At 69.7% G+C, this 57671-nt stretch carries 45 protein-coding genes and 1 tRNA gene (2 of these 46 cut by a window edge); 16 read left to right on the top strand and 30 right to left on the bottom strand.

Annotated features, from left to right (window positions below; all coding sequences use genetic code 11):
• On the bottom strand, positions 1–1345 hold the 5' portion of the coding sequence (ftsH, locus tag JFC09_RS13035) for an ATP-dependent zinc metalloprotease FtsH (RefSeq protein ID WP_198394462.1). It extends 758 nt beyond the left edge of the window; the window shows 1345 of its 2103 coding nt (coding positions 1–1345); its start codon is at positions 1343–1345; its stop codon lies off the left edge, out of view.
• Between the two features lie 73 nt (positions 1346–1418).
• Positions 1419–1970, bottom strand: a complete 552-nt coding sequence (hpt, locus tag JFC09_RS13030) for a hypoxanthine phosphoribosyltransferase (RefSeq protein ID WP_198394461.1) — start codon at positions 1968–1970, stop codon at positions 1419–1421.
• Positions 1971–2136: 166 nt separating this feature from the next.
• On the opposite strand from hpt, the gene JFC09_RS13025 reads away from it, so the two are divergent.
• Positions 2137–3108 carry a DUF368 domain-containing protein gene (locus tag JFC09_RS13025; RefSeq protein ID WP_198394460.1) on the top strand — a complete coding sequence of 324 codons (972 nt, stop codon included), beginning with the start codon at positions 2137–2139 and terminating at the stop codon, positions 3106–3108.
• A gap of 21 nt (positions 3109–3129) precedes the next feature.
• Here the strand turns inward: JFC09_RS13025 and tilS are convergent, their stop codons facing one another.
• From tilS to dacB, 3 genes are all read right to left on the bottom strand, one after another.
• The gene (gene tilS / locus JFC09_RS13020; RefSeq protein ID WP_198394459.1) at positions 3130–4209 is read right to left on the bottom strand and encodes a tRNA lysidine(34) synthetase TilS; all 1080 of its coding nucleotides are present in this window, start codon (positions 4207–4209) and stop codon (positions 3130–3132) included.
• Positions 4206–5333 carry a zinc-dependent metalloprotease gene (locus JFC09_RS13015; RefSeq protein WP_198394458.1) on the bottom strand — a complete coding sequence of 376 codons (1128 nt, stop codon included), beginning with the start codon at positions 5331–5333 and terminating at the stop codon, positions 4206–4208. The genes tilS and JFC09_RS13015 overlap by 4 nt, the downstream gene beginning before the upstream one ends.
• Before the next feature lie 84 nt (positions 5334–5417).
• On the bottom strand, positions 5418–6878 hold the full coding sequence (gene dacB / locus JFC09_RS13010) for a D-alanyl-D-alanine carboxypeptidase/D-alanyl-D-alanine endopeptidase (RefSeq protein WP_332839769.1): 1461 nt from the start codon (positions 6876–6878) through the stop codon (positions 5418–5420).
• 123 nt (positions 6879–7001) lie between these two features.
• Here dacB and JFC09_RS13005 point away from each other — a divergent pair, with 123 nt between their 5' ends.
• Positions 7002–7499, top strand: a complete 498-nt coding sequence (locus tag JFC09_RS13005; protein ID WP_198394457.1) for an inorganic diphosphatase — start codon at positions 7002–7004, stop codon at positions 7497–7499.
• A gap of 201 nt (positions 7500–7700) precedes the next feature.
• Positions 7701–8342, top strand: a complete 642-nt coding sequence (locus tag JFC09_RS13000) for a VOC family protein (protein WP_198394456.1) — start codon at positions 7701–7703, stop codon at positions 8340–8342.
• A gap of 96 nt (positions 8343–8438) precedes the next feature.
• Here JFC09_RS13000 and JFC09_RS12995 read toward each other — a convergent pair whose 3' ends face one another.
• The 7 genes from JFC09_RS12995 to JFC09_RS12965 all read right to left on the bottom strand — a co-directional run bounded on the left by JFC09_RS12995 (position 8439) and on the right by JFC09_RS12965 (position 17740).
• Positions 8439–9272: a CPBP family intramembrane glutamic endopeptidase gene (locus JFC09_RS12995; RefSeq protein WP_332839768.1), complete on the bottom strand. Its 834-nt coding sequence runs from the start codon at positions 9270–9272 to the stop codon at positions 8439–8441.
• Between the two features lie 68 nt (positions 9273–9340).
• Entirely contained in the window at positions 9341–13018 is a 3678-nt protein-coding gene (locus JFC09_RS12990; protein WP_198394455.1) for an efflux RND transporter permease subunit, read from the bottom strand.
• 144 nt (positions 13019–13162) lie between these two features.
• Positions 13163–13888 carry a hypothetical protein gene (locus JFC09_RS12985; RefSeq protein WP_198394454.1) on the bottom strand — a complete coding sequence of 242 codons (726 nt, stop codon included), beginning with the start codon at positions 13886–13888 and terminating at the stop codon, positions 13163–13165.
• 478 nt (positions 13889–14366) lie between these two features.
• Positions 14367–15767 (bottom strand): MFS transporter, encoded by a 1401-nt coding sequence (locus JFC09_RS12980; protein ID WP_198394453.1) that lies wholly within the window; start codon positions 15765–15767, stop codon positions 14367–14369.
• Complete coding sequence (locus JFC09_RS12975) at positions 15764–16306, bottom strand: nitroreductase family protein (RefSeq protein WP_198394557.1); 543 nt, start codon at positions 16304–16306, stop codon at positions 15764–15766. Before JFC09_RS12975 ends, JFC09_RS12980 begins: the two co-directional genes overlap by 4 nt.
• A gap of 95 nt (positions 16307–16401) precedes the next feature.
• Positions 16402–16923, bottom strand: a complete 522-nt coding sequence (gene msrA, locus JFC09_RS12970) for a peptide-methionine (S)-S-oxide reductase MsrA (protein ID WP_198394452.1) — start codon at positions 16921–16923, stop codon at positions 16402–16404.
• A 67-nt stretch (positions 16924–16990) separates the two neighbouring features.
• On the bottom strand, positions 16991–17740 hold the full coding sequence (locus tag JFC09_RS12965; RefSeq protein WP_198394451.1) for a peptide deformylase: 750 nt from the start codon (positions 17738–17740) through the stop codon (positions 16991–16993).
• Between the two features lie 139 nt (positions 17741–17879).
• On the opposite strand from JFC09_RS12965, the gene JFC09_RS12960 reads away from it, so the two are divergent.
• Positions 17880–18605: an NADPH-dependent FMN reductase gene (locus tag JFC09_RS12960; protein ID WP_198394450.1), complete on the top strand. Its 726-nt coding sequence runs from the start codon at positions 17880–17882 to the stop codon at positions 18603–18605.
• A 17-nt stretch (positions 18606–18622) separates the two neighbouring features.
• Here JFC09_RS12960 and JFC09_RS12955 read toward each other — a convergent pair whose 3' ends face one another.
• Complete coding sequence (locus JFC09_RS12955; protein ID WP_198394449.1) at positions 18623–19477, bottom strand: HpcH/HpaI aldolase/citrate lyase family protein; 855 nt, start codon at positions 19475–19477, stop codon at positions 18623–18625.
• Here JFC09_RS12955 and JFC09_RS12950 point away from each other — a divergent pair.
• Positions 19476–19622, top strand: coding sequence for a hypothetical protein (locus tag JFC09_RS12950; RefSeq protein WP_198394448.1), 147 nt, complete (start codon positions 19476–19478; stop codon positions 19620–19622). The two genes, JFC09_RS12955 and JFC09_RS12950, sit on opposite strands and share 2 nt — an antisense overlap.
• Before the next feature lie 75 nt (positions 19623–19697).
• Here JFC09_RS12950 and JFC09_RS12945 read toward each other — a convergent pair whose 3' ends face one another.
• From JFC09_RS12945 to JFC09_RS12935, 3 genes are all read right to left on the bottom strand, one after another.
• Positions 19698–20168, bottom strand: coding sequence for a MaoC family dehydratase (locus JFC09_RS12945; RefSeq protein ID WP_198394556.1), 471 nt, complete (start codon positions 20166–20168; stop codon positions 19698–19700).
• 297 nt (positions 20169–20465) lie between these two features.
• On the bottom strand, positions 20466–21347 hold the full coding sequence (locus tag JFC09_RS12940) for a shikimate dehydrogenase (RefSeq protein WP_198394447.1): 882 nt from the start codon (positions 21345–21347) through the stop codon (positions 20466–20468).
• Complete coding sequence (locus tag JFC09_RS12935) at positions 21344–22780, bottom strand: MFS transporter (protein WP_198394446.1); 1437 nt, start codon at positions 22778–22780, stop codon at positions 21344–21346. Before JFC09_RS12935 ends, JFC09_RS12940 begins: the two co-directional genes overlap by 4 nt.
• 412 nt (positions 22781–23192) lie before the next feature.
• Between JFC09_RS12935 and JFC09_RS12930 the strand changes: the two genes are divergently transcribed.
• The gene (locus tag JFC09_RS12930; protein WP_198394445.1) at positions 23193–24035 is read left to right on the top strand and encodes an IclR family transcriptional regulator; all 843 of its coding nucleotides are present in this window, start codon (positions 23193–23195) and stop codon (positions 24033–24035) included.
• Between the two features lie 98 nt (positions 24036–24133).
• Here the strand turns inward: JFC09_RS12930 and JFC09_RS12925 are convergent, their stop codons facing one another.
• The 4 genes from JFC09_RS12925 to JFC09_RS12910 form a co-directional block, all read right to left on the bottom strand.
• Complete coding sequence (locus JFC09_RS12925) at positions 24134–25720, bottom strand: phospholipase D-like domain-containing protein (RefSeq protein ID WP_198394444.1); 1587 nt, start codon at positions 25718–25720, stop codon at positions 24134–24136.
• A 176-nt stretch (positions 25721–25896) separates the two neighbouring features.
• Positions 25897–27072 (bottom strand): acyl-CoA dehydrogenase family protein, encoded by a 1176-nt coding sequence (locus tag JFC09_RS12920; RefSeq protein ID WP_198394443.1) that lies wholly within the window; start codon positions 27070–27072, stop codon positions 25897–25899.
• Positions 27073–27074: 2 nt separating this feature from the next.
• Positions 27075–29081 (bottom strand): acetyl/propionyl/methylcrotonyl-CoA carboxylase subunit alpha, encoded by a 2007-nt coding sequence (locus tag JFC09_RS12915; RefSeq protein ID WP_198394442.1) that lies wholly within the window; start codon positions 29079–29081, stop codon positions 27075–27077.
• A gap of 5 nt (positions 29082–29086) precedes the next feature.
• A complete protein-coding gene (locus JFC09_RS12910) occupies positions 29087–30697 on the bottom strand; it encodes a carboxyl transferase domain-containing protein (RefSeq protein WP_198394441.1) in 1611 nt (536 codons plus the stop codon).
• 127 nt (positions 30698–30824) lie between these two features.
• Between JFC09_RS12910 and JFC09_RS12905 the strand changes: the two genes are divergently transcribed.
• On the top strand, positions 30825–31421 hold the full coding sequence (locus JFC09_RS12905) for a TetR/AcrR family transcriptional regulator (protein WP_198394440.1): 597 nt from the start codon (positions 30825–30827) through the stop codon (positions 31419–31421).
• A 5-nt stretch (positions 31422–31426) separates the two neighbouring features.
• Here the strand turns inward: JFC09_RS12905 and JFC09_RS16510 are convergent, their stop codons facing one another.
• Complete coding sequence (locus JFC09_RS16510) at positions 31427–32584, bottom strand: heparan-alpha-glucosaminide N-acetyltransferase domain-containing protein (protein ID WP_332839776.1); 1158 nt, start codon at positions 32582–32584, stop codon at positions 31427–31429.
• A gap of 154 nt (positions 32585–32738) precedes the next feature.
• A complete protein-coding gene (locus tag JFC09_RS12900; protein ID WP_198394439.1) occupies positions 32739–37100 on the bottom strand; it encodes a Pls/PosA family non-ribosomal peptide synthetase in 4362 nt (1453 codons plus the stop codon).
• Positions 37101–37228: 128 nt separating this feature from the next.
• Here JFC09_RS12900 and JFC09_RS12895 point away from each other — a divergent pair, with 128 nt between their 5' ends.
• Positions 37229–37888: a MogA/MoaB family molybdenum cofactor biosynthesis protein gene (locus JFC09_RS12895; protein WP_198394438.1), complete on the top strand. Its 660-nt coding sequence runs from the start codon at positions 37229–37231 to the stop codon at positions 37886–37888.
• On the opposite strand, the gene mobA is transcribed toward JFC09_RS12895, so the two are convergent.
• A complete protein-coding gene (gene mobA, locus JFC09_RS12890; RefSeq protein WP_198394437.1) occupies positions 37824–38471 on the bottom strand; it encodes a molybdenum cofactor guanylyltransferase in 648 nt (215 codons plus the stop codon). The two genes, JFC09_RS12895 and mobA, sit on opposite strands and share 65 nt — an antisense overlap.
• Positions 38472–38734: 263 nt before the next feature.
• Here mobA and JFC09_RS12885 point away from each other — a divergent pair, with 263 nt between their 5' ends.
• The 5 genes from JFC09_RS12885 to narI are packed head-to-tail and all read left to right on the top strand — an operon-like array spanning position 38735 to position 46880.
• Positions 38735–39973: a nitrate/nitrite transporter gene (locus JFC09_RS12885; RefSeq protein ID WP_232483560.1), complete on the top strand. Its 1239-nt coding sequence runs from the start codon at positions 38735–38737 to the stop codon at positions 39971–39973.
• On the top strand, positions 39970–43707 hold the full coding sequence (locus tag JFC09_RS12880) for a nitrate reductase subunit alpha (RefSeq protein WP_198394436.1): 3738 nt from the start codon (positions 39970–39972) through the stop codon (positions 43705–43707). The genes JFC09_RS12885 and JFC09_RS12880 overlap by 4 nt, the downstream gene beginning before the upstream one ends.
• Positions 43708–43721: 14 nt before the next feature.
• Positions 43722–45326 (top strand): nitrate reductase subunit beta, encoded by a 1605-nt coding sequence (gene narH, locus JFC09_RS12875; protein WP_198394435.1) that lies wholly within the window; start codon positions 43722–43724, stop codon positions 45324–45326.
• Position 45327: 1 nt separating this feature from the next.
• A complete protein-coding gene (narJ, locus tag JFC09_RS12870; protein WP_198394434.1) occupies positions 45328–46152 on the top strand; it encodes a nitrate reductase molybdenum cofactor assembly chaperone in 825 nt (274 codons plus the stop codon).
• Positions 46149–46880, top strand: a complete 732-nt coding sequence (narI, locus tag JFC09_RS12865) for a respiratory nitrate reductase subunit gamma (protein ID WP_198394433.1) — start codon at positions 46149–46151, stop codon at positions 46878–46880. The genes narJ and narI overlap by 4 nt, the downstream gene beginning before the upstream one ends.
• A gap of 88 nt (positions 46881–46968) precedes the next feature.
• Here narI and JFC09_RS12860 read toward each other — a convergent pair whose 3' ends face one another.
• The 4 genes from JFC09_RS12860 to JFC09_RS12845 form a co-directional block, all read right to left on the bottom strand.
• Positions 46969–47628 carry an NUDIX hydrolase gene (locus tag JFC09_RS12860; RefSeq protein WP_198394432.1) on the bottom strand — a complete coding sequence of 220 codons (660 nt, stop codon included), beginning with the start codon at positions 47626–47628 and terminating at the stop codon, positions 46969–46971.
• Positions 47625–48530, bottom strand: a complete 906-nt coding sequence (locus JFC09_RS12855) for a universal stress protein (RefSeq protein ID WP_198394431.1) — start codon at positions 48528–48530, stop codon at positions 47625–47627. Before JFC09_RS12855 ends, JFC09_RS12860 begins: the two co-directional genes overlap by 4 nt.
• Before the next feature lie 199 nt (positions 48531–48729).
• A tRNA-Thr gene (locus JFC09_RS12850) sits at positions 48730–48802 on the bottom strand.
• 36 nt (positions 48803–48838) lie between these two features.
• Positions 48839–49750: an ArgP/LysG family DNA-binding transcriptional regulator gene (locus JFC09_RS12845; protein WP_198394430.1), complete on the bottom strand. Its 912-nt coding sequence runs from the start codon at positions 49748–49750 to the stop codon at positions 48839–48841.
• 71 nt (positions 49751–49821) lie between these two features.
• Between JFC09_RS12845 and JFC09_RS12840 the strand changes: the two genes are divergently transcribed.
• Both JFC09_RS12840 and JFC09_RS12835 read left to right on the top strand, forming a co-directional pair.
• Positions 49822–50541 (top strand): LysE/ArgO family amino acid transporter, encoded by a 720-nt coding sequence (locus JFC09_RS12840; RefSeq protein WP_198394429.1) that lies wholly within the window; start codon positions 49822–49824, stop codon positions 50539–50541.
• 178 nt (positions 50542–50719) lie between these two features.
• Entirely contained in the window at positions 50720–51916 is a 1197-nt protein-coding gene (locus tag JFC09_RS12835; RefSeq protein ID WP_332839765.1) for a M20 family metallopeptidase, read from the top strand.
• Positions 51917–51953: 37 nt separating this feature from the next.
• On the opposite strand, the gene JFC09_RS12830 is transcribed toward JFC09_RS12835, so the two are convergent.
• Positions 51954–53102 (bottom strand): DNA polymerase III subunit delta', encoded by a 1149-nt coding sequence (locus tag JFC09_RS12830; protein ID WP_198394428.1) that lies wholly within the window; start codon positions 53100–53102, stop codon positions 51954–51956.
• Positions 53099–55876: a dTMP kinase gene (gene tmk, locus JFC09_RS16925; RefSeq protein ID WP_332839764.1), complete on the bottom strand. Its 2778-nt coding sequence runs from the start codon at positions 55874–55876 to the stop codon at positions 53099–53101. Before tmk ends, JFC09_RS12830 begins: the two co-directional genes overlap by 4 nt.
• 234 nt (positions 55877–56110) lie before the next feature.
• Here tmk and JFC09_RS12820 point away from each other — a divergent pair, with 234 nt between their 5' ends.
• Complete coding sequence (locus JFC09_RS12820) at positions 56111–56797, top strand: lipoate--protein ligase family protein (RefSeq protein ID WP_232483577.1); 687 nt, start codon at positions 56111–56113, stop codon at positions 56795–56797.
• Positions 56798–56860: 63 nt separating this feature from the next.
• Here the strand turns inward: JFC09_RS12820 and topA are convergent, their stop codons facing one another.
• Positions 56861–57671, bottom strand: the 3' portion of a protein-coding gene (gene topA, locus JFC09_RS12815; protein ID WP_198394427.1) for a type I DNA topoisomerase. The gene runs 2063 nt beyond the window's last position; 811 of the gene's 2874 nt are visible here — the last part of the coding sequence; its start codon lies beyond the right edge, outside the window; it ends in the stop codon at positions 56861–56863.

The raw sequence follows: 57671 nt of genomic DNA, 5'->3' as shown, positions 1-57671 counted from the left end.
TCGCCGCGGCGACGAGCGCGTGACCGCCCTCGTGGTAGGCGGTGACGCGGCGCTCCTTGTCGTTCATGAGGCGGGTGCGCTTCTGCGGTCCCGCGATGACACGGTCGATCGCCTCGTCGACGATCTCGTTGTCGATGACGGTCTTCCCGCCGCGGGCCGTGAGCAGCGCGGCCTCATTGAGGACGTTCGCGAGGTCCGCACCGCTGAAGCCGGGGGTCCGCTTCGCGATCATCGCCAGGTCGACCTCGGGCGCCAGCGGCTTGCCCTTGGCGTGCACTTCGAGGATCTGCACGCGACCCTTCATGTCAGGAGCCTCGACCTGGATCTGCCGGTCGAAGCGTCCCGGCCGCAGCAGTGCGGGGTCGAGGACGTCGGGACGGTTGGTCGCCGCGATGAGGATGACATTCGTCGTCGCCTCGAACCCGTCCATCTCGACGAGCATCTGGTTGAGCGTCTGCTCGCGCTCGTCGTGGCCGCCGCCCATGCCCGCACCGCGCTGCCGACCGACCGCGTCGATCTCGTCGATGAAGATGATGCATGGGGAGTTCTCCTTGGCCTGGTTGAACAGGTCGCGCACGCGGGAGGCGCCCACACCCACGTACATCTCCACGAAGTCGGATCCGGAGATCGAGTAGAACGGGACTCCCGCCTCACCCGCGACCGCGCGCGCCAGCAGGGTCTTGCCCGTGCCCGGCGCTCCGTACAGGAGGACACCCTTGGGGATCTTCGCCCCCACGGCCTGGAACTTGTCCGGCTCCGCGAGGAACTCCTTGATCTCCTCGAGTTCCTCGAGGGCCTCTTCGACGCCAGCCACGTTCTCGAAAGTCACGTCCGGGTTCTCGACGTTGACGAGCTTCGCCTTCGACTTGCCGAAGTTCATGAACCTGCTGCCGCCGCCGCTCAGCTGCGACAGGAGGAACCAGAAGACGGCGAAGATGATGACGAACGGGAGGAGGTTCAGCAGCAGCGAGGTGACCCAGGACTGCTGCGGCACCTCGTCCGTGAAGCCACCGGTCGGCTCTGCCGAGGTGACGGCGTCGAGGATCTCCTCCCCGCGCGGCTCGATGTAGAAGAACTGGACCTTGTTGCCGTAGTCCTTGCCCTCGAACTCGTAGTCGTCCGCGAGCACCAGGTCGACCCGCTGGTCGTTGTCGACGATCTTCGCCTGATCGACCCGCCCCTCCTCGAGGAGTGCGAGCCCCTGCTCCGTGTCGACGCGCTGGAAGCCACCGCCGCCGGCCATGAGGAAGCCGACGGTGAGGACGGTGAGGACCAGCAGCACCCAGATGAAGGGCCCGCGGGAAGCCTTCTTGACGGGTGAACTGCGATCAGGGGTTTCTGCCATGGGTCCTCTCAGGGGCGGTACTGCGGCGGTACGGCCAGGTCAGAGTACCGCTTTCGGATGCAGGGGGCCTGCGTCAGCTGTAGACGTGCGGCGCGAGCGTCGCGACGAACGGCACGTTGCGGTACCTCTCTGCGAAGTCCAGCCCGTAGCCGATCACGAATTCGTTCGGGACGTCGAAGCCCACGTACTTCACGTCGATGTCGACCTTCGCCGCTTCCGGCTTGCGCAGCATCGTGCAGATCTCCACTGAGGCCGCACCACGGGACTTGAGGTTGGTGAGCAGCCAGGACAGCGTGAGTCCGGAGTCGATGATGTCTTCGACGATGAGGACGTGCTGGTCCTTGAGGTCCGTGTCGAGGTCCTTGAGGATCCTCACGACGCCGGACGACTTCGTGCCCGACCCGTAGGACGACACGGCCATCCAGTCCATCCGGACGGGTGAGTGCAGTGCGCGCGCCAGGTCCGCCATGACCATGACCGCACCCTTGAGCACACCCACGAGCAGGAGGTCGCGGTCCTTGTAGTCACGGTCGATGTCCGCGGCCATCTCCGTCAGACGATGGTTGATCTGCGCTTCCGTCGCGTGGATCGTCGTGATGTCATCGCCAAGGTCCTTCTCGTCCACCTGTCGCTCCTCGTTCGCTTCGCACTTCTTCGCTTCGCACTTCGCAGTCGAACCCCTACTCTAGCGCTCGGTCCGGACGCGGCGGTCCCGCGCATCTGAAGGTCCGGTTCGGGTGCATCCGCTATCGTGCGGGGCGGACCACCGCCCCCTGAACGAGGACACCAGTGTGAGCAGCCCCACCCCCCGCGAGGCGGACGCGACCGTCGCGCCCGCGCCGCGCTCCCTCCGCAAGCTTCCCGCAGATCTGGGACGCGGCTTCCTCATCGGCCTCACGGAGCTGGTCCCCGGAGTGTCCGGTTCGACGATCGCGCTCATCGTCGGCATCTACACGGATCTCATCCGCTCCGCCGGGCACGTGATCGGTGCAGGGAAGAACCTGGTCCGCGGTCGCGGCAGGGCGGGCGTCAGGGAGGAGCTGGGCGCGGTCGAGTGGCGCCTCATCATCCCGGTGGTCGTGGCGATGGCCGCCGCGGTGTTCCTGCTGGCGGGGCCGATCCACGACCTCGTCGAGGCGTTCCCGCTGAGCGCCCTGGGCCTCTTCTTCGGGATCGTCGTCGTCGGCATCGCGGCTCCGCTGCGGATGGTGCGCTGGTCGGTCCCGCCGGGGGTCGACCACTGCCTGCTGTTCGCCGCCGGTTTCGCCGCTGCGTTCTTCCTCACGGGCCTCGCGGCGGAGGGCGATCAGGACTCGCCGTCGATGATCGTCGTCTTCTTCGCCGCCGCGGTCGCGATCTGCGCGCTCATCATCCCCGGTGTGTCCGGTTCGTTCCTGCTGCTGGCGATGGGCCTCTACGCCCCCACCCTCCAGGCGGTGAGCGACCGCGACCTCGCGTACATCGGGGTGTTCGCCGCGGGTGCCGCCGTCGGTCTTGCGAGCATCGTCCAGGTGCTCCTCACCGCGCTGGAGAAGATCCCGCGGCACACCGTCGTCCTCATGGCGGGGCTCATGGCGGGCTCACTGCGCGCACTGTGGCCGTGGCAGTCGGAGTCCGGCCCGTTCTCCACGGGCGACATCGTCGCGCCGGCCCTCTTCATGGTCGTGGGCGCGGTGTTCGTGCTCGTCATGATGGTGCTGGACCGTCGCGCCGCCCGTGCGCAGTACGCGAAAGAGGCGAAGGCCGGGGAGCACGGCGCCTGACGCGGAGTCCGCCGATCCGGCTCAGTCGCCGCCGTCGCCCGGTCGCCTGTGCTCGATCCGCCCCTCCGTGCGGCGCACCGCTCCGCCTCCGGGGACTGACACCTCCCGGACGTCCGCGCCCGAGGCCGCAGCCACCTCCCCCACACCCCTCACGTGATCTGCCGTGAGGTCTCCCGCGGGCACCCCGCGGGCGCGCAGCCACGTGAGCAGGACACGGGTCCGCACTGCCGTTGCGAGGCGTTCGAGGTCGCGGATCGGGAGCGAGGCCGGGACACTGCCCGTGGAGTCTGCGCCGCCCGCCGCATCGGCGAGCAGCCCCGCCCAGGCGGTGGCGGCCTCGGCGTCGAGGTGATCGGCGTCGTCGCGCAGCAGGTCCGCGGTCCGGGCGAGCCCCGTCCGCACGTCCTGCCCCAAGGACGCGGACAGGGCCTGCAGCGTCCTCCGGGCACGCACCCGGGTGAAGCGGTCGTCCTCATTCATGGGGTCGTCCCACACGTCCAGCCCCTGGGCGCGGCAGCCGGCCCGGGTCTCGTCGCGCGTGACCCCCAGCAGGGGCCGCAGCACCTCGACCGCGCCGATGTCGTCCTCCGCCGGGTCCAGACGGGTCACGGGTGCCATCCCGGACAGCGATCGGGCGCCGGAGCCCCGCAGCAGCCCCAGGAGCACCGTCTCCGCCTGATCGTCACGCGTGTGGCCGGTGACGATCGCGCCCGTGGTGCCGTGCGCGGCGGTGGTCTGTGCGACTCGGGCGAGCGCCGCATACCGGGCATCCCTCGCGGCCGCCTCGAGACCACCGGGGTGCGCGGCGTCGACGTCTGCGGTGACGCTGCGCGCGGGCAGCCCGAGGGCCTCCATCTGGGTCATGACGCGGGCGGCCACCTCCTCGGACCCGGTCTGCAGGCCGTGGTCGACGGTGCAGGCGAGGAAGCGGCCCTCACCCCGGGTGTGGAGGAACGCCGCAGCGGCGGCGAGCGCGAGCGAATCGGCTCCGCCGGACACCGCGACGACGAAGGTGCGGACACGCGCGTGGTCGAGCGCCGCCCTCAGCGCATTGCGGATCCGGGCGGTCGCAGGGTCCAGGCGCGGCCGCCGCTCAGTCATCGGTCGTCCGCGCCCGCCTGATCGGTTGCGGCGGCCTGTTCGTCCGCCGCTCCGATCCGCCCGGCCGTGCGCATCCGCGCCACCCAGTCAGCGGGGCGGCGGATCTCGTCGAACGACGGCAGGGTGTCCGGCGAGGTGAAGACCGCGGCGAGGCCCTCGTGCCCCACCTCACGGACCACTCCCCGCACGAAGTCGGCACCCTCCCGGTACTGCTGCAGCTTCGAATCCGCCCCCAGCAGTCGGCCAATCGTGCCGCCGGGACCGATCCCGTCGTCGCGGCGCGCTTCGAAGCGGGACCGGATCGTCGTGAGACTGGGGATCACCGACGGCCCCACCGCGTCCATGACGACGTCCGCGTGGCCCTCGAGGAAGCTCATGACGGCCATGACCTGGTCGAGCACGTCCCGCTTCTCCGGCCCCGTCACGACGTCGATGATCTGGGCCTCCCCCCGGAGGATCTCCGGCAGCCGCTTGATGACCGGCTTGAGCCCGGCCAGGCCGGCGAGTGAGGAGTCGTCGCCCAGCAGCTCGGCCAGCAGGCCACTCAGGTGGTCGCGCAGCCAGGGTGCTGCCGCGAACTGGATCCGGTGGGTCGACTCGTGGAGTGCGACCCACAGGCGGAAGTCACGGGAGGGGACGCCCAGCGTCGCCTCCGTCTGCGCGATCGTCGGGGCGACGAGGAGCAGCCGGCCCGACCCGGCAGGGCGGGGGCCGCCGCCGAAAGGGTCGAACTGGCCCAGGACGCGCGTGGACAGCACGGACAGCACAGCGGCCATCTCGAGGGTGTTCGGGATGCGACCGGCCTGCATCGCGGCGCGCACGTCGTCCGACAGAGCGGTCCCCACCATCGCGGTGAGCGACTGCCCCGACGCCTTCGCCCAGGCGAGGCGGTCGACGACGAGCACCGGGCCCGAGGCCGCGCGCGCCCGCACGGCGTCCGCCTGCTCCTGCTCCAGCCGCATGACGTCGAGGACGAGGTCGACGGAGGTCTCCGCCGCCTCCCTCAGCTGCGCGACGACCTCCGCGGTCTCCTTCCGCGGCAGGACGGGCCCGCCGGGGACCACCTCCCGCACTGTCCGCTCCAGAAGTGTGAGGTCCAGGATGCCCGCGCCGTCTCCGTCCATACGCCCATCCTGCCCCATGTGGGCCCGTGGCTCGTGGGAGACACTCACATGTTCAGCACACGCGGATCACGGGAAGTCAGGGTGTCAGGGGCAGCCGCACTGCGCGACGTCCGCGAGCGCCTCGTCGAACGCGCGGCGTGCGGCGTCGGAGGTGCCGCGGTCCATCTCGTCCGCCATCATCGAGAACACCAACAGGCGATCATCGGCGGTCACGACCGTCCCCGCGAGCGAGCTCACCGTCGCGAGGGACCCCGTCTTCGCGACGACGACCCCCGCACCCGCCTTGCTCTCGTCATCCCCGTACCGCGGGGCGAGCGTCCCGGAGAAGCCCGCCACCGGCATCGCCGGGACCAGCAGAGACAGGTCGCCGTCGGCCTGCGCGGACGCCTCGACGATCGTCGTGAGGTCGTGGGCGGAGATGCGGTTGCCGTAGTCCAGGCCGGATGTGTCCTCCAGCGTGATCGACCCCGTGTCCAGACCCTGGGAGGCGAGAGCGGAGATGACGGCGGCCGGGGCCTCGGCGGCGGTGGGGTCCTGACCGGTCGCGATCGCGACCTCGCGGCCCAGGACCTCCGCGACGACGTTGTCGCTGTGCACGAGCATGAACGCGACGAGCTGCGACAGCGGGGCCGATTCCACCTCGGCGAGCGGCTGCGCGTCGTTCGGTGCGGGCGACGGGTCGGCGACCTCGACCGCGACACCCGCGTCCTCGAGCGCGGCGACGAACGCGTCGACCGCGACCGCGGCCGCGTCCTCGTGCCGGGAGGAGTACCGCTCCCCCGGCTCGCTGTAGCCGGACTCCTGCATGAGCGGCACGATCGGCGTGATGTAGCCGCTGCCGATGTCCGCCCGCTCCCACCCGGAATGCCAGCCGTCGCCCACGTAGCGGGTGAGGTCCGCCGCGACGCTCACCTCCGCGACGCCCGCGTCTGCGAGCGCCTCCGCGGTGTCACGGGCGAGCGTCGTGAGGCCCGCACGGCCCATCACCGCGTCCGGATCGTTCTCCCCCGGCCCCAGGACGACGTCGCCGCCGCCCACCAGGTGCACCACCGGCTGCCCGGCGGACGAACCGAGCACGGTGCGCGTCGTGAAGCGGGTGTCCGCGCCCACCGCCCCCAGCGCCGCTGCTCCGGTGAGCACCTTCGTGACCGACGCCGGGGTGTGGGCGGTGGACTCATCGCGGGCGAGCAGCACCTCGCCGGTGAGCGCGTCGCGGATGTCGTAGCTCCAGCGGCCCGTGAGCTCCGCGTCCTCGAAGACCGGTTCGACGATGTCGGCCAGATCCGCAGGGACCGGTGCGTCGTCGGGCAGAGGTGCTGCGGCCTCGGCGGACGGGGCGGACGCCGACGGCCGGGGCAGGGCCTGGACCTCGATCGGCGGGGCGGTGGTGAGCGGTCCCGGGATGACGTCCGCGGCGTCGAGCGCGACGAGAGCCGCGACCAGCACAGCGGAGCCGCCCGCGATCCACCACGCCCTCGACCGCCGCCGCGACGAGCGTTCGGGGGAGGCAGCCGGTTCGGCAGTGCCGTCAGTGGTGCGGGACACTCGGCCTCCTGCGCGCGGGACGTGATTCGCTCACTATGCTAGGGGAGACTTCCCGGAGCGCGGGGAGCACTCCCCCGCTCGCACAGCCGCGTCTGTGCAGACAGACACCTGTTAGGAGACCACATGGAACTTCTCGCCACGATCGAAATCCCGGCGGGATCCCGGAACAAGTACGAGATCGACCTCGAGACGGGTCGTCTCAAGCTGGACCGGTACCTCCACACGTCGATGCAGTACCCGACCGACTACGGGTACTTCGACAACACGCTGGGTGAGGACGGCGACCCGCTCGACGTGCTCCTGCTGCTCCACGAATCCGTGGTCCCCGGATGCCTCGTCGACGCCCGGCCGATCGGCGTCTTCAAGATGGAGGACGAAGCCGGCGGCGACGACAAGGTGCTGGCCGTGCTGGGCGGCGATGACCGCTTCGACCACATCCAGGACATCTCCGACATCCCCGGATACCGCCTCGAGGAGATCGCCCACTTCTTCGCCCGCTACAAGGACCTCGAGAAGGGCAAGTTCGTGAAGGGCCACGAATGGGCCGGCAAGGACGAAGCCGAGCGCATCGTCACCGAAGCGATCGAGCGCTTCAAGACCGAAGGCCTCGCCGGCGCCTGAGCCGACTGTCAGGAAGGCGCCCGGGCCGGCACCCGGAACGCCTGCGGAGACCCCTCATCGTCCCGCCCTCCCCCGCAGGGGTGCGGGAACTCGGTGAGGGGTCTGTCGTCTCCCGAGGGCCGCGGCAAGGCGGCCTCCCACCGATCGCGACTTAGGCTCACCTTACTGCCGCCTTCGCGGGGAATGTGACACTCTGCACATATGCATCTCGACCACGTGTCCTTCGCCACTGAACCCGACGGGCTCGAAGCCACTGCGGGACGCCTCTCCGACGCTCTGGGCATCGACGCCTACGACGGCGGCATCCATCCCCGGTTCGGCACGCGCAACCTCATCTTCCCCCTGGCCGGCGGCCATTACCTCGAAGTCGTCGAACCGCTCGAGCACCCGGCGACCCTGTCCACCCCGTTCGGCCAGGCCGTGCGGGCACGCACCGAAACCGGCGGCGGATGGATGGGCTGGGTCATCCGCGTCTCCGACCTCGGATCCGTCGAAACCCGCCTGGAACGGGCGGCGGTCGACGGCAACCGCACGCCTCCCGGACATGACGAGGTCGTGTGGAAGCAGATCGGCATCAAGGGACTCATCGCCGACCCCCAGCTGCCCTACTTCATCCACTGGCTCTCACCGACGTCGCAGCACCCGTCCGCCCTGGGCCCGCGCAACGACGCGTCCATCGCGGAGATCTCGATCGCAGGAGACCGCGACCGGGTCCGCGACTGGCTGGGCACCGACGACAAGAAGCCGATCTCCGAGATCAGCATCGACTGGGTCGCCCCGCACGGCGCCCCCGGCATCCAGTCCGTCACCTTCGCGACGCCGCAGGGGCTCGTCACCCTCTGAGGTCGCCTCCGCGACAGAGCGCGCCCGGACCAGCACTCACCGTGCCGGTCCGGGCGCGCTTGCGTGAGCCTGGGCGCCTGTCCGGGCGGTTCGCCGTCAGCCCAGCGGGTCGACGAGGTGGAGGACGCCGGGCGCGGTGAAGCCGATGACATCGATGAGGAAGTGCGCCCACACGAACGGCATGATCGCGGATCCGGGCACACCGTCGTCGGCTCTCCCGGCGCCTTCGGAGCGGCTCCGCTCCCAGCGCAGTGCGCAGCCGCCGAAGATCAGTCCCATCGCCACATTGCCCACGAACGGGCCGATCCCCTGGTACAGGTGGTAGCTGCCGCGCAGCACCGCGAGGACGACGATCACCGTCCACGGCGACCAGCCCAGGGCGTGGAGGCGGATGCGGAAGTACCCCATGAGGAGCACCTCCTCGAGCAGGCTGTTCTTCGCCGCCGCCAGCACGAGCACCGGCACCGTCCACCAGTGCGCGCCCAGGTTGTCCGTGTTGATCTGCGCGGTGAGTCCCAGCGCACGGCCCGCCATGTAGACCCCCAGCGTCCCCACTCCGATGACGAGGAGCAGGACGAGCCCGCGCCCGAGGTCGTGGCCGGCCCTCTGCCCCCCGGCCACACCCAGCCTGCTCAGCACGACGGGCTGCGGTGACTGCGCCGCGGAGACTTCAGGGTCCGCGTGCGCGCCTCGCAGCAGGCGGTCGCGGCTCAGCAGCAGAAGGACGAGTGCCACCGGTACGAGTGCGAACCCGATTCCCAGCAGCTGGTACGTGAGGTCGAACCACGGCCTGTCGTTCGTGGAGGTGTTGAGGTTCGCCTGCGCTTCCGACAGGGGTGCGCGGGACAGGAGGTCGAGCAGCCGCACGACGGCGTAGACCCCCGACTGGCCCAGGCTCAGGCCCGCGACCACGAGCACCTCGACGATCACCTGCCCCTTCGACAGGGGGCCGGTGATCGTCGGTGCGGGCTCAGGCGCCCGCGGGTGCGGTGCTCCGGTCAGCGGTCCTCGTCCTCCCGCGCCTCCGGCTCCGTCTCCGTGTCGGCCGGGTCGGTATGGGACCCCGTGGTGTCGGCCGTGTCCGTGGTGTCCGTGGTGTCCGTGGTGTCGGCCGTGTCCGCGGTATCCGGGAACGTCCTGCCGGAGCGGTCAGGATCCGCAGCCGCAGGTGCGTCGTCGGGCAGTGCCGCGGTGTCGGACGGAACCGCCTCTTCCGGAGCGACGCCCTCGGACCGGGCGGGGACCTCGGCAACGGCGGGCACCGGTGTCTCGCTCTCCTGCGGTGCGGCAGCCGTCCGGTCGCGGGTGAGGTCGCGGATCTGCTGCTTCTCCGTCTTCCGCTCCTTGAAGCCCTCCACCAGTGCGTAGAGGACCGGGACGAGGATGAGAGTGAGGATCGTCGAGCTCACCAGACCGCCGATCACGACGATCGCGAGCGACTGCGACACGAAGAGACCGCCGCCCGTGAGACCCAGCGCCATCGGGACGAGCGCGAAGATCGTCGCAGCCGCCGTCATGAGGATCGGCCGGTAGCGCAGGCGCGCACCCTGCACGATCGCGGTGCGCAGGTCCGCTCCCCGCTCCCGGAACTGGTTGATGAGGTCGATGAGGACGATCGCGTTCGTCACGACCACACCGATGAGCATGAGCATGCCGATGAGCGCCGTGAGCCCCAGGGCCGTGTCCGTGAGGAGCAGCAGCCCGATGGAGCCGGTCGCCGCGAACGGGATCGACACCAGCAGGATGAACGGCTGGATGAGCGAGCGGAACGTCGCGACCATGATGATGAACACCAGGAGGATCGCCACGAGCATCGCGATGCCCATCTGGGTGAACGCCTCGTCCATCTCCGCCGTCGCGCCGCCCACGTCCGCACGGACACCGTCCGGCAGCGTGTACTCGTCGACCGCGGTCTGCACGTTGGTCCCCACGAGGCCCAGGTCGTCGCCGGACGGGGTGGCCGACACGGTGACGGCGCGCAGGCCGTCGACACGGGTGATCGTCGGTGCGGTCGTCTCCTCCGTGATGTCCGCGACGTCGTCGAGCTCGATCGTCTCCGGTTCGGGAGCCGCCGGCGCCATGCCGTCGGGCATCCCCGGCATCCCCGCACCGGAATCCGCGTCCGGGTCCGCACCAGGATCCATTGCCCCGCCCGCACCCGCGTCGTCCGAGCCTGACGACACGGGGGTCGCCTCGAACTCGAAGCCGCGCAGGTCCTCGACGCTGTCGATCTCCCCGTGGAAGAGCAGGACGCTGCGGCCCACATCGTCGATGACGAGCTGGCCCAGCTGCTGGCCGCGCATCGCACGCGACACGACCTGGCCGATGCTCTGCTCCGACAGACCGTATTCGGCGGCCTCCTCATGGTCGATCGCCACTTCGACGACCGGCTGGGCCGCGACCGTGTCGTCGGTCGCGGACTGGATGCCGTCGACCTGCGCGAGCTCGTCGCGCAGCCCTGCGGCTGCCTCTTCCAGTTGCCCGCTGTCGTTTCCGGTGAGCTGGATGTCGATCGTCGAGCTGCCGCCCATCGACGAGGCGGTGAGCACCTCGATCGTGCCGGCGTCCTCGAGCTGGTCCAGCTCCTCCTGCAGGTCGGTCCCGAACGCCTCGGCGTCCGCGCCCTCCTCCAGGTTCACGATGTACTGGCCGGAGATGCCCCCGGACCCGCCCATCGAGAACTCGTCACCGCCACCGCTCACACTCACGAGCGACGAGGCGACCTCGTCCTTCTCCGCGAGGATGTCCTCGACGCGCCGGGCCTGCTCCGAAGCCTCGTCGAGGTCGGAACCGGCTTCGAACTCCTGGGAGACCTGGACGACCGGCTCCCCCGTGTCGCCCATGAGCTCCGTCTTCAGGAGCGGGGTCATCGCAAGCGTGCCCGCGAAGACCACCACCGCGACGATGAGGACGACGGCGGGGTGCCGGATCGTCCAGTTGACGACGGGGACGTACGTCTTCTGCAGACGGGTGACGGGCTGACGCATCGCGGCCATCTCATCGATCGTCTGCGCGCCGGCCGGCTCGTGGTCGCCGTACGCACCGACGACGGGGATCTCCGAGGTGGACCGGCGGCCCGACGGGTTCGCGACGTCGACGGGTCGCTTCGCCGCCTCCTTCCGCTCCTTCCGCCACTGGACGACCATCTGGCGGCGGTCCGCCTTCCACTCGCGCTTCTGCTCACGGGTGAGCTTCGCCTCCTTGCCGCGCCGCGACAGGAACCAGTAGGCGAGCACCGGGACGATCGTGAGCGCCACGAAGAGGGACGCGAGCAGCGCCAGCGAAGCGGTGAGCGCGAACGGCCGGAACAGCTCACCCGTCTGCCCGCCCACGAACGCGACCGGGAGGAACACGGCCACCGTCACGAGCGTCGACGCAGTGATCGCAGTCGCGACCTCGCCCACGGCCGCCCGGATGTTGTCCGCCTTGTCCCCGCCCAGGGAGTGCCGTCGTCGGATCGCCTCCACCACGACGATGGAGTCATCGACCACGCGGCCGATACTGATCGTGAGCGCCGCAAGCGTGAGCATGTTGAGCGTGTACCCGGACACCCACAGCCCGATGAGGGTGATGAGGAGGGAAGCCGGGATGGAGATCGCGGTGATGATCGTCGCGCGCACGCTCAGCAGGAACACGAGGATGACGAGCACCGCGAAGCCCAGGCCCAGCAGTCCCTCCACGAGCAGGTCCTCGATCGACTGCTCGATGAACGGCGCCTGGTCGAAGAGCGTGACGAACTCGACGTCGTCGCCCATCGTCTCCTGGATGTCCTTGAGCGCCGCCTCAACCCCCTGGGAGACCTCGACGGTGTTGCCGTCCGGGGTCTTCATGATCTGCAGCATGAGCGAGTCGTCGCCGTTGGTGCGGGAGATCGAGGACACGGGCGCTTCGACGAGGTCGACGTCCGCGACGTCACTCACGGGGACCGGCCCGTCGGAGCCTCCGACGACCAGGTCACGGATCTGTTCCACGGATGTGAGGCGACTGCCCACCTCGACGGGTGCCGACCCGTCGTCCGTCTGGAGCTGGCCCGGGGACGAGGGCACGCCGTTCGCCTGGAGGAGGCCGGCGAGCGCGTCGATGGTGACGCCCTCGTCCTCGAGGTCGTCCTCGCGCACCGTGATGTTCACCTGCAGCGGGCGGTCGCCGGTGACGGTGGCGCTGCGCACCCCTTCGATGTCGTTGAGCTCCGGGATCGCGACGTCCTCGAGGTCCGCCGCCAGCTGGTTGACGTCGTCCGGTCCGCTCACGGACAGCATGACGATCGGGAAGTCGGCGAGGCCACCCGCCATGACGGACGGCTCGACTCCGTCGGGCAGCTGCGATTCGACCTGGGAGACCGCCCGCTGGAGGGAGCGGACGACTTCGTCGGAGTCCGTCCCGTAGTCCGTTTCGACGATCACCTGGGACGAGCCGGACGAGGAGGTCGACTGGAGGCTCTCCACCGCCTCGACGCCGGTGAGGGCCTCTTCCAGCGGTGTCGTCACCTCACGTTCGACCGCTTCCGGCGACGCACCCTCGTACTGGGCGGTGACGAACGCCTGGGGCAGTTCGAGCGGCGGGAACAGCTCCTGCTTGAGCGCCGATGTCCCGATCACCCCGAAGACGGCGGCACAGATCGTGACGAGGGCGATGAGCGCGCGATTGCGCAGACTCAGGCGGGTGAGGGAGAGCACGGATGTCCTTACGGGCGACGACGAGTCAGGACGTCCTGCCGGAACAGGACGTCCACATGGACAGGAGCAATCCTACGGGGAGCCGGGGCGTGCATGGTATCGGGTCAGCCCCACCCCTCCTTCCGGGTTTCCGCCGGTGCCGCCTCAGCGCGGCTTCCAGCCGAGTTCCTCCAGACTGGGGCGGTAGGGCAGCGCCGCCTGCCACCGGGACTCGCGACGCTGCGCCCTCCGGTGGAGGTGGGTGCGCAGAAGGTCCATCCCCGTGAGGAGGACGAGTGCGACGATGCCCAGCAGGACCCACACCAGGCACGCGGTGATCGACGGCGGGTTGTCGAACGTCCGCACGGCGGTGAGGCCCGCGCCAAAAATCGCACCCAGGAACGGGATGAGGAGGATCACTCCCGTGATCCACTTCATCCGTTCGGAGGCCAGGAGTATCACGACGAGCAGCAGGAGGAAGACGCACGACCACGTGAAGACGAGCGCTGCTGCAGTGACCAGTGCGACTGGATCGGAGGCGAGTTCCGCGAGCACCGTGCCGGGCACCAGGTCGGCTCCCACCAGCCACGGCCACACGAGCATGCTGACGGTGTGGACGGCACCACCCACCACGACGATCTGCGGGAGGAAGGGGACGCTGCTGTAGCGGAAGCCCAGATCCGGCCGCTTGGGGGCGAGGAGGAGGAACGGGAGCATGAGGGAGATCAGGCTCGCGAGGATAGCTGCCCAGATGTCCGTGTCCTCGATGATCTCGAGGTTGTCATAGTGCAGGAGCCTCCAGCGGACCAGCAGGATCAGAGGCCAGACGAGCACGACGCAGAACACGGCGCACCCCAGAGCGCGGAGGATGTCGCCTCTCCACGAGGGCACCTCCGCTTCTTTCCGAATCTGCTCGTAGAGTCGCTCCGTCTCTTCCTTCTGCGCTGCACGCTCCGCTTCCAGCTCCGCAGCGGTGGGCTGCGGGGCAGGGATCCGCTGCGGGGCGTGAGTGGCTTCCGACGACGGTGGGCCGGGCGGGGGTGTCCGAGGCGCAGGCGGATTCTGCTGCAGCGGCTGCACCTGTGGTGGGGGCGGCTGCACATACGGCGGACGCGGACGCCCCTGCGCCGAGGGCGGAGGCCCCTGATGCGGACGCCCCTGCGGCCAGGGTGGCGGTCCCTGTGCTGCGGGCGGCGGGCCCTGCGGCGGTGGGGGCGGGCCCTGTGGCGGTGGCGGCGGGCCCGGTGGTGGGTGCAGGGGTCGTGCCCGGTGGTGGCGTCCGTCGCCTGAGCCGTGGTGCTGTCCGGTCATGGACTCATTCTGTCGCACCCGCTCCCGGGGCGCCGCGTGTCCGTGTGGCAGTTCCGACTCACGCCTGGCGGCTGGGCAGCGTCTCCCGTCCGCGCAGCCACACGATCCACGCGAGCACGACGACGGCTCCGGTCACCGCGAACGCCCAGTCGTAGCCGAGTGTGTCGACGAGCATGCCGGATACCACCGGGCCCGCGATCGCGCCCACGTCCATCGCCATCTGGAACCGCGACAGCACGGTGCCGCCGCGTCGTTCCTGCCCGATCACGTCGCCCACCGATGCCTGTACCGCCGGGTTCACGAGTCCGCCGCCCAGTCCTGCGAGCAGCGTGAGGGCGAAGAACAGCCAGATGGTGCCGGAGAATCCGACCGCGATCGTCGCGAGCCCCAGCAGAGCGAGGCCCGTGAGGATGAAGGGTCTGCGCCCCCACGTGTCCGTGAGCCTTCCTGCGATGGCGACGGACACGGCCATGCCGACCGCGAAGACACTCAGCGCGATGCCGGACACGCGTTCGTCGGCACCCAGCACCGCAACGACGAACAGCGGGTACAGCGCGATCCGGGCACCCATCGCAGCCCACCCCACGGCGACGCCGGATCCCAGCGACGCCCGGTAGGCGGAGTCCTGCCACGCGTCGCGGAACCGCATCCGCGGCAGGACTCCCGCGGTCTGTGCGGGCTCGACACGGTCCCGTGCCGCGGGTGATCCCTCGCCCTCTGCGGAGGGAGACCCGTGGTCCTCGGCCGTGGCGGATCCTGCGGGTCCCGTCGCCGAGGTGCCGGTCGGCTGGTCCGTGCCCTCCACCTCGGGCGCGGAGTCGTTCCCGACCACAGCGGGGCCGTGGGCATCGAGCTGCGGCTGCCTCTCCAACCGGAACCAGACGACCGCGGCGGCCAGCAGCAGGCCGGTCGCGTAGATGACGAACGGGATGCGCATGCCCAGCCCGGCGAGCAGACCGCCCACCACCGGGCCCAGGATGTTGCCGAACAGGAAGCTCGACGCGTACGCGCCGGTGGCCCGCCCGCGGGACTCCGGCGGGGCGAGCCGGATGATGAGCGCCATCGCGGACACCGTGAACATCGTCGAACCGATGCCTCCCAGCCCGCGGAACAGCAGCAGCTGCCAGTACGTCTGCGCCGCGGCGACCGCGTACGTCGACGCGGCGACGATGAGGAGGCCCACGACATACACGCGGCGCTCCCCCAACCGGTCGACCAGCCGACCGCCGGCGGGTGCGAAGAGGAGGCGGAACAGCGCGAACGAGCTCACGACGACGCTCGCCGCCGTCACTCCCAGATCGAAGCTCGCGGCGAACTGCGGCAGGATCGGCGCGATGATGCCGTAGCCGATCGCGACGATGAAAGCGGCGGACACCAGCACCCAGATGTCCGCCGGCAGCGGTGGCAGTTTCTTGGCCGCGCGGTTCGTGCGGGATCCCGCGGCCGGAGGTCGGCTCATCGGGGCATCGCACCCAGGAAGACGGCCGGGTCAGGGACGGGCCGTGACGACACAGCGGACCGGCGTGCGAACGACGGGTCCACGTCACCCACGTACAGCCACCCCATGAGCAGCTCGTCGTCGCCGACCCCGTGGACCGCGCGGACCGGTTCCGCGTTCGTGTGGACGCCGGAGCGCCACATGACACCCCAGCCGGCCTCGGACAGTGCGAGCGACAGGAGGTGTGCGGCACCCGCCGCGGTCGCCACCTGCTCCCAGTGCGGCACCTTCGGGTGGTCGATCTGGGCGGCGACGACCGCGATGAGGAGCTCCGCCCGCAGGGGCTTCGGGTTGGTTTCCCCGTCGGCACGAGAGGTGCCGGCCGCAGCGTCCAGCGCCTCGCCCAAGCGCAGACGGTCGTCACCGCGCAGGGTGAGGAGCCGCCACGGGCGCAGCGCCTCGTGGTCCGCGACCGTCACGACGGAGTGCAGGAGGCTCAGCAGCTCCCGGTCGTCGGGCGCCTTCGACCCGACCTTCGAGACGGACCGGCGACGCGCCATCGCGGCGAGGGCGGGTGACCGGTAGGCGGACACACTGGGGGAGTTGACGACCGTGCGGCGACGCGGCCGCACTGGTGCGTTCTCAGCGCGTGCCGTCACGCGACCCACTCGTGGAAGTGGGCGCGGGCGGTCGCGAGCTTGGGCTCGACGATGAAGCGGCAGTACCCGTTCGTCGGGTACTTCGTGTAGAAGTCCTGGTGGACGGGCTCCGCCTCCCAGAACGTCCCCAGCGGTTCGAGGGCCGTGACGACGGGCCGGTCGATCTGCGCCTGCACCTGCGCGATGGCGTCCGCGAACCGCGCCTTCTCCTCCGCGTCCCGGTAGAACATCGACGAACGGTACTGGGTGCCCACGTCGTTGCCCTGCCGGTTGAGGCTCGTGGAGTCGTGGCCGGTGAAGAAGAGGCCCAGGATGACGCTCTCCGGGACGACCTCCGGATCGAACGTCACCTGCAGAGCCTCCGCGTGCCCGGTCGTGCCGGCGCACACCTCTTCGTACGTGGGGTGGTCGACCGTTCCTCCGGTGTAGCCGCTCACCACGGAGGAGACCCCGTGGGTGCGCTGGTAGACGGCGTCGAGGCACCAGAAGCATCCGGCGCCCAGGGTGAGAGTCTGCATGTCACACCAGACATGTGCGGGGCGGGTTTTATTCCAGGACGCTCGCGGACTGGGTGTTCCTTCGCCGTCAGAACACGCTGGTCGACGGCACCTCGAAGCCCAGTGCCGCGGCGGCGTCACGGGTGTCGGCACGTCCCCACCACCGCGCGACCGCCTCGTCCGTCGCGAGCGACCGCATCTGCGCCGTGTCGAGGTAGAGGATCCCGTCGAGGTGGTCCGCTTCGTGGGCGGTGATCCGTGCGGGCCACCCCGCGAGCTCCTCGTCGATCGCCTGCCCGTCCAGGTCTGCACCGGTGAGGTGGATCGTGAGCGGCCGGTCGACGACCGCCTGGTAGCCGGGCACGGACAGGCAGCCCTCGTAGAACGACGCGGTCCGGTCCGTCGTCGCCGCATAGCCCGCGTTGAGCACGGTGCGGGGGCCGAAGGCGACGCGGCGACGCGCGGCCAGACGCACGGCGGTCTCCGCGTCGGGCTGGGCCGGGACCGGGTCCTCGGCGACGAACATGCGCAGCGGCACACCCACCTGCGGAGCGGCGAGCCCCACGCCGGGGGCGGCCCGCATCGTCCGCAGCATCGCGTCGGCGAACGCGCGGAGCTCGTCGTCGGCCAGCTGCCCGTCGACGCGCGCAGTGGTCATCCGCAGCACCGGGTCGCCCGCCTCCACGATCGGCAGCACACCGCCCGTCTGCTGCGCGAGGTCGAGCAGCCGCCGGACCGCGTCGCGGATCGCGGTGTCCCCGGTCGCAGTGCTTCCGGTCGCGGTGCTTCCAGTCGCGGTGTTGCCGGTCGCGGCGTTCTCGCCACCCGGTTCCGTCATGCCCGTACTCCTGTCGTCCTTCCACGTGGCCGTCACGTGTCCTCCCGCCATTCTCACCGACGCTCGCCGGACCGTGTCCCCGTGTCGGTCTGTGTCGCCGCCGTCCGGTGCGCGGAGCGCGGGTCCCTACGCTCGGAGCATGAGCTCACTCACGTCGACACACAGCGCTGAGGCGGACGCGTCCGCGAAAAGCCGTTTCGCACCGGTCGTCTCCGAAGCGGGCACCTCCGTGACCGACACGACGCGCCCACCCACCGCGACTTCCGACCCCGCCGGACCCACGCCCGACGACCGGCCCCGCGTGGGTGTCGTCGTCGCCTCGACAAGACCGGTGCGCATCGGCCGGCAGATCGCGGACGCTGTCGTGGACCTCGCCGTGTTCTCAGGTGTGCCGGTCGCGCCCAGGATCCTGGACCTGCGCGACATCAATCTGCCGTTCCTCGACGAGCCCACTCCCCCTTCCACGGGTCAGCGCTCGCTCTCCCATTCGCAGGCCTGGTCGCAGACCATCAGCGCGCTCGACGGGGTCGTCTTCGTCACCGCCGAGTACAACGGCGGCTACCCCGCCCCGCTCAAGAACGCGATCGACTTCCTCAAGGACGAATGGGCCGATCTGCCCGGTACGATCGTGAGCTACGGAGGTGCCGGCGGCGTGAGCTCCGCCGCGCAGCTGCGGACCGTCCTCACTCAGCTGCTGGTCGACCTCGCGGACGTCGACCCCGCGATCCGTGTGCGCAGTCGGCATTACGGCGAGGACCGCACGCTCCTCGACGCCGCCGAGGTCGTCGCCGCGTCCACCGCCGAACTCCTCACCGCGTGGGGCTGGGTCGCACAGCGGGCGAGCGCTCGCGCAGCGGCGCGCTGAGACCGAGGTTCAGGCGCTCAGGCTTCGCGCACCGCCGCGGCACGCGCCTGGATCGACCGTGCGTGTGCCAGCAGCGGCGCGTCGATCATGGAGCCCTCGAAGGTGAACGCGCCCTTCTGGCCCTTCGCCGCGTCGAGGACGGCAGCAGCCCACGTGGTCTGCTTCTCCGTGGGTGCGAAGGCCTTGCGGACGACGGGGACGTGCTTGGGGTGGATCGACACCTTCGCGTCGAACCCGCTCTCCACCGCGTCGAGCGCTTCAGCAGCCAGACCGTCGACATCGTCGATCGCGGTCCAGATCGAATCGAGCGCCCACTTGCCGTGCGCCTTCGCCGCCAGCAGCGTCTGCGAGCGCACGTGCATCGCCACGGCCCGGTACGTGCCGTCCTCACCGCGCGACGAGCCTCCGCCCATCGCGGCTATGAGGTCCTCCGACCCCCACATGAGGCCGTGGACGTTCGGAGCCTCGGCGATCTCCGCAGCGTTCACGGCGCCGGCGGGGGTCTCGATGAGGGCGATGATGCTCTTGCCCGGCAGGGCGACGGCGATGCGTCCCGCGTCTTCGGCCGATTCCGCCTTCGGCAGCATGACCATCTCGAACGGCAGCTCCTTCAGCAGTTCGACATCAGCGGCGAAGTGGTCCGTGTCGACAGCGTTCACCCGGATGACGGTGCGCTGCGGCGACAGTGCGGTGGAGTCGCTGCTCCCCTTCGCCGCGTCGCGGACGGCTTGCCGTGCAGTGGCCTTGTCACCGGCGGAGACAGCGTCCTCGAGGTCGACGATGACGATGTCGGAGCGCTCTGCGGCCTTTCCGAACCGATCCGGTCGGTCACCGGGGACGAACAGCCAGGCGGGGCGGATGTCGAAGCTCATGATCACCTTCAGGTCGGGGGCCTACGTCGTCTCCTCCATCGTATCCGCTGGCGCTGTCACGACAGTGACCGACCGCACACCGGACGGCGGCTCGACACCCACCACCCCACCCACGAACGCCTACGTCCGCGTTCTGGACAGGTGAATCCTTGTTCACGTGTCCTGTACGCGGACGTAGGTGGCGAAAAGTCCTGTACGCGGACGTAGGTGAGGCTGCGGCTCAGCCCTTCTGCGCGTGGTCCTGCGTGAAGACCATCGTCTTGCGGACGGCTTTCGCGACGACGTCGCCGTGCTGGTTGCGGCCGATGTGCTCGAGGCTGATGATGCCCTCGCCCGGACGGGAGCGGGACAGGCGCTTGTCGAGGATCTTCGTCTCCGCGTAGAGGGTGTCACCGTGGAACACCGGCTTGGGGAACGAGACCTCGGAGAAGCCCAGGTTCCCGACGATCGTTCCCTGTGTCAGCTGCGCGACCGACAGGCCCACCAGAGTCGCCAGCGTGAACATGGAATTGACGAGCCGCTCACCGAACGGCTCGGATTCCGCGAAGTGCGCGTCCAGGTGCAGGGCCTGCGCATTCATCGTCACCGCCGTGAACCACGTGTTGTCCGCTTCCGTGATCGTGCGTCCCGGCGCGTGCTTGTACGTCGCACCCACCTCGAACTCATCGAACCACAGCCCGCGCTGCTCGATGACGGCGCCGTCGGACCCATCGCCGCCCGTTGCCGTCCCGTCGCGTGCCGTCCGGTCCGTGTCTCCCGCACCGCTGCCCGTGCTCTGCTGGGTCACTGCAGGTCCCTCCCTCATCTCTGTGGTCTGCCGCACACCAGACTATCGGCACAGCACACGCGATCAGCACGCCCTCCTCCGCCACTCAGCGCTGCTCGGACACGGTCGTGCCCCACCACTGAGTCGTGCGAACTCGCCATGCGAACCGGTCATGCGAGCGCGTCACGCGAGCGCGTCACGCGAACCGGACACGCGAACTCGTCATGCGGACGCGGCAGGACCTCGGTCCGACTCCTTGGCGACGAGAGCGTCGAAGTGGGCTCGCATGCGCGCACGGTCCGCGCGGCGGCCGGTGACGAGCTCGAACGTGTCGGCGGCCTGCCCGACCGCCATGTGGCCCCCTTCCATGACCGCGCAGCCACGGGCGCGCGCCGCGTCCAGCAGGGCGGTCCGCACGGGGCGGTAGACGATGTCGGCGACCCACAGGCCGGGATGGAGGGCGGCCACCGGGATGGGCGTTCCCGGGTGCGTGAACATGCCGATCGGACTCGTGTTCACGAGCCCCGAGGCGCCGGCCACTGCGACCGGCGCGTCATCGGGCACGGCTGTGTCCACGGGGTTCCCCGTGCGCACCTGTGCTGCCACTGCCCGGGCCCGCCCGAGGTCCGGGTCGACGATCGTGATCCGCTCAGCACCCAGCCCCACGAGTGCATCGGCGACCGCGGCCCCCGCCCCGCCCGCCCCCAGCTGGACCACATGGGTGAGGTCCACGGAGGGCAGGCAGTAGCGCAGCCCGGAGGCGAATCCCGACCGGTCCGTGTTGTGGCCGATGAGGGCCCCGTCGCGGACGAGCACGGTGTTCACCGATCCCAGGCGCGATGCCACGGGGTCCACCTCGTCGAGGTGATCGAGGACCATCCGCTTGCAGGGGTGCGTGACGTTGAAGGCGTCGAAGCCCCACTGCACCCCTTCCCGCAAGAGGTCCCCCACCGACTCCGCGTCCCGGCCCACCTCTGTGAGGTCGAAGGGGCGGTAGACGAGGGGGATCCCCTGCGCCGCACCTTCGGCTTCATGCATCGGCGGGGTGAGTGACGGGCGCACACCCTCCCCGATCAGTGCCATGAGGTGGGAGCACGCGCTCATGCACGATCCCCCGTCGCAGGGGTGACGGTGGACGTGGCGCGCGCGGCACTCTCACGCAGCGCCTCGGCCTCCTGCGGAGAGACCTGGAGGTCGTCGATCTGATCGAGCGTGTAGGGCGCGGTCTCCTTCGCCGTGAGGGCGGCGAACAACGACAGCAGGCACACGGCGGAGACGAAGGCCGCCGGCCCGAACCAGCCGTTGAGGTCGTCCCCGGACAGCAGCGTGGCCGCTGCGGGCGCGAACCCACCGGACAGCGCGAAACCGATCTGCGTGCCGAGCGCCAGCCCCGTGGCACGGACCCGCGTCGGGAACATCTCCGCGTAGAAGGCGGGCCAGATCGCGTTGGCCGCGGAGTACAGCAGTCCGGACATGAGGATGCCCAGCACGAAGATGAGCGGCCAATTGCCCGTCGTGATGGCCCACAGGTACGGGTACATGACGATGGCCGGCCCCAGAGTGCCGACGACGAAGACCGGCTTCCGGCCCACCTTGTCCGCGATCCTCGCCGCCACGGGGATGGCACCGAGTGCGACGACGTTGACGAGAACGGGCACCCACAGCATCGTCGATCGATCCAGTCCGACCCCGTTGGTCGCGAAGGACACGGAGAAGACGGTGAAGACCATATTGACCGTGTTGATCATGGAAGCGACGGCGACACGGGCGACCGCGGCCTTGTGGAACCGCAGCGTCTGGACGAGTGGTGTCATCGTGACGCCGGAGTTCTTCATCTCCTCGAACCCGGGCGGCTCCTCGAGTTTGCGCCGGATGACGTAGGCGGTGACGACGACGAAGGCGGACATCCAGAACGGGACGCGCCACCCCCATGAATCAAGCGACGGCTCCGGGAGGAACCTCACGATCGGGATGAAGACGATCGTCGCGAGCAGTGTCCCGAACTGCGTGCCCTGCAGCGTCCAGGAGGCGATGAAGCCCCTGTTGCCCTCGTCCGCGTGTTCGAGTGACATCGAGATCGCGGAAGCCTGCTCACCCGCCGCGGACAGCCCCTGGACCATCCGGCAGAGCACGAGGAGCGTGGGGGCGAGGTACCCGGCCTGCTCGTAGGTCGGCAGGCAGCCGATCGAGAAGGTCGCCGCCCCGATGAGGAAGAGCGTGAGCATGAGGACGAACCGCCTCCCCAGCCTGTCCGCGAGGGGGCCCATCACGAGCGCGCCCAGGGGTCTGACGACGTACGCGACGCCCACGGTCCCCATGGCGAAGAGCACGGAGACCGCAGGCGGCGCATCGGCCGGGAAGAAGAGCTTGTTGAGCACGAGCGCGGCGGCGGTGCCGTACACGGCGAAATCGTAGTATTCGAGCGCGGAGCCGACCCAGGCGGCGATGGCCGCGCGGCGCGGGGTGCGCTTGAGGGGATCGGGAAGCGGTGGCGCAGGGGTGGAAGTCACGGGAGCTCTTTCGGTCGGGGGCTTCATCGCCGGAGTCTGAGGGGACGAGGGGAATGCTCTTTCGAGCCCGGATTCAGGGGACTGCTTCGAGGGTGTGCGGTGACGAGGCGCAGCGGATCACCGACCAGCACCCGGCCCGCCCCTGTGTGCGCACAGAGGAGACAGAGGAGTCCGACGGGAGAGCGTCTGAGATGAGTCCTGCACCGAAGACGACGATGTCCTGGGTCTGCACGTGTGGCCCTTCATTCACTAATTGCCACTATGTGGCAATTGCTGTCTAATAGTGAGAACTATCGTGGCGCACCGCACACCCGCCTGTCAATGCCCTCGTCGGCGAAACCTTCGAGGCCATGGATACGATCGAGTAGTCACGGCTGGCCATCACGGGCGAACAGCCAGACCAACGCACGCACAGGGGCACGACTCCACAGGGGGACGCATGGCGGAGGAGACGGACGAGTCGTCGAGCGGGTCCAACCCGCAGCGCGGGGGCACGAACCCCGGCGAGCGCACTGCCGCGCGCGGAACGACAGCCAAGGGCGGAACCGTCGCAAAGGGCCTGGGAGTCCTCACGACCTTGGGCGACTTCCCCGATGGCGCAACTGCGGGAGACGTCGCGCGGGCCGTGGGGCACCCCTTCTCCACGACGTATCGCCTGCTGGGCACCCTGGTCGACACCGGCTTCGTCACGTACGACCCGGCCGGGAAGCGCTATGCGCTGGGCCTCGCGGTCTTCGAACTGGGCCAGCGGGTCGCCCATGCCCGCGGCTTCGCCGGGTCCGCGCTCCCAGTCCTGTCCGAGCTGACACGGCGCACGGGGGAATCGAGCCTCGTGGCCGTCCGCGACGGAGCCCACACGGTCACGATGCACACCGTCGACGGACCCCAGTTCCGCACGACCACTGACCCGGGCGACCGGGGCCCCCTCCACACGAGCGCGATCGGGAAGATCCTCCTCGCGCAGATGGATCCCGCACAGCGGAGGGCGCTGCTCGAGTCACTCGACCTCACCGCCCGCACACCGCACTCCCTCGCCGACGCGGAAGCGCTCAACGCCCAGCTCGATGAGGCCGCGTCGCAGGGGTGGGTCTACCAGCGGGAGGAGCACGACCTCGGCATGAATGCGATCGCGGTGCCCGTCACCACGCAGTCGGGGATCACGCTCGCCTCACTCGCGCTCGCCGCTCCGCTGTTCCGCGCGGACCGCGATGCGCTGGTGAGCCATGTGCCGACGATGCAGGATGCTGCGGCCAGGCTCGCCGTCCTCCTGCCCCACCCGTGACACGCACTCTGAGACCTTCGCATCCCTGAGACCTTCGCGCACCGGCCGCCGCGGCACCCGCAGCAGGTGGGTTCACTGCACGCCCGCAGCGGCGGGACTCACTGCAGGGCGGAGGTGAGCCGCATCGCGGAATCGAGCCAGCGGCGCCCCCACGAGCGCTTCCCCCACTTCTCCGCGGTGAGCTCGGAGCTCACGGCACGGTAGTCGTCCATGATCGCGTGGAGGGTCTCCGTGATGTCACCGCCGTACGTCAGCAGGCTCACTTCGTAGTTGAGGCCGAACGACCGCATGTCCATGTTCGACGACCCCATGACGGAGCAGAGGTCGTCGACCGTGAAGCACTTCGTGTGGAGCACCTTGGGTGCGGGGTAGAGGTAGATGCGGACCCCTGCCTCCAGCAGCGCCTCGTAGTACGAGCTCTGGGCGTGGTCGACCATGAACTGGTCGGCCTGCTCGCTCACGTACAGCTCGATCTCCACCCCGCGGTGTGCGGCCGTGACGATCGCGGCGAGCATCGATTCGTCCGGCACGAAGTACGGGCTCACGATCCGCAGCCGCTCCTGGGCGAGGTAGACGAGGGAGACGAAGAGTCGGAGGTTCGGGTGGGTGCGGAAACCCGGACCGGACGGCACCACCTGCACCGCATTGACCTCGGAATCCGCGCGCACCGACGTGACGGACGAGTCGGACCCGACGGCGCGGGCGAGCGCTGCCGACGCTCCGAGACCGGTGGTGAGGCGACCGCCGATCGCGTCCTCCCGTTCTCTGAGGCGCTCGTCCGAGTCGTAGGCGCGGATGGTGAGGTCCTCACCGGTCTCCGAGTACCAGTCGGTGGCGAAGACCGCTTCCAGCGACGCCACGACGGGCCCGGTGAGTTCGACCATGATGTCGTGCCAGTGCCTGCCGATCTGCGCGTTCTTCGCGTTCCCGTAGGAGGACTCGATCATGTTCATCGACCCCATGAACGCGCGGACCCCGTCGATGATGACGTGCTTCCGGTGGTTGCGGAGGTCGATCCTGCGCACCCGACCGCGGAGCGGTTCGAACGGGAGCATGAGCGCCCAGTCGATGCCCGCCGCGGCGAGTCGCCGCTTGAGCGGGCGGAACCCCTTGTACTTGCGAGACCCCAGGTGGTCGAACAGGACCCGGATCTTCACCCCGCGCGACGCCGCACGTTCGAGCGCTGCGAGGAACGGCTCCGTCGCCGCATCCGCAGTCATGATGTACATGCACACGTCGACGTAGGCCTCCGCCTCGTCGATCGCTTCCGCCATGAGGCGGATGTTCTCCGCGTAGTCCGTGCGCACGCCGTGGTCGGTGCCGGTCACCATCGGCAGGTACGTGAGGTTCCGGTTGAGTGTGACGAGCCCGCCGAAGTCACGGGGAACGCTGATCGCGTCCGGCCAATCGGGGATGCCTGCGGTCCCCTGCTCCAGAAGGGTGTTCGCCTCCGTCTGGATCGCTTCCCGCCGGCCCGTGATGTACGGACTGCCCAGCATGAGGAACAGCGGGATGCCCACGACCGGCAGGAACAGGATCAGCAGCAGCCAGGCACTCGAGGAGGACGGACGCCGGTTCTCCGGGACGACGCCGATCGCGATGATCTTGATCGTGTAGTCGAAGACGATGATCGTGGCCGACACGATCTGTGCCCAGTCCCATTCGCGAAGTTCGAGTGCCCCCATGGAACAAGACTACGCAGGAGCACACGCCCGGAGTTCCGGAAGGGAGGAGATGAGATGGGCCTTCCGTACTCACGGAGACGGACGGAGCTCTCGACTACTCTAAAATTGTTAGAGTAGTTGAGAGCTCCGTTCCAGCGCCCCGCGTCCCGCGGAGCACCGTCAGCGCAGGTGCAGCCTCACAGCCCCAGGTCGCGGGCGATGAGCATGAGCTGGACCTCCGTGGTCCCCTCGCCGATCTCGAGGATCTTCGAGTCGCGGTAGTGACGGGCGACGAGGTATTCGTTCATGAACCCGTAGCCGCCGTGCACCTGGGTGGCGTCGCGTGCGTTGTCCATGGCCGCCTCGGACGCCACCATCTTCGCGATGGCCGCCTCCTTCTTGAAGGGCAGGCCCGACTCCATCTTGGACGCCGCGGCGTAGTAGGCAGCCCGTGCGGTCTGCACGCGCGCCTCCATCCGTGCGATCTTGAAGCTGATCCCCTGGTACTCGCCGATCGGTTTGCCGAACGTCGTCCGCTCCTTCGCGTACTGCACGCTCGCGTCGACGCAGCCCTGCGCCGCGCCCACGGACACCGCGGCGATCGCGATGCGGCCCTCGTCGAGGATCCGCAGGAAGTTCGCGTACCCGCGGCCCCGCTCGCCCAGCAGGTTCTCCTCCGGCACGCGCACGTCCTCGAAGGTGAGCGGGTGGGTGTCGGAGGAGTTCCAGCCGACCTTGTCGTACGCCGGTTCAGGCGTGAACCCGGGAGTCCCGTTGGGGACGATGATCGTGGAGATCTCCGGCTTCTGGGTGCCGTCCCTGCCGGTCCGCGTCCCCGTCACGGCGGTCGCGGTGACGAACTTCGTGATGTCCGTGCCGGAGTTCGTGATGAACGACTTCGACCCGTTCACCACCCATTCGCCTCCGTCCAGGACGGCCTTCGTCTTCGTGCCGCCGGCGTCGGAGCCCGCCTCCGCCTCCGTGAGGCCGAACGCCGCGAGCCCGCGCCCGTCGATCACCTGGGGCAGCAGCTCCTGCTTCTGGGCGTCGGTGCCGAACCGGTAGATCGGCATGGCGCCCAGCGACACGCCGGCCTCCAGCGTCATCGCGAGCGACTGGTTCTCCCGCGCGATCTCCTCGAGCGCCAGGCAGAGGGCGAAGTAGTCGCCGTCCATGCCGCCGTACTCCTCCGGGAACGGCAGGCCGAACAGGCCCATGTCGCCCATCCGGCGCACCAGCTCGTACGGGAACTCGTGCTTCGCGTCGAGTTCCGCACTCACCGGCGCGACCTCGTCGTCCGTGAATTTCGCGACGGTCCGCCGCAGGGTCTCGTACTCGTCCGGGAGCATGCCCGGAACGAAGACTGCAGTCATGATCACTCCTCGTTGTCGTCGGTGTGGGCCTGGTCGGTCGTCTGGGCAGGATCGTCCGTCTGCTCGGGGTCGAGGACGATCGCGAGCACCTCGTCGAGCGCCACCTGCGCCCCCGTGACGGTCTTCAGCTGCACGATGCCGTCGGCGGGTGCGGTGAGGACGTGCTCCATCTTCATCGCCTCGACGACGACCACCGGCTGCCCGGTCGTCACCGTGTCCCCGTCCTCCACGCGCAGGTCGATGACGGATCCCGGCATGGGTGCCAGGACATCCGCACCGGCCGCGGCCGCCCCGATCGCGGTCTCCGCGTGGGGTCGGGTGAACTGCGCGAGCCCGTCCCGCGTGCGCACCCAGAGGGTGCGTCCGTCCGCCGAGGCCCACACCCGTCCCGTGACCTGCTCACCGTCCAGCGTGAGCCGCAGGACCCCGTCGCCGAGGTCGGCCACCGGCGGGTGCCCGAAGTCCACGTCGACGTGCTCGCCCCGGTGGACGAGGGGAACCGTGCTGCGGGCGGGTGTGAGGCTGCGCCACCCGCTGCCGTCCTCCCACAGCCCGGCCGGATCGGCCGGTGGGCGGCCAGCAGTGGCCTTGGCAGCCTCGGCGGCGGTGACGGCGGACGCTGCGAACTGCAGCGCGGCAGGGTCCAGCGGCTCCGCGAGGTCGTCCTCGCTCAGCGCGTCGATGATCCCCGTGTGGAGGTCACCGGCGATGACCTCGTCGAGGCCCATGAGCGTCTGGAGGAAGCCGATGTTCGTGACGATGCCCGGGACCGCTGACTGCGCGAGCGCGGTGCGCATGCGCGCCACCGCCTCGGCACGGTCCTCACCGGTGACGATGAGCTTCGCGATCATCGGGTCGTAGTCGCTCACGATCCGCTGGCCCGGCTCCAGGCCGGCGTCCACGCGGATGCCCACACCCGCGGGGAACGCGACGTCCAGCGCGGTGCCGCCAGTGGGGAGGAACCCGCGTGCGGGGTCCTCCGCGTAGATGCGCGCCTCGATCGAATGGCCGGTGAGCGTGATGTCGTCCTGCGACAGCGCCAGCTGCTGGTCGGCCCCGATCCGCAGCTGCCATTCGACGAGGTCGACTCCGGTGATCTGCTCCGTCACCGGGTGCTCCACCTGGAGGCGGGTGTTCATCTCCATGAAGAAGAACTCGTCCGGGCTGTCCGCGGACACGATGAACTCGACCGTGCCGGCGCCCCGGTAGTCGACGGACTTCGCGGTGTCCACGGCAGCCTGCCCGATGCGGGCGCGGGTCGTCTTGTCCAGCAGCGCGCTGGGCGCCTCCTCGATGACCTTCTGGTGGCGGCGCTGCAGCGAGCACTCCCGCTCCCCCAGGTGGATGACGTTCCCGTGGGAGTCCGCGAGCACCTGCACCTCGATGTGACGGGGCCGCAGCACCAGCCGTTCGAGGAAGAGCGTGTCGTCCCCGAAGCTGCTGGCAGCCTCACGCCGGGCAGAGGCAAGCGCCTCCTCGAGGTCCGCTGGGTCGTGGACCTCGCGCATGCCCTTGCCGCCACCGCCCGCAGACGGCTTGACGAGGACGGGGAAGCCCACCTCGCCGGCGCGTGCGATGAGCTGCTCGTCCGTGAGGCCGGGTTCCGCGACACCGGGGACCAGCGGGACGTCGCGAGCCGCCACGGCCTGCTTCGCGGAGATCTTGTCTCCCATCACGTCGATGGACGAGGCGGTGGGCCCCAGGAAGACGATGCCCTCCTCCTCGAGACGACGCGCGAACGCGGCGTTCTCCGACAGGAAGCCGTAGCCCGGGTGCACGGCCTGCGCACCCGTCGCGTGCACCGCGGCCACGACACGGTCGATGTCGAGGTAGGACTGGTTCGCAGGCGCGGGCCCCAACCGGTAGGCGAGGTCCGCGGCCTTCGTGTGTGCGGCCTCGGCGTCCGCGTCGGAGTAGACGGCGACGGTCTCGATGCCCATCCTCCGGCAGGTCCGGATGACGCGCAGCGCGATCTCGCCGCGGTTGGCGATGAGGATCCTCGTGAACATGTGCCTCACATCCTGAAGACGCCGTAGCCGGAAGCGGCCAGCGGACGTTCGAGGGGGGAATACCGTGCCGCTTCGAGTGCCAGCGCGAGCACGCGGCGGGTGTCCGCCGGGTCGATGATGCCGTCGTCCCACAGGCGGGCGGTCGAGTAGTAGGGGTTGCCCTGGTCCTCGTACTGCTCGCGGATGGGATCCTTGAAGGCCTCTTCGTCGTCTGCCGACCACTCTTCGCCGCGGCCTTCGATCTGGTCGCGCTTGACGGTGGCGAGCACGCTCGCGGCCTGCTCGCCGCCCATGACGGAGATGCGCGCGTTCGGCCACATCCACAGGAAGCGGGGCGAGTAGGCCCGTCCGCACATCGAGTAGTTGCCCGCACCGAAGCTGCCGCCGATGACGACGGTGAACTTCGGCACCCGCGCGGTCGCGACCGCATTCACCATCTTCGCGCCGTGCTTCGCGATGCCACCGGCCTCGTACGACCGGCCCACCATGAAGCCGGAGATGTTCTGGAGGAAGATGAGCGGGGTGGAGCGCTGGTCGCACAGCTCGATGAAGTGCGCGCCCTTCATCGCGGATTCGCCGAACAGGATGCCGTTGTTCGCGATGATGCCCACGGGGTGCCCGTCGATCCGGGCGAACCCGGTGACGAGGGTGGTGCCGTACTCCGCCTTGAACTCGTGGAACTCGGAACCGTCGACGATGCGGGCGATCACCTCGCGGACGTCGTAGGGCACCTTCGAGTCGACAGGGACGACCGCGGTGATCTCCTCCGGGCTGTGCGCCGGGGCCTGCGGTGCGGTGCGGTCCCACGCCGGGGCGTCGAGGGGGCCGAAGGTCTCGACGATGTCGCGGAGGATCTCCAGCGCGTGGTCGTCGTTCGCCGCCAGATGATCCGTCACCCCGGAGGTGCGGGAGTGGAGGGCGCCTCCGCCCAGCTCCTCCGCCGTGACGACCTCACCCGTCGCAGCCTTCACGAGCGGCGGTCCGCCCAGGAAGATCGTGCCCTGCTCGTTGACGATGACGGATTCGTCCGCCATCGCAGGCACGTACGCCCCGCCTGCGGTGCAGGAGCCCATGACGGCGGCCAGCTGCGGGATGCCCGCGGCGGACAGCGTCGCCTGGTTGTAGAAGATGCGGCCGAAGTGGTCGCGGTCGGGGAACACGTCGTCCTGGTTGGGGAGGTTCGCGCCGCCGGAGTCCACGAGGTAGAGGCACGGCAGATTGTTCTGCTGCGCGATCTCCTGGGCCCGCAGGTGCTTCTTCACCGTCACCGGGTAGTACGTGCCGCCCTTGACCGTCGCGTCGTTCGCGACGATGACGCAGAGCCTTCCCGACACCAGGCCCATACCGGTGATGATGCCGGCGCCCGGCGAGGCGTCGTCGTACATGCCGTTCGCCGCGAGCGCGGAGAACTCGAGGAACGGGCTGCCGGGGTCCAGCAGCCGCTCCACACGGTCGCGCGGCAGCAGCTTGCCGCGGTCCAGATGTCTCTGCCGCGAGGCCTCGGAACCCCCGCGGGCGGTGGCGGCTGTGCGTTCACGGAGTTCGTGGAGCAGAGTCGCGTGTGCCTGCGCGTGGGGTGAGGACTGCGGGTCGACCGGCGAGCCGATGGTTCGCATGGGGTCTCCTCCAGGATCGTCATGTGCGACGGACACACGTGAGGCGCACGGGGCGCTATGGCGGCGACGTCGACACACTCAGTTAACAATGATTAACTGATGTGATGATAGCCCGGAAGGAGCGGATGTGACAACACGCACAGGCGGTGCGGGCAGCCGGGAGGCCGCGAAGGCGGAGCGACGCAGGCAGCTGCTGGACTCCGCGAAGGGCCTCTTCGCCCGGTACGGGTTCCGCGCGGTGCGGCTGGGTGACATCGGCCAGGGCGCCGGCGTGTCCGGTCCCGCCGTCTACCGCCACTTCGCCTCGAAGGAGGCGGTGCTCTCCGAACTGCTCGTCGGCATCTCCACCTACCTGCACTCCGGTGGCGAGCGCATCATCGCGGAAGGCAGACCGCCGCGCGAGACGCTGGCCGCCCTCATCGACTTCCACGCGGACTTCGCGCTGACGGAGCCGGAGCTCATCCGCATCCAGGACCGCGACCTCGACGCCCTGCCGGACGCGGAGCGCCGCAGCGTCCGCCGTCTGCAGCGCCAGTACGTCACCGCGTGGGCGGGCGTCGTCGCGGACGTGCACCCCGAACTGTCGCAGGAGGCTGCGACGGTACGCGTGCACGCCCTCTTCGGGATGGTGAATTCGACTCCCCATCTCAGCCGTAGGCTGCCACCGGCGGTCGTCGCACAGCAGCTGCGGGCCTCCGCCCGGGCGGCGCTGGGCGTGGAGTGACAGGCTCAGCGTCCCCGAGGCGCTGACTCCTTCTCCGGCACCGCCGCCGTCGACACCGCGCGGGCCACCTTCGCCATCACGATCTCGACCGGGCCCTGGTCGGACACCACCTTCCACATCATCGCGAACAGCAGCGCGGCGAGCGCCTGGATGGTGAAGAGCGCCTCACCGGGGACGGTGTCCGGCATCGTCGCCACGAACACGAGGTGGCTCACGTAGAGGGTCGTCGACATCGAGCCCGCATCGATGAGGGGCCGCAGCAGCGCCGACCACGACCGGCTGAGGAAGATGAAGATGCCGATCGCGGCGAGCGAGAAGCCGGTGCCGATGAGGAGTGCGAACGGGGTATTGGAGTGTGGCGCGGCGGCCAGCAGCCAACCGGGACCGCCCGTGGGCAGCTGCCCGATCGGGCCGAACACGACGAATTCGTCGACCTCGTCCTCCGTCGCCCCGGGGAAGGCGCTGCTGATGATCTCGTACCCGCCCAGCTGCATGACGAGGACGTAGGACACCGCTGTCGTCACCGCGTACACGAGCAGACCCGTCACGATGAGCGCCAGACGCGATCCGGCCCGCTGCAGGGCGAACCGGCCGATCCCCGCACCCAGGCACATGAAGCCCCACCACGTGAGTGCGGGGTAGACACCGGTGATGCTCAAGGTCGAGAGGACTCCCAGTGGGTCCGTGAACATGTCCACGAAGCTGGGGTTCGGGTGGTATCCGGCCGCGCCGACCAGCACGTGGAGGACGTAGCGCACCACGGGCATGAGGAGCGTCATCCCTCCGCCCAGCACGAGCAGCACCACGCGCGGCAGGCGCAGCAGGGGGATCATCAAGAGGAACATGAGCGCCATGTAGCCGAGGATGTTGTAGACCGGTAGGTCGACGCTGTTGATCACGAGGGTCAGCAGGCCCAGCAGCAGAGCGCGTGCTGCGATCTTCACCGTCGCCCGCCTCATGCGGTCTCCCGTGTACGGGGTCGCTCCCCCGGTCATGAAGGCGAGCGCGATCCCCGCAAGGACGGCGAACAGGGCGGACGCGTTGCCCGCGAAGATCATCCACGCTGCCGTCGCCCGATCCGCGTCCTCGTTGTACGCGGGCATGAGGTGGACCGCGAACATGCCGATGAGTGCGAACCCGCGCGCAGCGTCGATGCCGACCACGCGGTCGCGGCCGCCGCGCTCGTGGGCGCGCGGACCTGTGATGATCGCCCGCTCGAAGCTGGTGGTCGTCGTCTTCGCGGAGTCGCCGGGGCGGTCGCGCTGCAGCGCCTCACGCCGTCTCTGCTCGTCCTTCCCCGTCCAGATGCTGCGGACGTCACGCGGTCCGGGAGCCGGCCGTTCGGGCTGGTGCGGCTGCGGGTGGGGCTGCTGTCGTTGGGGCTGGTGCAGGCTGCCCTGCTGTTGCCGGGGCTGCTGCTGACTGCGCTGGAGCTGACTGAACTGCTGCGGCGACATGGGGCGCCCGCTGGGGGCGGGGAGGAACTGCCGGGGGTCCGAGGGGGAGGCCCCCGGGCTGGTGGGCGGGGCCGGCTGCGGCGGGACGTCCGGCCTCGGCTGCGGGGTCCGCAGGGCCTGCGGGGCCTGGTGAGCCTGCGGGCCCCGGGGTGTCTGCGGTGTCTGCGGTGGTCCGGTCATGCGGTGTCCTTCGAACGGCACGGCTGTGGTCGGGGTGCGCGGGGATGAACTGTGCGGGATTGCCTTCCCAGTGGGTGTCCGCGGGGATGCTCTCACCCCGCTGCACCAGCGATCCGACGCCGACGCTGGCGCGTGCACCGATGACGGATCCGGGCAGCATGAAGCTGTTGACACCCAGCGTCGATCCCGGCTCCATCCGTGTCTGGACCATCGTCATGACGCGGTCCTGGAAGAGGTGCGTCTGCACGACGGTCCCCCTGTTGACGGTGGCGCGATCGCCCAGGTGCACGAGGTCGAACTCCGGCAGCCACCACGTCTCGCACCACACGTCCCGCCCGATCCGGGAACCCATGAGTCGCGCGTAGACGGAGAAGAGGGGCGAGCCGATGCTGAGGCGCACCAGCGAGGGGACGGCCAGCGATTCCGCGAAGACGTCCGCCAGTTCGCCCCGCCACACGAAGCTGTTGAACAACGGGCGGTCCTGTTCCTTGAACTTCCCGATGAGCACCCACTTGGCGGCCACCGCGATGAGTGTGGCGACGATCCCGGACAGCACGGTCATCGGCAGCGCGACGAGGAGCCCGGTGAGTACGCCCTGCAGCTGCGAGTCCGTCTCCCGCAGCACTCCCATGTAGACCGCGTCCAGGACTCTCATGAGGATGAGGTCGAGCCAGAGGGCGATCATGAGCGGCACGATCCGGAACGATTCGACAGCGGCGCGCGCCGCCTTGATCCGGGCCGGCGGCGCATACGTCACCTCGTCCGCCGTCGTCGTCCGCACCCGCGGGATCCTGTTCGGCGGTCGGCCCAGCCACGAACTTCCTGCAGGCGCGTGCGCCGGGGTCGAGGAGAGGACCGCGATGAGGGCGTCGCGCGGCAGGTCCGTGTCCGGGCCGACGATCGCGGAGTTCCCCACGAAGGCGCCTTCGCCGATGACCGTGGTGCCCACGTGCACCCATCCGCGGTAGCGACGCGTACTGGTGACGAGCGCGTGGTCCGCGATGAAGGTGCGGTCGCGCAGCCACGTGAGGCGCGGCACCGTCTCGATCGTGGAGATCTCTGCGTCGCGCCCCACGTGCGCCCCCATGAGGCGCAGGAAGAGGGGCGTGATGCTCGACGCGTAGACGGGGTACGTGGACGTCAGGGTCCGCTGGAGCAGTGCGTGCGTGAGCCAGACGGCCCAGCCCGTGCCCGAATCCTGCCTGAAGTACCCCGGCACGATCCACCCGGCGAGGATCCGCACCGCGACGATGACGAGCCCCAGCCACGTGAACGCCGTGAGGACCGCCAGCAGGGGGATCCAGGCGGCCAGCACGGGGGCCACCATTCTGAACTGGTCGAACTCCCGCACCTGCGAGTAGATGATGATCGCCCCGGGTGTCAGTGCGGCGACCGGCAGCAGGGTGATGAGCGCCACCCCGAGCAGCTCCGCGCACCACATGAGGGCGGGGCCCCAGCGCTGCAGGGAGGGGTCGTCGAGCATCCTCTGCTCCGGCCAGGACAGACCTGCGCGCGCCTCCTCCTGCACCGGCGCGCCGCCCCACACGGTGTCCGTGGGCAGGTCCCGATTCACATGGGACCCGGGGCGCACCTCGCAGCGCTCCCCCACGACGACGCCCGGGGTCACGATGGACCGCGCCCCCACACGCGCGCCGTCACGGATCTCGATCGTGCCGATGACGAACCGGTCCCCGTCGATCCAGTGGCCGAGCAGATCGACCTCCTCCTCGACCACCGCGCCGTCGCCGATCGTGACGAACCCGCTCACGGCGGGCCGGGCGGAGACGGAGGCGCCCTTCCCCACCCGGCTGCCCATCGCACGGTGCAGAACGCGGGCCATGCCCGTGCCGTCCAGCGGTTCGAGCCTCAGGGTCTCGAAGAACCTCTCGGCCGCCCACACCCGGACGTGGACCCAGCCTCCGCGAGGATAGGTGCCCGGTCGGATGCCTGCAGTGAGGGTGCGGGCGACGAGTCCCGCCTGCGCGACCCTGCCCGGGGTCGAGAAGACGACGAGCCATGCGACGAACACCGGCCAGAAGGGGATCTGCGGGACCCATGGCGCGTCGAGCACGGTCCGCAGCACCCACATGACGAGGAACGCCGCGGTCACGTACCGGAGTCCGTGCACGCTGTAGACCGCAGTGACGAACGCCGCCTGGAAGATCTTCGGGCCGCGCGGGAGCTTCGCGGGCATGGGGCGGCGGACCGCTGTCGTCGTGAGTGATTCGAGGTAGCCGGTCATCTCCGCGAGGGTCGGGCGCGCGTACATCCGGCCGATCTCCGCACTGGGGTGCGTGGTGCGCACAGCGGCGACGAGCCGGGCCAGCTGCACCGACCCTCCGCCGATCTCGAAGAAGTTCGTCGTGGCGTCGATCGGCATCGGGCCCAGCTGGTCCACCCAGAGGCCCTTGAGCCATCGCTCGCCCGGGGACAGTCCCCCGTCCTCGTCGTCGCCCGCGGACGAGTCGTCGGGCAGCGGCCAGGGCAGGGCCTTCCGGTTCACCTTCCCCGACGTCGCCATCGGCAGCTCGTCCATGACAGCCAGGACGGGGACCGTGCCGCCCGGCAGACGTGCCGCCAGCATCTCGCGGGTCCGCCCGAGGTCGAAGGCACCGCTGCCGTCCTCCGTGAGGTAGCCGACCAGCACGTCGGCACCCGCTGCCGTCTTCTTGAGCGCCGCGGCGGCCATGCGGACGCCGGGGACGCTCATGAGGTGGTCGTCGACCTCCCCCAGTTCGATCCGCTTGCCGCCCAGCTTGATCTGGTCGTCGGTCCGTCCGACGAACACGAGCCCTTCGTGCTCGGCACGCACGATGTCGCCGGTCCAGTACGCGCGGTCCCACCCGAGCGACGGCAGCGGTGTGTACTTCTCCGCGTCCTTCTCCGGGTCGAGGTAGCGTCCCAGGCCCACGCCGCCGACGACGAGCTCCCCCGTCTGGCCCCATTCCACGGGTCGACCGGTGGCCGGTTCGACGACCGCGAGCTGCCAGCCCCTGATCGGCCGGCCGATCCGCACGGGCGGGTGCGGCTGCATCACGTGGCCGCACACGATGACAGTAGTCTCCGTGGGGCCGTAGGTGTTCCAGATCTCCCGATCCGGCTTCATGAGCGCTTCGACGAGCTCCTGCGGGCAGGCCTCTCCGCCGAAGATCAGCAGCCGCACGGCGTCGAGTGCTTCCGCCGGCCACAGGGAGGCGAGGGTCGGGACGGTGGAGACGACGGTGATGTCGTGGCGCACGATCCAATCGCCCAGGTCGGGTCCGGAGCGCACGACCTCGCGGGGTGCAGCCACGAGGGTGGCCCCGGTGCTCCACGCGATCCACATCTCTTCACAGGATGCGTCGAACGCGACGGACAGACCCGCCATGACGCGGTCGCCTGGGCGCATCGGGTCCCGCTGGAGGTAGAGGGCGTTCTCCGCATCGACCCACGCGGCTGCGGAACGGTGGCGGATCGCCACCCCCTTGGGCTTCCCGGTCGACCCGGAGGTGAAGATGATCCACGCGTCGTCGTCGGGGGTCGGGGTGGGGTCACCGCCGCCGGCTCCAGTGCCAGCGCCGGGGCCCGCGCCGGGTCCCGGGGTGATCGAGAACTCCGCGCCGATGACCGCGGCGACCGCCGCTTCCGTGAAGACCGTGTCCGCGCGCTCGTCCGGGTCGTCCCAGTCGACCGGGACGTACGCCGCACCCGCGTGGAGGATCGCCAGGATCGCGACGTAGAGATCGAGGGTGCCGGAGGGCACGCGCACGCCCACTCTGTCCCCGCGCCGGACCCCGGCGCCTCTCAGCTGCGCAGCGCGCTGCGACACGACGGCGTGCAGCTCGCGATAGGTGAGGCTGCCCGTCGCGGCCTCCAGGGCCAGGGCTTCCGGATGGTCGACGACGGTCGTGCGGAAGATGTCGACGAGGGTGCGTGGGGGTGCCGGGCTCTCTGCGCCGTATACTGCGACAACCGGATGGTCCTCCGTTGTCACGTACGGCCGATGGCCCGGCACAGAGCTTCCGATCTCCTGACCCACGTCGATTCGTTCCCCCTCGGACATCCGCCCTCCGATCGACCACGCCAGACTGTCGACCGGGCACCGCGAGCGCGCCGCGACTGGCACTCAGTGTAGAAGATATACGACGGTTTTCGTAATTCATTCACGGGCGCTGGATCTATGGTGTGACCATGAGCACACACGGAGTGGGGGGCACCGATCGCCGGGCCCGCACCGGCGACGGCGGAGACCGCACCACCGGCGGCCGCGTCCGCATGGGCGACGGCCGACGTGCCGCGGTCATCGTGGTGAGCACTGCCGCTGCGAGAGGGGACGTTGTCGACGGCAGCGGACCGCTGCTCGTCGAGTGGCTGCGCGCCTCGGGATACGAATGCCCACCACCCCTCCTGGCGGAGGACGGCGGTCAGGTCGACGAGGCCCTCCGGCGCGTCCTGGGCGTGAGTGACGGCACTGCGGCGCAGGCCCGTCCCGCGCCGAGCGAGGACTCAGCCGCAGGGTCGGGCACGACATTCGCACCGGACGCAGCCCCCGGCCTCGTCGTGACCTCCGGAGGGACGGGGCTCAACCCTCTGGACCGCACCCCGCAGGTGACGGCCACCCTCCTGGACTTCCAGACGCCCGGCATCATGCACGCTCTCTGGGCGGCCGGGCTGCAGAGCACACCCACCGCCGTGATGAGTCAGGGTGTGGCGGGCGTGCGGGGATCCACCTTCATCGTGAACCTGCCGGGCTCCACCGGCGGTGTCCGCGACGGGATCTCGGTGCTCACCCCGCTCCTCCCCCACATCCAGGATCAGCTCGAGGACAGCGCGGAGGCGCCTCCCCGGTGATCCTGCGGTAGTCCTCCACCGTGTCGAAGTCCTCGACGCTGCGGACACTCACCGGGACCAGTGCCGGCTCGACTCCTTCCCACAGACGTCGGACCGCTGTATCCGCCGGGTCGCCGATCGCTGCCAGCCGCGCACGCAGGAGCGGGTCGGGCCAGGCGGCGCAGAGGTTCTGCAGCCTCCCCTCGTCATCCGCGCAGCTGACCGCATTCCCCGTGGAGGCACAGGTGCGCGCGAGCAGTGCGAGGTCGGTCGCATCCGTGTACGGGACGTCGCCGGCGAGCACCAGCACGACTGCCTGGGGATCCTCCGGCATGTCCGCCACTGCGGCTGCGATGCCCGCGAGCGGACCCGAATAGCGGGGACGCTCGAACACCTGCCGCACGCCACCGCGAAGACCCTCCGCAAGACCGTCGAGCGGCCCGGAGATCCAGACCCCGTCGACGGGGACAGCGGCGAGTGCGGCGTGCACCCGCGTGAGGACAGGAGTGCCGCCGACCGGGATCGACGGCTTGTGCACCCCGCCGAAACGACGGGAGCGCCCTCCCGTGAGAACCAGCGCGCGCACTGTCGAGAGGGAGGACATGTCCTGATCGTAAGGGGCGGAATGTTTAGGGCACAACGGGATGGGGAATCTCCCCGGCCGACTGCGGGAGTCCGCGCCACGGGAAGGGGACCCATCTGCACACGAACGGCGCGTTCCGCGAGGGCGCGCCGAACGCACAGCCCCGGGCTCCCCCGCCGTGCCGCACCGTCGTGCGCGGATGATGCGGAAACCCTTGCGCAATGTGTTCGACACTGCGTAGAAGTTGTGCAAGGGATCACTTTTCCACGCTGTGGGGAGATGACATGCCGGACGCCGCCACGACAGACCGCCGCCAGACGGGGGAGACCGCCCTCCGCACCACCGCACTCGTCATGGCCACTCTGGGGTTCGCCGTGAACTTCTGGGCCTGGTCGCTGCTGAGCCCGCTGGGGCCGGTCTTCGTCACGGAAGGCATCGCTGACGATGCCGCCCTGATCGTCGCCGTCCCCGTGCTCGTCGGGTCGCTGGGCCGCATCGTCGTCGGAGCCCTCACCGACCGGTTCGGCGGGCGCCTCATGATGCCCGCGGTGTCACTCATCTCCGTCGTCCCGGTGCTGTTCATCGGCTTCGTCGGCCAGTACACCCTCACCACGCTCATCGTGGGCGGGTTCGTGCTCGGGGTGGCAGGCACCAGCTTCGCCGTGGGAGTCCCCTACGTGAACGCGTGGTTCCCCAAGGAGAAGCGCGGATCAGCCATCGGCATCTACGGCGCAGGCATGGGCGGCACCGCGATCGCCGCGTTCACGACGGTCCCCCTCTTCGAGGTCGGGGACGTCGTCCCCTTCCTCGCGGCAGCCGCCGCCCTCATCGTCTACGCGGTGGCCGCGCTCCTGCTCATGAAGGACCCTCCCGGCTGGTCGCCCTCACGGAAGCACCTCGGTGCGCAGCTCGCGGAGACCGCACGCATCCGACTCACGTGGCAGACCTGCTATCTCTACGCGCTGTCGTTCGGCGGCTACGTGGCATTCTCCGTCTATCTACCGTCCTACCTCATGAACGCCTACCAGCTGGAGGCCCACGACGCGGCGATGCGGATGGCCGGGTTCGTCGTCGCAGCGGTCCTCATGCGCCCTGTGGGCGGCATGCTCTCCGACCGGATCGGGCCCGTGCGGACACTCATCATCGCGTACACCGCCGTCACCGTCTGCGCTGTCTGCCTCGTCTTCGATCCGCCCCTCATGCCGGTGGGGACCATCGCCTTCATCGGCATGTCGATGGGGCTGGGGATGGGTGCCGGCGGCGTCTTCGCGCTCATCGGCGGAGCGAGCGATCCCGCGAAGGTCGGTTCCATCACGGGCTTCGTGGGGGCGGCCGGAGGCCTGGGCGGGTTCATCCCCCCGCTGCTGCTGGGGATCCTCTGGCGACTGCACGGCGACTACTCGCTGGGGATCGTGTTCCTGGCCCTCGCAACCGTCATCGCACTCCTCATCACCGTGTGGGTGGGGCGCGAGGCACAACAGACTTCACAGAACGACCCATCGAGCCAGGAGGATCCCTCATGACGATCGACGACCGCGCCGCCAACCCGCAGGCGAAGGGGATCGACAACCCCCTGATGGACGCGCTCATCGGAGCGCGGCGCTTCTTCAGCCGGAAGGGTGCGGTCTCCGACGACAACCGCGAGGTGCACTACCGGGGCGGTCGGCACGGCGACTCGTTCTATCGCAACCGGTGGGCGCACGACAAGGTCGTCCGCTCCACGCACGGCGTGAACTGCACCGGGTCCTGCTCATGGCAGGTCTACGTCAAGGACGGCCTCATCACGTGGGAGGCGCAGGCCACCGACTATCCGAGCGCCGGACCGGACATGCCCGAGTACGAGCCGCGGGGCTGCCCGCGCGGCGCTTCGTTCTCCTGGTACACGTACTCGCCCACCCGCGTCCGCTACCCGTACGTGCGCGGTGCGCTCGTCTCCCTGTTCCGTCAGGCGAAGAGGGAGCACGGCGGCGATCCGGTCCTCGCGTGGCAGTCGATCGTGGAGGACCCGGAGAAGTCGAAGCGTTACAAGTCCGTGCGCGGCAAGGGCGGGCTGGTGCGTGCGACGTGGGACGAGGCCGTCGAGATCGTCGCTGCGGCCTACGTGTACACGGTGAAGCACCTGGGCCCCGACCGGACGACCGGCTTCTCCCCGATCCCGGCGATGAGCCCTGTCTCCTTCTCCTCCGGGGCACGCTTCCACCAGCTGATCGGCGGGTCGATGCTGTCGTTCTACGACTGGTACGCGGATCTTCCGCCCGCCTCCCCGCAGGTGTTCGGGGACCAGACCGACGTGCCGGAGTCGGGTGACTGGTGGAACGCGAGCTACCTCATGATGTGGGGTTCGAACGTCCCGCTCACCCGCACCCCGGACGCGCACTGGATGGCGGAGGCGCGCTATCGCGGGCAGAAGGTCATCTCGATCGCCCCCGACTACGCGGAGAACGTGAAGTTCGCCGACGAATGGCTGGCACCGGCGAGCGGCACCGACGGAGCCCTGGCCATGGCGATGGGCCACGTCATCCTCAAGGAGTTCTTCGTCGAGAGGACGACGGACTACTTCGACGACTACGTGCGCCGCTACACCGACCTGCCGTTCCTCGTCGCCCTCGACGAGGGTGAGGACGGCGCGTACACACCCGGCAAGTTCGTCGTCGCGAGCGACCTGGGCACCGCGGTGACAGCGGAGGCGGACACCGAGCACGCGGACTTCAAACCCGCGATGTGGGACACCGTCACCGGTGCGCCGGCCGTACCGAACGGGACACTGGGGCACCGCTACTCCGAGGACGGGAAGGGCCGGTGGAACCTCGACCTCGGCGACATCCGCCCCGCGCTCACCTTCCTCGACTCCCCCGACGACACGGTCGAGCTGGACCTCGCCCGCTTCGACACCGCCGCGCAGGGTGAGATCGACACCGTCCGCCGCGGCGTCCCCGTCCGACGGATCGGAGGACGACTCGTCACGACGGTGTTCGACCTGCTGCTGGCCGAATACGGCGTCGGCAGGGACGGGCTGCCAGGGCAGTGGGCCAGCGGCTACGACGACGCGTCCTCCCCGGGGACCCCGGCGTGGCAGGAGCACATCACAGGGGTGCCCGGCCAGGCCGCAGCGCGGATCGGACGCGAATTCGCGCAGAACGCCCAGGACTCGAAGGGCCGCTCGATGATCCTCATGGGGGCGGGCACCAACCACTGGTTCCACTCCGACCAGACGTACCGGACCTTCCTCACCCTCACCACGCTGTGCGGCACGCAGGGCGTCAACGGCGGGGGCTGGGCCCACTACGTGGGGCAGGAGAAGATCCGCCCCTTCACCGGCTGGCTGCATCTGGCCAACGCACTCGACTGGTCGCGGCCCCCGCGGCAGATGACGCAGACGACCTACTGGTACATGCACACCGACCAGTGGCGCTACGACCAGTTCGGTGCCGACACCCTGAGTGCCCGCGCGGGCAAGGGCCGCTTCGCCGGGATGTCCACCGCGGACGCGATCGCGCAGGCGACGCGCCTGGGCTGGCAGCCGTACTACCCGACGTTCGACCGGAACCCGCTCGACATCACGGACGAGGCCGCCGCCGCGGGCAAGTCGAGCGTCGACCACCTCGTGGACTCGCTCAAGGACGGCAGCATCAGCTTCGCCGTCGAGGACCCGGACGCGGAGAACAACTACCCGCGGATCTGGTCGATGTGGAGGGCGAACACGCTCGGCTCGTCCGCGAAGGGCGACCAGTACTTCCTCAAGCACCTGCTGGGCGTCGACAACACGGTCACGGCGGAGGAGACTCCGGAGGCCGTGAGGCCCCGGGACGTGAAGTGGAGGGACGAGGCCCCCATCGGCAAGATCGACCTCCTGCTCACACTCGACTTCCGGATGACGACCACCACGCTGCACAGCGACGTCATCCTGCCCGCGGCGACCTGGTACGAGAAGCACGACCTGTCGACGACGGACATGCACCCGTTCGTCAACACGTTCAACCCGGCGATCTCCACGCCGTGGCAGTCCCGCACCGACTGGGACACGTGGTCGACGATCGCGAAGAAGTTCTCCGAACTGGCACGCACGCACCTGGGAACACGAAAGGACGTCGTCGCGGTGCCGCTGCAGCATGATTCCCCGGACGAGGTGAACACGCCGCACGGTCGCGTGAAGGACTGGAAGTTCGGCGAAGTCGAGCCCATCCCCGGCGTCACGCTGCCGAAGCTCGTCGAGGTGGAGCGGGACTTCACCGCGATCCACCAGAAGTACACGTCGATCGGGCCCCTGCTGGAGACGGCGGGGTTCGGTGCGCGCGGGATCCCATTCCCCGCTGCGCACCATGTCGAGCGCCTGCGGCGGCTCAACGGCGTCGTCACCCGAGGCGTCGGCAAGGGGCAGCCCAAGCTCGAGACGGACCGGCAGGCCGCGGACTACATCCTGGGCCTGTCCGGCACCACGAACGGTCTCCTCGCGACGGAGGGCTTCCGCGCACTCGAGGAGCGGACCGGGACGAAGCTCGCGGACCTGTCCGCGGAGCACGAGGGCAAGCAGGTGTCCTTCGAGGACGCGAAGGCCGCACCCGTCCCGGTCATCACGTCACCCGAGTGGTCCGGGTCGGAATCGGGCGGAAGGCGCTACTCGCCCTTCACCATCAACGTCGAACGGCTCAAGCCGTGGCACACACTCACGGGCCGCTATCACTTCTACATCGACCACGACTGGTTCCAGGAGATGGGTGACAGCCTGCCGACCTTCCGACCGCCGCTCGACATGAATGCGCTGTTCGGTGAGCCCCGGCTGGGGGACACCGACGGCACGTCGATCACAGTGCGGTACCTGACGCCGCACAACAAGTGGGCGATCCACTCGATGTACCAGGAGAACTTCTTCATGATGTCTCTGGGCCGCGGCGGCCAGACCATCTGGATGAGCGTCGAGGACGCGGAGGCCGTGGGCATCGCGGACAACGACTGGATCGAGGCGGTCAACCGCAACGGGGCCGTCGCCGCGCGGGCGATCGTCTCCCACCGGATGCCCAAGGGGACGGCCTTCATGCACCACGCGCAGGAGCGGACGGTGAACGTGCCGCTGTCGGAGACGACCGGGCAGCGCGGCGGCATCCACAACTCACTGACCCGGATCATGATCAAGCCCACCCACCTGGTGGGCGGCTACGGGCAGCTGTCGTTCGCGTTCAACTACTACGGGCCCACAGGCAATCAGCGCGACGAGGTCACGGTGATCCGTCGACGCACAGACCAGAACGTCGAGTACTGAGGAGGCATGCGGCGATGAGGGTCATGGCGCAGATGGCGATGGTGATGAACCTCGACAAGTGCATCGGCTGTCACACGTGCTCCGTCACGTGCAAGCAGGCGTGGACCAACCGGAAGGGCACCGAGTACATCTGGTTCAACAACGTGGAGACGCGTCCCGGGCAGGGCTATCCCCGCGGGTACGAGGACCAGGAGAAGTGGAAGGGCGGGTGGGCGCTCAGCAGCTCCGGCAGGCTCCGGCTCAAGGACGGCGGCAAGCTCCGCAAGCTCGCCCGCATCTTCTCCAACCCGAAGATGCCGAGCATCGAGGACTACTACGAGCCCTGGACCTACGAGTACGACAACCTGCTGAAGTCGCCGGAGCAGAAGCACATCCCCACGGCCCCGCCCAAGTCGCTGCTCACCGGTGAGCAGATGGACATCCAGTGGTCGGGCAACTGGGATGACGACCTGGGCGGGACCTACGCGAACAAGGACAAGGACCCGATGCTCAAGGGCATCGAGGACAAGGTGCGGCTGGAGTTCGAGGACACCTTCATGTTCTACCTGCCCAGGATCTGCGAGCACTGCCTCAACCCGTCGTGCGTGGCGTCGTGCCCGTCCGGTGCGATCTACAAGCGCGAGGAGGACGGGATCGTCCTCGTCGACCAGGAGCGGTGCCGGGGCTGGCGCATGTGCGTGACCGGCTGCCCGTACAAGAAGATCTACTTCAACCACAAGACGGGGAAGGCGGAGAAGTGCACGTTCTGCTACCCCCGGATCGAGAACGGCGAGCCGACGGTGTGCGCGGAGACGTGCGTGGGGCGGCTGCGCTACATCGGCCTCGTCCTGTACGACGCGGACCAGGTGACGGCTGCGGCGTCGACACCGGACGACAAGGACCTCTACGAAGCGCAGCGCGACCTCATCCTCGACCCCTTCGACCCGGAGGTGATGGAGGCCGCGGAGCAGGAGGGCATCCCCTACGACTGGATCATGGGCGCGCAGAAGTCCCCGATCTACAAGCTCATCAAGGAGTACGAGGTCGCCCTCCCCCTCCATCCGGAGTACCGGACGATGCCGATGGTCTGGTACATCCCGCCGCTGTCGCCGGTGGTCGACGTCGTCAAGGACACGGGCTACGACGCCGAGGACTCCGTCAACCTGTTCGCAGCGATCGAAGAGCTGCGGATCCCCATCGAGTACCTCGCGAACCTGTTCACCGCAGGGGACGTCGACATCGTCTCCGACGTGCTCCGGAAGATGGCGGCGATGCGGTCGTACATGCGCGACATCAACCTGGGCGGTGACGGCGACGAATCGATCCCGCACGCAGTGGGCATGGGTGCGGAGGAGATGGAGGAGATGTACCGGCTGCTCGCGATCGCGAAGTACGACGAGCGGTACGTCATCCCTCCCGGTCACGCGGAGCACGCGCACGACCTCGAGGCGATCGGCTCCGACTGCCCGCTGAACTTCGACGGCGGGCCCGGGATGGAGGACGTCCCCGGGCTGCAGGGCGACGGGGTCAAGCTCGCGGGCCCGGGTGACCGGTCCCGGCTCAAGGGCCGGGTGAACCTGCTCAACTGGGACGGCCGCGGCAGGCCCGACGGGCTGTTCCCACGACCACAGGGGGCGTGACATGTTCGTCCCCCTGGCATTCCTCAAGAAGTGGAAGGAGCGGGCGGCCGCCGCGGTGGGCAGCCGGCTGGAGACCGCGGTGCCGCTCACGGACGACCAGGTGCGCGCCACCTGGCTCACCGCGTCCTGGCTGATCGGCTACCCGGACGAGGAGGTCATCGAGCGGCTGGACCTCATCGAGCAGCTCGCGGCCACCCTGCCCGGCACCGTGTCCGCGGACCTCCTCGAAGTCGTCCGCCACGTGCGCGACACGGACACGGAGACGCTCCGCGCCGAATACGTGGAGACCTTCGACACCCGCAGGCGCGGCTGCCTGTACCTCACCTACTTCACGAACGGCGACACCCGGAAACGGGGGATGGCGCTTCTGGAGATCAAGCAGACCTACCGGGAGGCGGGGCTCGAGGTGTCCGACGACGAGCTGCCGGACCACCTCGCGTACGTGCTGGAGTTCGGTGCCGCACACGACCTCCATCGCGGGGTCTCCGTCCTCCTGTCGAACCGGGCGGGCATCGAGCTGCTCCGGATCCACCTCGACGAGATCGGGTCGTCGTGGGCCGGTGCCCTGCGAGCGGTGTGCTCCACCCTGCCCGCGCTCGACGGCGACGACATCACTGCCGTCGAACGCCTCATCGCGGAGGGCGTGGAGGAGGAGTTCGTGGGATTGTCCGGCTACGGCCACGAGGACGGCTCCGCGGACATGCCCCCGGCGGACATGAGCCCGTACGCCATCGACGCGGCCGGTCCGCCCTCCTCCGCGTTCTCACCCCCGCCGTCGGGGAAGACGTTCATCCCGCTTCGCGATGTGAAAGGTCTGCAGTCATGAGTTCGCCGTCCGCACTCGCCACAGTCATGTGGGTCATCGTCCCCTATCTCGCCCTGGCCGTCTTCGTGCTGGGACACATCTGGCGGTACCGGTACGACCGGTTCGGCTGGACCACCCGCTCCAGCCAGATCTACGAGTCGAAGCTGCTGCGCGTCGGATCACCGCTGTTCCACTACGGCATCATCTTCGTCTTCCTGGGCCACGTCGTCGGCCTGGGCATCCCCAAGTCGTGGACCGCAGCCGTGGGGATCACGGACGGCATGTACCACTTCATGGCGATCACGGTGGGACTGGGCGCGGCCGCCGCGACGGTGGGCGGGCTCGCCATCCTCATCTACCGGAGACGGACGAACGCCCGCGTGTTCGGTGCGACGACGAAGCTCGACAAGCTCATGTACGCCATGCTCGCGGTGACGATCCTCGCCGGCGTGTATTCGACGATCGTGGAGTCGGCGATCGGTCACTACGACTACCGCGAGGGCATCTCCGTGTGGTTCCGCCAGTTCTGGGCCTTCCAGCCGGACGTCGGTCTCATGGCGGCGGCTCCCCCGGGCTTCCAGGTCCACGTGTTCACCGCGATCCTGCTGTTCGCACTGTGGCCGTTCACTCGGCTGGTCCACGTGTTCACGGTGCCGCTGGGGTTCCTCACCCGGCCGTACATCGTCTACCGGTCGAAGGACGAGCTGCGGCAGCCGCAGCGCCGCGGCTGGGAGAAGATCGACTTCTGAGGTTCGACTTCCGGGGGATCGATCTCCGAGGATCGACGCCCGAGGCTCGACTCCTGGGTCTCCACTCCTGACACTCGGAGCGTTCGCCTCACTGCTGTCGTGAGTGCCTGCCCGGAGGGTTCCGGTACAGGCGGGAAGGGCGGCCGCGGCGGCCGTCGGTGAAGTCTCCGGTCGCCTCGAGATACCTCTTCATCCCGCGACGGAACGTGTCCCGCGGCAGTTCCGTCCCCGCGACGGATTCGTGGAGGGTCTGCAGGTCGCCCAGGCTGAACGTCTCCGGCAGCAGCCCCCAGGGGTCCGGGTACTCCGCGTAGGCAGCACGCACGCGGCGCAGCGCTTCGACGAAGACGCGCGGGTGATCGTAGGGCAGGCGCACTCCGCCGTCGACCTCGACGTCGCCCACCGGGACCAGCGTGATGCTGCCGCCCTGCAGCCCCTCCGCCACGACGGACCCGGGCACCACGTCGAGGTGGGCGACCGTCACGACCCACCCGCGGGGGTCGCGGTCCGGGTCGTCGAAGACCTGGAGCTGTTCGGGTTCTCGTCCGGTGATACCCGCCTTCGTCCGCAGGCTGCGCAGCACCGCGTCGTGGAGCCTCTCCCGTTCGTGGACGAACGTGCCCGGCAGCGCGAGGCCCACGTCCTCCGTCACCAGCACGATCTCGAGGCCGCGGTCCGTGACCGTGAACGTCGCCGTGTCGACGGCGAGTGAAGGCCTCGGGAAGTCGGTGAGCGGCGCCCCGGTCACGCGGAGCGTGCGCCCAGGCGCGGGTCGCGTCGGTAGGGGACGAGGAGGACGCTGGAGTGTGCTCCGGTGAGGACGGCGGAGCTGGTCCGTCCCAGCTGGGAGGTCATCGCGGCGAAGACACCTCTGCCGCGCTTGCCGACGACGACGACGTCCGCGCCGTCGGAGGCGTCGATGAGGAGTTCGGCCGGATCGCCGGAGGGGAACTCGATGTCCGCCTCGAGGCCGGGGTAGGCGTCGCGCAGCCACGCGAGGTCCGCTTCTGCTCGGGCCTGCGTCGCCTCGCGGTCGCCCAGCGCGTCCACTCCGACGAGGATCCGCAGCGGTCGCCCGCTGCCCACCGCCAGCGACGCCGCGTCGAGTGCGGCGACTCCCGCGTACTCCGAGGTGTCGAGGCCGACCACGATTCCGCCGGTCCCGCCGCCGCTCGCCACCGAGGGGTGCTCGACCGGGTCGTCGAATTCGCTTCCGTTCCTCACCGTGTGCACGAGGACAGCACTGAGCGCGTGCCCGGGCAGCCCGAAGCTCACCGTGCCGATCCGCCCGCTGTTGACGCGGCCCGCACCGTGGCGGCCCAGCACCAGCAGGCCCGCGTCGTCGGCGCGCATCGCGAGTTCTTCCCCCGCATCGCCCACGACGACCTCGGTGAGGATCTCCGTGCCCGAAGCGCCGTCCGGGTGGCTCGAGTCCAGGTCGCCCAGGCGGTCCGACAGCCCGACGAGGACCATCCGACCGGTCTCCGTGAGCTCCGCTTCGTCGTCGATCTCCAGATGTGCGGGCGTGATGACGTGCACCAGTCGCAGGGCGTGCCCGGAGCCGCGGAGCTCCTTGAGTGCCCACGCCGCGGCTTCCGCACTCTGGTCAGAACCGTCGACTCCGACGATCACGTCTCCGCTCAGCTGCACAGCGCCTCCTCCAGGTCCGGGTCCTCCCCTGATCGTAGTGAAGTACAGCGCTCTTCGTCAGGGGTGCACCGCGTGTCGGGACGACGGCGTCCGATAACCCGTTGACGGGCACCGGTCCGACGCGGGTGAGCCCTCCGGTCTGGCGCGGTTGGGACGACGGAAGCCCCGCCACCTGGTGGTGACGGGGCTTCCTGCTCTGAGCCTCCTGTCGGAATCGAACCGACGACCTTTTCATTACGAGTGAAACGCTCTGCCGACTGAGCTAAGGAGGCAACGCGGAAAAGCTTAACCCCGTCCCGGTGACGGCGTCAAAACGGCCTGAGCGCCCTCTGCGCGGCGGCCTCCACCGCCTCACTGAAACGTTCGAGTGCGGGCAGCTCCATCGCCCACCGGTGCCAGTGCAGTTCCACGTCCAGCATCGGCAGACCGGGGATCCGGACGAGGTCCCCGACCTCCGGAAGGTCACCCAGGAGCTGTTCGTGGATGCACCCCCACCCCAGCCCTGCGCGCAGGCCGGTGACGAACCCCTGCTGCTCGCCGAGCATGTGGGTCGGAGGGTCCGCCGTCACGTCGTGCTCGTCGCACCACGCCCGCAGCACCCGGTGCTGCAGTTCGTCGGCGGCGCCGAACGTGAGGACGGGGCAGGACGCGAGGTCGAGACCGCCCTCGTCGGTGAGGTGGCGTGCGGCGAGCTGCTCCGACACGACCGGCACGTACCGCATCTTCCCCAACGGCGTGGCGGTGCAGCCCGTCTGCGCGGTGGGCAGGGAGCTGAGAGCGCCCAGCACGTCACCGCGCGCCAGCGCCTGGTGACCGACGTCCTGGTCCTCGACCCGCACCCGCAGGACGACGTCGTCCCAGTCCGCGGCCTCGACGATCACGTCGGACAGCCACGTGCCCAGGGCGTCGGCCCCGACGGCGACGGGCAGAGCGGAACGCAGGGGCGCCTCGGCGGCGGGGGCCAGGGTCTCCACGAGTGCGACGACCTGCCGCGCGGTCGCGAGCACCGATTCCCCCGCGGTCGTGGCCCGGGGCGGGGTCGAGCGGACGACGAGGATGTGTCCCATCGTCGTCTCGAGGGCGCGGATCCGCTGGGAGACGGCCGACGTGCTCACACCCAGGGCGAAGGCCGCCGCGTCGAACCCGCCCTCGTCGACCACTGCGACGAGCGCGGCCAGCTGGGCGATGCTGGGGTTCTCCGCTCTCACACCTCGGTCCATGAAGATCACCTTAACCAGCTGAAGGCGATGCACATGGACTTCACACGCCCGCGCACCGTACGTTCGTGCTCATGACCCTCCTCACCCTGCTCGCCGTCGGCTTCGCGACCGGCATCGGACTCATCATCGCCATCGGGCCCCAGAACGCCTTCGTCCTGCGCCAGGGCATCCGCCGCGAGCACGTCGCGGTCGTCGTGATCGTCTGCGCTCTCGCAGACATCGCGCTGATCGCGCTGGGCACCGCCGGGATCGGGATCGTGTTCGAACGCGCCCCGTGGATCGTCCAGATCATGCGGTGGGGCGGCGTCGCCTACCTCGTGTGGTTCGCGTACACGAGCATCCGCGCCGCGTTCGGCCACGACGAGTCCCTCGACCCGCATGCGGAGAATGATGCGGATGCGCAGGGACGAGACGACGCGGGTGCGGGTGCAGGCGTGGCGGGCGGTACGGGCTCCCGGGGGCAGAACAACATGGATACGGGCTCCCGGGGGCAGGTTCTCGTGCGCAGCGCCGGGTCGATCGCAGTCGCGACGGCGGCGCTCACGTTCCTCAACCCGCACGTGTACCTGGACACCGTCGTCATGCTGGGCACGATCGCCAACCAGCACGAGCCGCGATGGGTGTTCGCCGGGGGCGCCATGCTTGGGTCGCTCGTGTGGTTCGCGGGACTCGGGTGGGGCGCGCACCTGCTCGCCCCCGTGCTGCGCAGCCCCCGCGTCTGGCGCGCGATCGACCTGGGCATCGCCGCCGTCATGCTGCTGGTCGCCGCGAAGCTCGCCTTCGCCTTCTGAGTGTGATCGGCACCCCCTCGGAACACGATGGAACTCGCAGTTCCGCGCGCCTCGGTAGCTGACAGTTCCACGCTCCTCGGTGTCCGTCTGCCCCATACGCGCCGGTATCCGTGACGACTTTCGCGTAACCTCGTGACGACGGCTGTCAGGTTCCCGACGAGCAGAGGTGTGCACGAGCGTGATCAGATTCTCGCAGGAGAGGGTCAAGGAGTTCCTCACCCAGTTCCGGACGCTCGTCGAATGCGAGTCACCGTCGAACGACCCGCGATCCCTCGCAGCCAGCGCCCGGCTCATCGCAGAGATCGGCGAACAGATCACGGGTGTGCGGCCCAGCATCCGATCGGTAGAGGGGTTCCCACACGTGCTCTTCCACATCGGCACAGGCCCCCGCCGCGTGCTGCTGCTCGGTCACCACGACACTGTCTGGCCCCGCGGAACCCTGGCGACGATGCCCTGGTCCGTCTCCGGCGACGTCGTGAGCGGGCCCGGCACGGACGACATGAAGGGCGGGATCCTCATCGCGTTCCATGCGGTGGGCGAACTGCTCCGCCGCTCCGGTGAGAAGGCGCTCGACGGAGTGAGCATCCTCATCACGGCGGATGAGGAGCTGGGTTCACCCACCTCGCAGTCCCTCATCGAGAGTCTCGCCCAGGAGGTGGAGGCCGTCCTCGTCTTCGAATCCGGAGGCACGGACGGCGAGGTGAAGGTCGCGCGCAAGGGGGTGGCGATCTACCAGCTGGAGGTCATCGGCCGGGCCGCCCACGCCGGGGTCGAACCGGAGCGCGGCGTGAATGCGACGGTCGAAGTGGCCCAGCAGGTGCTGCGGATCGAGCAGATCGGCTCGCCGGACGGCAGCACCACGGTCGTCCCGGCGGTCATGCAGTCGGGGACGACGACGAACACGGTGCCGGCGCGGGCGACCGTCGGCGTGGATTCCCGGGCGCTCACGGTGGACGAGCAGCAGCGGGTCGATTCTCAGATGAGAGCACTCGAAACGCAGAACCCGGGGGCGCGGATCGTGCTCCACGGCGGCATCAACCGGCCACCGCTCGAGGAGAGGTTCGCAGAGGACCTCCTCGTGCGCGCGCAAGAGGCTGCCGAGGCCCTGGGACATCCGCCGCTGGGCTCGGTGCGTGTAGGCGGAGGGTCGGATGCGAACTTCGCCGCGGGGATGGGCACCCCCACCCTCGACGGGTTGGGCACCGTGGGCGGCGGGTCCCATGCGGACGACGAGCACGCTCTGCTGTCGTGGATCCCGCGGCGCGTCGAGCTGACCGCGACGCTGGTCGCTTCACTCCTGCAGAACCCGGTCCCCCGGCCGGACGCGGCGGCTCACCCAGAGGAGGCCGTGCAGGGCCACCGCGTCAGTCGGTGATCCGGGGACTCGGTCGGTCCGTGACGCAGCGACTCGGTCAGTCCGTGATCCAGGGGTTCGACAGGCCGACGAACGCGGCCTCCACGACGAGCGCCGATGACATGTTGGTCGCGAGCCGCTCACGCGCCTGACGGAGGACATCGATCCTCTTGAGCGTCGCCGTCGAGTCGCCTTCTGCCGCGAGCTTCGCGATGCGTTCGTCTTCGTCCACGTTGATCCGTCCGGTGTCGGCACCCAGTTGTGCAGCGAGGACGTCGCGGTAGAGGGACAGCAGCTCGATGAAGATCGAGTCGAGCTCGTCGTTGCGGGCACGCACGTCCCGCCTCTTCTGCTCTTCTTCGAGACGGCGGATCTGGGCGCGCGCGCTGGGCGGGATCTTTCCCCCGGCTTCGACGCCGAGCGTCGTGAGCAGCCGCTCCTTCTCCTGCGCGTTGCGTTCCTCCGTGCGCGCCTTCGCCCGATCCTTCGCGACGTCGACGATGCGCGCGGCGATGCGGATGGTAGAGCCGACGGAGGTGAGGTGGCGCGGGATGTCGAGGACGAAGGTGCGTTCTGATCGCGCGTTCGGCGAGGTGGCGAGGTGGCGGGCCCTGCCGATGTGACTCTGGGAGGCGTGCGCCGCCCAGCGTGCGGTGTCCGCGTCGACACCGGCCTTCTCCCGCAGCAGGGCTGCGACCGCGTCCGGACTGGGGATGCGGAGTGTGACGTTGCGGCACCGCGAGCGGATGGTCGTGAGCACGTCCTCCGGGCTGGGTGCGCACAGGATCCACACGGTCGACGGCGGGGGCTCCTCGATCGCCTTGAGGAGGACGTTGGAGGTGCGTTCGGCCATGCGGTCAGCGTCTTCGATGATGACGACCCGCCAGGGCGCGTTCACGGGCGCCTGGTGTGCGGTCGACACGAGTGCGCGGACCTCGTCGATCGAGATGAGCGACTTCTGGGTCGACAGCACGGTCATCGATTCGTGCGTCCCCCGCAGTGCCCGTTGGACGGCCGGCGAGTCCGCCTCCCCGGCGTCGGGTGTGAGGAGGGCCGCGGCGAAGGCGCGGGCGGCATTGGAGCGTCCTGAGCCGGGCGGCCCCGTGATGAGCCACGCGTGCGTCATTCCGGTGCTGCCGGCGGCGGAGGCGCGCGACAACTCGTCGACCGCGCGTTCCTGGCCGACCAGTTCATCCCAGACGCTCATCGTGGCACCGGGCCACCGTGGTCGGGTCCGCGGTCGTGGCCTCGCTGTGCGCGCAGCCGTTCGCGCGCCTGTCGTTCGATCTCCGCCTGCGCACGCAGCCGTTCCCTGCTCGTCTGCCGTGCAGCGGTGGTCACGTCACGCTGCGGGGGGACCGCGCTCTGGACGGTCGTGGGAGCCTCTGACGTGTCCACGACGGGCGGAGGCGGAGGCGGCGCGTATCCGGGGTGTGGCGGGGAGCCCTGCGGCGAAGAGCTGTGCGGCGCGGACGCATGAGGGGCGGGAACGTGGGGTGCAGAACCGTGCGGGGCATCCGCCTCCGCGCGTCGCACGACTCGGGTCTCGCCTTCACTCCCCTCATCCGTCGCGGGCGCGGCGCGACGCACTGCCCGGGTCTCGTCTTCGCTGCCCGCTTCTGCGGGTACACGGTGGACGACGGTCGGCGCGTCATCCGCGACGACGGGTGCACCGGCGGGCGCGGCACCCCCGGCGGTCGGCCCTGCTGTGTGAGACGAGGCGACAGGGGACGGGCCCGCAGGCTGCAGGGGGCCTGAGAACGAGTCCTGCTGTGAGTCCTCTTTCGCCGCACCTGCGAGGTGGTCTTCCACCGCCTGGAGGACGGCGTCTGCGATGGTGTCGATGTCCCGTCCGGCGTCGATGACGACGTAGCGGTCGGGGGACGCTGCCGCGAATGCCAGGAACGACTGCCTCACCGTCGTGTGGAAGAAGTGGTCGAGGGCGTCGAGGTGGTTCTCGTCGCCGCGGCTGCTGGTGCGCTGCCGGGTGACGGCGGGATTCGCATCCAGCACGATCGTGAGGTCCGGGCGCAGTCCCTCCGTCGCCCAGGTCGACAGTGCGACGATCTCGTCATCGCCCAGTTCCCGCCCGGCCGCCTGATAGGCGCGCGAGGAGTCGATGTACCGGTCGGTGATGACGATGCCGCCGCGGGCGACGATCGGTCGGATGAGCGAGGCGACGTGGTGGGCACGGTCGGCGGCGAACACCAGGGCCTCCGCCCGGGGTGTGACACCGTCCCCGTCCAGGACCACGGATCGCAGCATCCGGCCCGCTTCCGTGCCGCCGGGTTCGCGAGTGGTGACGACTTCCGCGTGCCCCCTGTCCCGCAGTGCGTCCGCGAGGAGGTGGATCTGTGTGCTCTTGCCGGTCCCGTCGCCGCCTTCGATCGCGACGAACAGCCCCCGGCTGCCGGACGGGGAATCCGGTGAGCCCGATGGCGCGGCATCCGCGCCCAGCGCCGATGCCAGTGTCGTCGCTGCGACCGCCGCTGGATCTCCGTGCGCGACCGCATCCGCCGACCCCGGAGCTTCCGCTGCTCCCAGAGCTTCCGGTGCGGCCCCCGTGCCTCGACCGGTGTCCTGCGCGCCGATGTCCTGTGCTCCGGTGTCCGGCGCACCGGCATGCTGCGCACCGGCTTCACCCGGTCCCGTGCCGGCTGCCGCTGCCCTGCGGCCCGCGGCCTGGGGCACTCGGAATGCGTGGACGACGTCGACGCCGATCCCGTGGATCCCGGTGGGGCCGAACGTGAAGAGGGAGATCACTCCGGCGATCAGCGCGATCGCACCGATGAGCACGTAGGAGAGACCGGCGGGATGGATGTCCCACGACGCGTATGCGCTCAGGGGGAGCTCTGCCGTGAAGCCGACGGCGGTGATGATGACCGCGGCCGCCATGCCTACGATCGCGCCGATCCGGCGCGAGAAGTGGTACCGCTGGGCACGCACGCCCAGGCCCACGAGGAACGCGACGCCGCCGGAGAGGATCGCGGTGCCGGACAGCTCCGTGAGCACGCCCGTGGACACCGTGAGGACACCTGCGGCGATGAGGGCGAACGAGGTGAGTCGGGTGCGGGTCATGCCGGGCGCGAAATCCGGTCCCGTCTCGAAGCCGACGGCCCAGCCCAGGAGCACAGCGCACAGGATGACGGACATCCCGGCCTGCCCGAAGCCCAGATCTGCGACGGTCGGCTGTGCGAGGACGCCGACCGCGCCCAGCACCGCGAAGAGGAGATGGCAGGGCCAGGCGCTGGTGACCTGTGCCCCGGGCCGGGCGATCCCTGCGCGGTCCAGGACGTGCGCGCCGGTGTCCGGCAGATGCACGCCCCCGTCCGGCGTCTTCACGAGGAGCACGACGACGCCGGCTGTCATCACGAGGCTCCCCAGCAGCAGGAGCCAGCGGATCGCGCCGTGCCCACCGCTCACGCCGCCCAGCAGCTGTGCGGCGTAGGTGGTGAACACCATGACGGCTGCGGCGACACCGGCGCTGCGCCACGGCTTCACACGGGTGTTGACGATGAGGCTCAGCACCGCCGCGAAAGTGGCGCCCACTCCCAGGCCCACGACGACCGCGAGGATCGCGGAGACGGTGAATACCAGTGCGATGGCGAGGCCCACGACGACGATCGACGCACCCAGTGCGACGCGCAGCGCTGCCCTGCCGCTCAGCTTGTCCTGGGGGACGAACAGGCCGGCCACGGCTGCTGCGAGGACCGCCGCGTAGAGGAGGACCGCCGGACGGGAGGCGAGGCCGCCGTCGCCGGTGAGCGCATGGATCCCCGACATCTGCGAGGAGTCCACGAACGCGGAGACGCCGAACGCACCCGCCGAAGCGAAACCCAGGGCCGCAGCCGTGAGGATGGTGAGCCAGGCGCCCACTTCGACGGTGAAGACGCCCAGGACGTCTGCTGCTGGCGCCCCACCGGCAGGACGCTCGTCCTGCGGGCGGTTCGATCGGGGGTGCGAGGATCCTTGATCATTCACGTCTTCAAGCCTACCTGCGAGCCCGGACACGGACGGGGACGTCAGCGGTCGCGGCGCAGCGGCGGCCTGCTCCCTGCGCCGGCCGTCGCGCGGTCTCCCGACTACTCTGAGACCGTGCGAACAGAGACGAAGCCGGCGGCGGATATGGATAGGGCAGGGGACCTCGGCGGCGGGCAGCGGGGGGCTCTCTCCGTGCTGCGGCACGGCCCGGGCGACGCCCTCACCGACCTCGCGATGGCGCGGGCCCTGCTCGACGCGGTGCGCGACGGCAGGCGCGGCCCCACCCTGAGGATCTACCGACCGGCCCCCACGGTCGCCTTCGGTGCGCGCGATCGGTTCCTCGACGGGTTCCGGCCCGCGATCGAGGCAGCCCGCGCGCACGATTTCACCCCGGCACTGCGGACTCTGGGCGGGCGTGTGGCCGCGTATCACCCGGGCAGTCTCGTCATCGACCACATCGAGCCGACGACCGCGTTCCTCACGGAGACCCAGGACCGGTTCGTGCGGTTCGGCGAGATGTACGCGGCGGCGCTGCGGGACATCGGCATCGACGCGCGGATGGGCGAGATCCCGGGCGAGTACTGCCCGGGAGAGCACAGCGTCAACGTGGGCGGGGAGATCAAGGCGATCGGCACCGCACAGCGCGTGGTGGGCGGAGCGTGGCTGTTCTCGTCGTCGATCATCGTCGAGGACCCCGACCCGATCCGCGCAGTGCTCACCGATGTGCAGGCGGCACTGGGCCTCGCGTGGGAACCGCGGACCGGCGGCTCGATCTCCGAACTCCACCCCGGGCTCACCGTGGAGACCGTGGAGGACGCCCTGCGAGCCGCGTACTCCCGCGAGTACGACCTCGTGCCGGGGCAACTCGATCCCGCCGACGCCGAGGCCGCCCGGACCTACCTCGACGCCCACCGCCTCTGAGCCGCAGCGTTCATCCGCTTGGCGGAGGGCGTCGCTCCCAGCCGGATTCGACACCCGCAGCCGTCACGGGGTCTTGGGCGTCGAGCTCTTCCCCGTCGTCTTCTTCGCGGCAGTCGTCTTCTTCGCCGTCGACGTGGTGCCCGTCGACTTCGCCGTTGACGACTTCGCAGCCGTGGTCTTCGCAGCCGTCTTCTTCGCTGCGGGCTTCTTCGCTGCCGTGGTCTTCGACGCGGTCGTCTTCCGTGTCGTCGTGCGCTTCTTCGCCGGCCCCTTGGCGCGCTTCTCCGCGAGGAGTTCGAAAGCGCGTGTGGCGGTGATGCCGTCGACGGAGTCGTCCTTGCGCAGGGTCGCGTTCGTCGTGCCGTCGGTCACGTAGGGGCCGAAGCGCCCGTCCTTCACGACGACCGGCTTCTTCGACTCCGGGTCCTCGCCCAGCTCCTTGAGCGGCGGTGCTGCCTGTGCGCCGCGACGCTGCTTGGGCTTCGAGTAGATCTCCAGCGCCTCTTCGAGGGTGATCCCGAAGATCTGCTCCTCCCGCTCCAGCGACCGGGAGTCCGTCCCCTTCTTGAGGTACGGGCCGTAGCGGCCGTTCTGCGCGGTGATGGGGGTGCCTTCGGCGTCCTCACCGACCACGCGCGGCAGGGTGAGCAGACGCAGCGCCTGCTCGAGCGTCACCGTGGTGGGCTCCATCGACTTGAAGAGGGAGGCGGTGCGCGGCTTGGGCTTCTTGGCGCCCCGCTTGGGCTTCTCCTCCGGCTCGGGAAGCACTTCGGTCACGTAGGGGCCGAACCGGCCGGACTTCGCGACGATCGTGTGACCGGTCTCCGGGTCGACGCCCAGTTCGCGGTCACCGATGCCCTGCGTCCGGATGAGT

The sequence above is a fragment of the Brevibacterium yomogidense genome (genome assembly GCF_016107685.1).
GTDB classification, from domain to species: Bacteria; Actinomycetota; Actinomycetes; order Actinomycetales; family Brevibacteriaceae; genus Brevibacterium; species Brevibacterium yomogidense.
The sequence above is the reverse complement of the archived record's forward strand: the minus strand, read 5'-3'. Positions and strand labels throughout refer to the sequence as shown.

What these genes read in the sequence shown, in the direction of transcription:
- tilS (WP_198394459.1), bottom strand. Translation starts at nt 4,209, where the DNA reads ATGACTGAGCGGCGGCCGCGCCTGGACCCTGCGACCGCCCGGATCCGC.
- JFC09_RS13015 (WP_198394458.1), bottom strand. Translation starts at nt 5,333, where the DNA reads ATGGACGGAGACGGCGCGGGCATCCTGGACCTCACACTTCTGGAGCGG.
- JFC09_RS13005 (WP_198394457.1), top strand. Translation starts at nt 7,002, where the DNA reads ATGGAACTTCTCGCCACGATCGAAATCCCGGCGGGATCCCGGAACAAG.
- JFC09_RS13000 (WP_198394456.1), top strand. Translation starts at nt 7,701, where the DNA reads ATGCATCTCGACCACGTGTCCTTCGCCACTGAACCCGACGGGCTCGAA.
- JFC09_RS12980 (WP_198394453.1), bottom strand. Translation starts at nt 15,767, where the DNA reads ATGAGCCGACCTCCGGCCGCGGGATCCCGCACGAACCGCGCGGCCAAG.
- JFC09_RS12975 (WP_198394557.1), bottom strand. Translation starts at nt 16,306, where the DNA reads ATGGCGCGTCGCCGGTCCGTCTCGAAGGTCGGGTCGAAGGCGCCCGAC.
- msrA (WP_198394452.1), bottom strand. Translation starts at nt 16,923, where the DNA reads ATGCAGACTCTCACCCTGGGCGCCGGATGCTTCTGGTGCCTCGACGCC.
- JFC09_RS12965 (WP_198394451.1), bottom strand. Translation starts at nt 17,740, where the DNA reads ATGACGGAACCGGGTGGCGAGAACGCCGCGACCGGCAACACCGCGACT.
- JFC09_RS12960 (WP_198394450.1), top strand. Translation starts at nt 17,880, where the DNA reads ATGAGCTCACTCACGTCGACACACAGCGCTGAGGCGGACGCGTCCGCG.
- JFC09_RS12950 (WP_198394448.1), top strand. Translation starts at nt 19,476, where the DNA reads ATGATCACCTTCAGGTCGGGGGCCTACGTCGTCTCCTCCATCGTATCC.
- JFC09_RS12955 (WP_198394449.1), bottom strand. Translation starts at nt 19,477, where the DNA reads ATGAGCTTCGACATCCGCCCCGCCTGGCTGTTCGTCCCCGGTGACCGA.
- JFC09_RS12940 (WP_198394447.1), bottom strand. Translation starts at nt 21,347, where the DNA reads ATGAGCGCGTGCTCCCACCTCATGGCACTGATCGGGGAGGGTGTGCGC.
- JFC09_RS12935 (WP_198394446.1), bottom strand. Translation starts at nt 22,780, where the DNA reads ATGAAGCCCCCGACCGAAAGAGCTCCCGTGACTTCCACCCCTGCGCCA.
- JFC09_RS12930 (WP_198394445.1), top strand. Translation starts at nt 23,193, where the DNA reads ATGGCGGAGGAGACGGACGAGTCGTCGAGCGGGTCCAACCCGCAGCGC.
- JFC09_RS12925 (WP_198394444.1), bottom strand. Translation starts at nt 25,720, where the DNA reads ATGGGGGCACTCGAACTTCGCGAATGGGACTGGGCACAGATCGTGTCG.
- JFC09_RS12920 (WP_198394443.1), bottom strand. Translation starts at nt 27,072, where the DNA reads ATGACTGCAGTCTTCGTTCCGGGCATGCTCCCGGACGAGTACGAGACC.
- JFC09_RS12915 (WP_198394442.1), bottom strand. Translation starts at nt 29,081, where the DNA reads ATGTTCACGAGGATCCTCATCGCCAACCGCGGCGAGATCGCGCTGCGC.
- JFC09_RS12910 (WP_198394441.1), bottom strand. Translation starts at nt 30,697, where the DNA reads ATGCGAACCATCGGCTCGCCGGTCGACCCGCAGTCCTCACCCCACGCG.
- JFC09_RS12900 (WP_198394439.1), bottom strand. Translation starts at nt 37,100, where the DNA reads ATGTCCGAGGGGGAACGAATCGACGTGGGTCAGGAGATCGGAAGCTCT.
- JFC09_RS12895 (WP_198394438.1), top strand. Translation starts at nt 37,229, where the DNA reads ATGAGCACACACGGAGTGGGGGGCACCGATCGCCGGGCCCGCACCGGC.
- mobA (WP_198394437.1), bottom strand. Translation starts at nt 38,471, where the DNA reads ATGTCCTCCCTCTCGACAGTGCGCGCGCTGGTTCTCACGGGAGGGCGC.
- JFC09_RS12885 (WP_232483560.1), top strand. Translation starts at nt 38,735, where the DNA reads ATGCCGGACGCCGCCACGACAGACCGCCGCCAGACGGGGGAGACCGCC.
- JFC09_RS12880 (WP_198394436.1), top strand. Translation starts at nt 39,970, where the DNA reads ATGACGATCGACGACCGCGCCGCCAACCCGCAGGCGAAGGGGATCGAC.
- narH (WP_198394435.1), top strand. Translation starts at nt 43,722, where the DNA reads ATGAGGGTCATGGCGCAGATGGCGATGGTGATGAACCTCGACAAGTGC.
- narJ (WP_198394434.1), top strand. Translation starts at nt 45,328, where the DNA reads ATGTTCGTCCCCCTGGCATTCCTCAAGAAGTGGAAGGAGCGGGCGGCC.
- narI (WP_198394433.1), top strand. Translation starts at nt 46,149, where the DNA reads ATGAGTTCGCCGTCCGCACTCGCCACAGTCATGTGGGTCATCGTCCCC.
- JFC09_RS12845 (WP_198394430.1), bottom strand. Translation starts at nt 49,750, where the DNA reads ATGGACCGAGGTGTGAGAGCGGAGAACCCCAGCATCGCCCAGCTGGCC.
- JFC09_RS12840 (WP_198394429.1), top strand. Translation starts at nt 49,822, where the DNA reads ATGACCCTCCTCACCCTGCTCGCCGTCGGCTTCGCGACCGGCATCGGA.
- JFC09_RS12830 (WP_198394428.1), bottom strand. Translation starts at nt 53,102, where the DNA reads ATGAGCGTCTGGGATGAACTGGTCGGCCAGGAACGCGCGGTCGACGAG.
- JFC09_RS12820 (WP_232483577.1), top strand. Translation starts at nt 56,111, where the DNA reads ATGGCGCGGGCCCTGCTCGACGCGGTGCGCGACGGCAGGCGCGGCCCC.